We start from the raw sequence: 56,662 nt of genomic DNA, 5'->3' as shown, positions 1-56,662 counted from the left end.
CGTATTGTTTAACGCCTGATTTACGTTCTCCCAATGGGGATGATTTGCCTGAAATGGGGAAAACATCTGATGCCGTATATCGTGTTTTATTAAATGGATATCCTCAAAAAAGCCCATCTGAATTAGGTGTAGCGACAACGGAAGAAGCGCATTATGCTACACAATTAGCAGTATGGATTGCAGCAAATGAATTAACGGAAGAAGATTTAGTTGCAAAAAATGAACGTGTACATAATCTTATGAAGCGTTTAGTAGAGGCTTCAAAAAAAGAAACTGGATCACAAGATACATTCCTTAAAGTTAATCCTGTAGATCCGCAAACTGCTACACAAAATGGTGATTATTTAGAAACAGGATTTTATGCAGTGCAAACAAATGCGGTTTCTGGCTCTTATACAATTGTTCCTGAAAATGCTCCTAAAGGGCTTCGAATTGTAAATGAAAATGGAGAAGAGAAAAGCACGTTATCAATTAACGAAAAATTCAAAATTTTAATCCCGAAAAATACGAGTAGTGGTAACTTTAAGATGAAAGTGAAGTCTACTTTAACAAATTTACAAGCAATAGCTTTTAAAGGATCAGAAAAAGTTCAAAATACAACGGTATTGTTACAAAGAAATAGTGAGAAAATCAGTACAGATTTAGTTGTAAATTGGGAATCAGTAGGATCTTTAAAGATTATGAAATTAGGAGAAAAAAAGGAAGTATTAAAAGGAGCGGTGTTTGAAGTTTCTAATGAAAACTTTAAACAAAATGTTACGACTAATGATAAGGGGATTGCGGAGTTAGGTAATCTTCCAATCGGTATATATAGCGTCAAAGAAATTCAAGCGCCAGCTGGATATGTGTTAGAAGGAAGTGTTAAAAAAATTGAAGTGAAAACTGGTGAAACTGCTGTATTAGAGCTGAAAAATGAAAATGTAAAAGGTGAATTAGAAATAACGAAAGTAGATGTAGCGGATGGGAATACAAAATTACCGAACGCAGAATTTACAATCTACAACGAACAAGGGAAAGAAGTAGTAAAAGGGAAAACGGATGAAAAAGGTATAGCGAAATTCAAACTGCCATACGGAAAATACACGTATAAAGAAACAATAGCGCCGAATGGATATGTAATAAATGAAGAGACGTTCGCATTTGAAATAAAAGAGAATGGAGAAATTATTAAACATATCGTTCAAGATAAGAAGGTAGAAGGTGAATTAGAAATAACGAAAGTAGATGTAGCGGATGGGAATACGAAATTACCAAATGCAGAGTTTACAATCTACAACGAACAAGGGAAAGAAGTAGTAAAAGGAAAAACAAATGAGCAAGGTATAGCGAAATTCAAACTACCATACGGAAAATACACGTATAAAGAAACAATAGCGCCGAATGGATATGTAATAAATGAAGAGACGTTCGCATTTGAAATAAAAGAGAATGGAGAAATTATTAAACATATCGTTCAAGATAAGAAGGTAGAAGGTGAGTTAGAAATAACGAAAATAGATGTAGCGGATGGAAATACGAAGTTACCGAACGCAGAATTTACAATCTACAATGAACAAGGGAAAGAAGTAGTAAAAGGAAAAACAAATGAGCAAGGTATAGCGAAATTCAAACTACCATACGGAAAATACACGTATAAAGAAACAATAGCACCAAATGGATATGTAATAAATGAAGAGACATTCGCATTTGAAATAAAAGAGGATGGAGAAATTATTAAACATATTGTGAAAAATAAGAAAGAAGAAAAGGCATCGCTTCCTTCTAAGCCAAATAAGCCAACATCGAATGGAGAAGTGAAACCTTCCGCTGATGTGAAGCCGATGCAACAACCTAGTACTCATAATGAAGTGCGATTACCAGCTACAGGCGGCGTCGGCAATGAATTTACGGTTTTATCCGTTTTAGGACTTGTTTTTATTATTGTTGGTGCTTATGTGTTAAGGATGAAAAATAGAAAAGAAATGTAGAAAAAAACGCCTTGTAATAGAGGCGTTTTTTTAATATCTCAACTTCATCAACAAACTCTTAATTTCCTCATCTTCCATAAAGAGATCATGGTGTTTCTGGGTAATCTTTGCAAGTGCAACGTCGTGATAGAAAAATTCTGTAAAGAACTTTACGAAAGGTTGTGACATTGTTTTCATTGCTTGCCATGACTCTTGCTCTACACCAGCAAATAAAATTTCGCGGTCGTCAACGATGAGTAGTAAATAGCGCTCTAATGCGTTAGGTTCTTCAGCTGGAATTAGAAAATGCATGTTTTCTAAATTCGTTTCTACTTCTCCAACTATAAGAGATTCAATTTGGACGGCTTGCTTTGCTTTTTCTTCTAGTAACGGAAGATATTCTAAAAGAGTATCGTTCCAAGCTGAAATGCGAATCGATTCTTTTGCGCTTTCGATGAGCTCTTTACTTTGAACGCGAATAGAAGATTGCATTTTTAAGCTCCACACACGGTCATCTGTAAATGATTTTTTTGATATAGTTGTCTCTAATTCTTTAATATTAGATTGGAATTCTGTCGTTAATTTTTCAATTGCTAGTTTGAGTGGTAATGCTGTGTACAGCTTTTTCTTTTCTGAAACAGAATCCATTACCATTCCTTTATCGATCAGGCGTGCAAGCACTTCATATATTTTGGCTTTTGGCACACCAGAATGCTTCACAATCGTTGTAGCATCTAATGGTTCGTTGCTTGATACGACAACTTCATAAGCTTGGCTTTCATATTGTGAGAAACCGAATTTTTGTAACATAGTTACCTCCGAACGAATGAGATTATATAGTTTAAGGATAATGAACTATTTGTTTTTACACAAGTGGTAGTAGGTTTTCTAATGGGATTGAGTTGAGAATTAATTTCAATTTTTTAATTTTATCCATTATACTTAATATAGTGATTAATATGATTACAATACAACGAGAAGGGGATGCGTTGGGGAAGATGTTGAGAAGTTTACGTTTAAAAATTGCAGTAGTATTTTCAGTACTTATTTCAATGATGTTCGTAATTTTAGGTACAGCTATGTATCAATTACAGAAAGAGAAGGAAGTGAGCTCCTTAGACCAGTATTCTCAAAATACGATGGATCTTGTGACAGAGCAGTTAACTGCATTTATGCAGCGAATTGAAGAAGATATGGGTCATTATGGAAGCCATGATGATATTCAAAACATGTTACAAGATGGAGTGACTCCAGAAGAAGAGAGCTTTATTTTAAAAGAGTTTTCAAGATTTAAAAAGAACCATCCTGACATTTTAGACGTATACATTGGAACGAAAGATAAAAAAACGTTGAGTGCAAATCTTGCTGACGGAGGAAAAGTACCAGAAGGGTATGATCCAACGAGTCGTCAGTGGTATAAAGCATCAGAATCTGATACAAAATCGATTATTTGGGGGCAACCACAATATGAAATCGCGACAGGTAAGTTAAGTATTGGAGTTTCAAAAGCTATTGTCGGACAGGATGGCTCTGTTTTAGGGGTAGTAGCAATGGATGTATCACTAGGAACAATCCAAAAGCTACTCCATAATATTCAATATAATAATGGCGGAGAAATGTTTATCGTAAATGATAAAAATATTGCTATTGTATATCCAGGGCAAGTAGGAAAAGATGTTTCAAAAGAATCACTTGTAAAAAGTTTAAATAAAGATGAAACAAAATTTGCAGTGACGACATTAGGAGGGAACGATGTAGTAGCCTATAGTCAACTGTTTGATAAGATGAAATGGAAAATTGGGATTGTTTATCCGAAGGACACGATTGATGGGCTATTAAATAGTACGAGAAATACAGTCCTTATAATGGCATGTATTAGCTTATTCGTTGGAATTGTAGCCTCATACTTGTTCTCAAGAAGATTAGCAAGACCGCTGCAACTATTAACGAATCACGTTCAAAAAGTAGCAGAAGGTGATTTAACGTTGCAAATGAAAGTGACAAGTAAGGATGAAGTTGGAGAGCTGACGAACCATTTTAATCATATGGTTGAGCAAATGAATGAAATGGTAAGCAAAATTAAAAATAGTGTATCAACCGTGCAACAATCAACGAGTAATCTACATTATTTAACGAATGAGACTGTAGCAGCTAGTAGAGAAGTGTCAGGTGCAATGGATGACGTGAGCGGAGGAGCTTCTACGCTTGCTAATAGTGTAGATGAAGTTTCAGAGCAGCTCGAGAATATGGCGCAGTCAGTGGAACAAATGAATAACTCTGTTGGTGAAATAAAAGGTGTGGCTGGCAAAGCTGAAGAGGCATCTAAGCAAGGATTAAATACGATGCGTAATTTAGTTCGTACGAGGGGCCAATCCTCTTCGATTGTTGTTCATACAGAGGAAGCATCCGGAAAGTTAGAGCAAAGGGTTGGATCGATTCAAAATGTTGTAGAGCTTATAAAAGGCATTTCGGATCAAACGAATTTACTTGCTTTAAATGCTTCAATCGAGGCGGCACGTGCAGGTGAACAAGGTAAGGGCTTTGCTGTTGTTGCGGAAGAGGTTCGAAAATTAGCGGAACAATCAAAAGAAGCAACAGTAGAAATTGCGACGATGATTGGTGATGTACAAGTAGAGGTAAGGAGAGTTGTAGAAGTTGTAAGTAAATTGAAAGACATTGCGGATATACAAAATAATGTTACGACAGAAGCAGAGGCGGAATTCCGTACCATTATGTCAGTTGTAAATACAATTAGTACTTCAGTGGAACAAATTGTAGAAGAGGTACATAACATCGGTCACGAGCAAGGAGAAATTACAGCGGTCATGCATACAATTGCTGGTACGAGTCAAGAAAGCGCAGCGGTTTCGGAAGAGGTAAATGCTGCAACTGAATCACAAGTGAATCATCTAGAAAAGGTAGCTCATACGATGGAAAGCTTGACGGAGCATATGAGAGACTTAGAAAGATTAGTTGAGCAGTTTAAAATAGAGGAATAACAAATTAGTAAAATGATGCGTATTTCGGTAAAATAGACAATGGATATATAAGAAGCAAGTATAGGAGGAAGACTACTATGGCAATTGTTGACGTATCGATTATTCCAGTAGGAACAGGTAATCCAAGTGTGAGTGAATATGTAGCAGAAGTACAAAAGGTGCTAGAGAAAAACTCAGATCGTGTGAAGTATCAATTAACACCAATGAATACAATTATTGAAGGAGATCTTCCTGTCATTCTAGAAGTAATTCAACAAATGCATGAAGTTCCATATGCGAAAGGTGCGCAGCGCGTTGCGACAACAATTCGTATCGATGATCGTCGTGATAAAGTAAGCACAATGGAGAAGAAATTAAACTCTGTTCGATCAAAATTATAAAGAAAAGCAGCGATCTTCGCTGCTTTTTTCATATAGGAGGTAGATAAGATGAGTGAAAAGTTTAACGAACAATTTGACGGGTTGTTAGAGAAATACACGGAACTATTACTTGGAGAGAGCAATGAAGAGAGAAAAGAACAGGTACAGAAGTGGGCGCTGTATTCTTACATAGCGAAGACGATGCCGGCTTTAGTGAAGCATTGGAATGAGACTTATCCCGATGCGAAAGAAGAGATGGTGCAGTTAATTACACATATTAAAAGGCTGAATGAAGAGAAGAGAAATGAGCAATAAAAAAACTTGGGGTAAATATAATCTCAAGTTTTCTGTATTAATATCCTCATATAATTTACATGGAATATAAAGGGTTTTATAGGCATGTCGAATATTTTCGGCATGCCTATTTTGTGCCTATTAAACTCTATTTTTCTAAATGTCGAAAAATATTTCAGGCATATTTATAAGCGAGAATATAGGTTTTTAAATGTTTTTATAGTATTTTATAAATTATCTAAATAATTATTTGTATCCAATAATTTTAAACAATGATATAATTTCGAAGAGGGGTAAAAAACAGATAAATTAAGTCATAGGGGTGAATTACATGGAACAATTAATGCGAAATTCGTTTCTTTTCTTATCTAAAAATAAAGCGCTAACAAAACTGGCTAAAAAGTACGGTTTACGCTTTGGTGCAGGTCGCTTTGTCGCAGGGGAGACAATTGAATTAGCGACAGCAGCTATTAAACAATTAAACAAGCAAGGACTTTGCGTAACAATCGATTATTTAGGGGAATTCGTTGATAATGAAGCGGAAGCAAATGAAATGGCTAACCAATCGATTGAAGCAATCCGTGCAATTGGAAGAGAAGGTCTTGATTCGCAACTTTCTTTAAAGATGACTTCTATGGGGCTAGATATCTCTGATGAAATCGTAATGAACAATATGCGCCGCATTTTAGAAGCTGCAAAAGAAAATGGTGTGTTCGTTACAATTGATATGGAAGATTATACACGCTGTGGAAAGACAATTGATATCTTTAAACAGTTAAAGTCTGAGTACGATAATATTGGTACTGTTATTCAAGCTTACCTATATCGTACCGAAAAAGATATTGAGGACTTAAATGCTTATAATCCTAATTTACGTCTTGTAAAAGGGGCTTATAAAGAACCTGAAGAAGTGGCGTTCCCGGACAAGAAAGATGTAGATGACAATTATAAAAAGATTATTAAAATGCACTTATTAAATGGAAATTATACTGCAATTGCTTCACATGACGAAGCGATTATTGAATATACAAAAAAACTTGCCGAAGAACACAACATTCCAAGGGATCAATTTGAATTCCAGATGTTATACGGTATTCGTAATGAGCGTCAACTGGAGCTAGTAAAAGAAGGTTACAAAATGCGTGTTTACGTACCTTATGGAAACGACTGGTATGGATACTTTATGCGTCGCCTAGCAGAGCGTCCAGCAAACGTTGCGTTCGTATTAAAAGGTATGGTTAAAAAATAACCAAGGAGAAAATACTCCTTGGTTATTTTAATTGCTGAAATGCGTAATGTGCCATTTTCTTCGTATCAGGATACAGTTGCTTGCGAGTAGAAGATAATACAACATTAATGACACGTTTACCGTCTTTCTCATCCACTGTTACGACCGTATATTTTCCGAGTGCTGATAGACCGCTTTTACTTCCAATTGCATATGGATCGTCATATAGTTCTTCTCGTCCATAGTTTGCAATCTTTGGGGAGCGTTCTGAAGTATGTAGAGTTGTACGCGTTGAATTCATATATTCTAAAACAACTGGGTACTTTAATGCTTCTTTCGTAATTATAGCAATGTCATATGGTGATACTTTGTTTCCTATTGCATCAGCACCACTTGCGTTTTTGAAAGTCGCATGCTTTGTACCAAGTTCCTTCGCTCTAGCATTCATCATTTTTACAAATTCATTTTTTGATCCTGCAATATGTTCTGCAATGGATTCAGCTATTGGGTCTGCACTAATGATAAGCATCAGTTTTAATGCCTCATCACGTTTTAACTTTTCCCCAGCACGAAGTTTAATTTTCTTACTTTGGCTTTCTGTTTTAATTGCGTTTTCTGTAACTGTAATTTCTTCATCTTCTTTTACATTCTCTAGTAAAAGAAGGGTTGTCATCATTTTGGCTATACTAGCCGGATAAGAGCGTTCGTCTTCTCGTTTCCCATACAAAATTTCACCTGTGTCTGCATCAATTGTAATGCCGTATTGCCCAGTGATGCTAGGTTGATCAGCTCTTACAGCTTGTTGTCTTTGTGCGTAAGAGAAGAAAATCATCCCTGTAAATAGTGTGGCAATCATTACAATCATAACTATTGTTCGTTTCATTATAATTCCCTCATTTGTGACAAATAAATTGGGCAGAAAAAGCAGCCATTACCCATTATGCCACGTTCTCTGCCCAAAAATATAGCGTTATTTTTCGCCCATATTATGCTTCTTATATTGTTGGTTATTACCTTGACGTCCTTTTTCCACGCCTCGATCAGTTGGGCCAGCGTTTCCTGTCACACTTGCTGCGCTAATTCCAGCCTTTGAAGGGTTCTTCTTAAGTTTTGCCATATATATTCCTCCAGTTTCGTCAGATTATAAAAAGGGAAAGTGTATTTTAGTGAAGAAAATACATATATAGCATGGGCAAATAAAAGAAAAATATTTATTTCAGAAAATTTTATCAATAAATATATTGCGAAAATTTAAACAGTATCATATATTTATTAGTAGAGGCTCACTCATTGATTGCGACTTATGTCGAAAAATTGAATGAGCATTCATTCAAGAATAGGGGGAGAATTGGATGTTCCAAATTAAAAAGGCTGCTGTTCTAGGGTCAGGCGTAATGGGTTCAGGAATTGCGGCACACTTAGCTAATATTGGTATTCCGACATTATTGCTTGATATTGTACCACCTGCGCTTACGAAAGAAGAAGAAGCGAAGGGACTTACATTAGAACATAAAAGTGTGAGAAATCGTTTTAGTAATACGGCACTACAAAAACTATTAAAGCAAAAACCAGCTCCTCTGACAGTGAAAGGAAATTTAGCACTGATTGAAGCAGGTAACTTAGAAGATGACCTTGAGCGTCTAGCTGATGTAGATTGGATTATTGAAGTAGTAGTTGAAAACTTAGATATTAAAAAGAAACTATTTGAAAAAGTAGATGCTGTTCGTAAACCGGGTTCTATCGTAAGCTCGAATACGTCAGGCATTTCAGTTGAAAAAATGGCAGAAGGTCGTTCAGACGACTTCCAGAAACACTTCTTAGGCACACACTTTTTTAACCCACCACGATATTTAAAACTTCTAGAGGTAATACCGACGAAAGAAACTGATCCACAAGTATTAAGCTTCATGAAACTATTTGGCGAAGACGTTCTTGGAAAAGGCGTTGTTATCGCAAAAGACACACCAAACTTTATTGGAAACCGCATCGGTACGTACGGTTTATTAGTAACTCTTCAAGAGATGGTAAAACGCGGCTATAGCATTGGGGAAGTTGATTCAGTAACAGGCCCACTTATTGGTCGTCCGAAGAGCGCAACATTCCGTACATTAGATGTTGTCGGTTTAGATACATTCGTACACGTTGCAAATAACGTATATGAAAACGTACAAGAAGAAGAGCGCGATGTATTTAAAGTACCAGCTTTCATGCATGACATGCTTGATAAAAAATGGCTTGGAAGCAAAACAGGTCAAGGCTTCTTCTTAAAACAAGGAAAAGAAATTTTAGAATTAAATCCAGAAACGATGGAGTACGAAGCTCGTAAAAAATTAAAAGCTGCATCGATCGAGTTAAGTAAACAAGAAAAAGGTTTATCGAATAAATTGAAAGCGCTTGTATACGCGAAAGACCGCGCAGGAGAGTTGTTATGGAATATCATCACACCGACTCTTTTATACTCTGCAAAACTGCATAAAGAAATTGCTGACGATATCGTTGCAATTGACCAAGCGATGAAGTGGGGCTTCGGCTGGGAGCAAGGACCGTTTGAAGTTTGGGATGCCATCGGCGTTGAAAAGTCCGTTCAAAAGATGGAAGAAAACGGCGTAGTTGTTCCGGCTTGGGTGAAAGAAATGTTAGAGAAAGGTTTCACTACTTTCTACAAACATGATAACGGAGATAGCTACTATTACGATAATGGCGAATATAAGCTAATCGAACGTAATAAAAAGGCAATTTCTCTTAAGCAATTAAAAGCGAAAAATGGCGTATTAAAGAAAAATAGCGGAGCGAGCTTAATTGATTTAGGAGACGGCATCCTTTGCTTAGAATTCCATTCGAAGAGCAATGCGATCGGTATGGATATTACGCAAATGATTAACTACGCTGTTGATGAAGTAGAAAAGAATTATAAAGGTCTTGTTATCGGTAACCAATCGAAGAACTTCTGCGTTGGTGCGAACTTAGCAATGATCTTAATGGAAGCACAAGACGACAACTACTTTGAAATTGAGTTAGTTGTGAAAAACTTCCAAGATGCAATGACGAAAATTAAATACTCTTCTAAGCCAGTTGTAGCAGCACCATATGGTATGACGCTTGGCGGAGGTACAGAAGTTTGCTTACCAGCAGCGAGCATTCAAGCTTCTAGTGAAACGTATATGGGCTTAGTAGAAGTTGGTGTTGGCTTAATCCCTGGCGGAGGCGGTAATAAAGAGCTATACATTAAACACTTAAATAAAATGGCAAATGGCGTAGAGTTCGATCTACAAAAAGTTGCAAATAAAGTGTTTGAAACAGTCGCAATGGCGAAAGTTTCCACTTCAGGACAAGAAGCGATTTCTCATAACTTCTTAGGTGATAAAGATGGTATTAGTGTGAATGGTGATCACTTACTATACGATGCGAAACAGAAAGCACTTGCTTTATATGAAGCTGGTTATAAAGCGCCGATTCGTAAAAAGATACCGGTTGTTGGTGAAACAGGATATGCAACTCTTGCACTTGGTGCAGAAGCAATGCATTTATCTGGTTACATTTCAGAGTACGATCTTCACATTGCGAAGAAACTTGCATATGTCATCGCGGGCGGAAAAGTGCCGTATGGAACAGAAGTTGATGAGCAGTATTTATTAGATGTAGAACGTGAAGCATTTATTAGCTTAGTAAGTGAGATGAAATCACAAGCAAGAATGCAGCACATGCTTGTAAAAGGAAAGCCATTACGTAACTAATAACGAGGGGAGATATCGTTCATGAGAGAAGCTGTCATTGTTGCGGGAGCAAGAACACCAATTGGAAAAGCAAAGAGGGGTTCATTAAAAACAGTTCGTCCTGACGATCTAGGGGCGTTAGTAGTAAAGGAAACGTTAAAGCGTGCGAATTATGAAGGACCAATCGATGATTTAATTTTCGGTTGTGCGATGCCAGAAGCAGAGCAAGGTTTAAATATGGCTCGTAATATCGGCGGATTAGCAGGACTTTCTTACGATGTTCCAGCTATTACAATTAACCGTTACTGTTCTTCAGGTTTACAAAGTATCGCTTACGGAGCAGAGCGCATTATGCTTGGTCACTCGGAAGCGGTATTATCAGGCGGAGCGGAATCAATGAGTTTAGTTCCAATGATGGGACACGTTGTTCGTCCAAATAGTCGCCTTGTAGAAGCAGCTCCAGAATATTATATGGGTATGGGACATACAGCAGAGCAAGTTGCTGTGAAATATGGAATTTCTCGTGAAGAGCAAGATGCATTTGCAGTAAGAAGTCATCAACGTGCTGCGAAAGCATTAGCTGCAGGAAACTTTGCTGATGAAACAGTGCCTGTAGATGTAACGTTACGTACTGTTGGATCAAATAACAAACTGCAAGAAGAAACAATCATTTTCGCACAAGACGAAGGTGTAAGAGCAGAAACAACGCTAGACATTTTAGGTAAATTACGTCCAGCATTTAACGTTCGCGGTTCTGTAACAGCTGGTAACTCTTCACAAATGAGTGATGGTGCAGCATCTGTATTATTAATGGACCGTGAAAAAGCAGTAAGCGATGGTATGAAGCCACTTGCGAAATTCCGTTCATTTGCAGTAGCGGGTGTACCACCAGAAGTAATGGGAATTGGCCCAATCGCAGCAATTCCGAAAGCATTAAAACTAGCTGGCTTAGAGCTATCTGATATCGGCCTATTCGAACTAAATGAAGCATTCGCTTCACAATCGATCCAAGTTATTCGTGAACTTGGTTTAGATGAAGAAAAAGTAAACGTAAACGGCGGTGCAATCGCACTTGGACATCCACTTGGCTGTACAGGAGCAAAACTAACACTATCTCTTATTCACGAAATGAAACGCCGCAACGAACAATTCGGTATCGTAACAATGTGTATCGGCGGCGGAATGGGAGCAGCGGGAGTGTTTGAATTACTATAAAAAAAGTGCAGGTGGCTTGCTCAGAACAGGAGGGCGTTGGAAGCCCTGACGAAGAGGGGCTTTTTGCCTCACAGGAAGGGGTGAAACGACCGACTGTTCTAGCCACTGGAACTGGATTATGAAAAAAAGTGGAAGCGGCTCGCTTAGAATGTGAGGGGGATGGCGCTTCAGACGTAGAGGCGTTCTTTGCCTCGCAGGAAGAAGTGAAGCCACCGAATATTCTAGCCGCTGGAACTGGATTAAAAAAAGTGGAAGCGGCTCGCTCAGAACGAGACGTCACCAATGCAAAGAATGGAAGCAACAAAGGTTTATAAAAAATAAACGGGAGAGCCAGCTTCTTTCAAAATGAGAGAAGCGGCTTATGAAAATATGAAGGAGGAAATTTTCATGGAAAAAACAGTAGGAAATGCGGTTAAAGGCGGTAGCTTTTTAGTAGATGAGATTACGATTGATCAAGTGTTTACGCCAGAAGATTTTTCATCTGAGCATAAAATGATTGCAAAAACGACAGAGGACTTTATCGTAAATGAAGTTCTTCCAGAGCTTGAATATTTAGAGCAACATGAGTTTGATCGCTCTGTTCGTCTTTTAAAAGAAGCTGGGGAACTTGGTTTATTAGGCGCTGACGTACCAGAAGAGTACGGCGGAATTGGTCTTGATAAAGTAAGCTCAGCGTTAATCGCAGAGAAATTCTCTCGCGCTGGTGGCTTTGCAATTACTCACGGTGCTCACGTAGGTATCGGATCGTTACCAATCGTATTATTCGGTAACGAAGAGCAAAAGAAAAAGTATTTACCATTACTTGCAACTGGTGAAAAATTAGCGGCATACGCATTAACAGAGCCAGGTTCAGGATCTGACGCATTAGGTGCAAAAACAACGGCGCGTTTAAATGCAGAAGGTACACATTACGTATTAAATGGTGAAAAACAGTGGATTACAAACTCTGCATTCGCTGACGTATTTATCGTATATGCAAAAATCGATGGAGAGCACTTCTCAGCATTTATCGTAGAGAAAGACTATGCTGGTGTATCTACAAGCCCAGAAGAAAAGAAAATGGGTATTAAATGTTCTTCAACTCGTACGTTAATTTTAGAAGATGCGTTAGTACCGAAAGAAAACTTACTTGGTGAAATCGGTAAAGGTCATATTATCGCATTCAACATTTTAAATATCGGTCGTTATAAATTAGGTGTTGGTACAGTTGGATCTGCGAAACGTGCAGTAGAAATTTCAGCACAATATGCAAACCAACGTCAACAGTTCAAACAACCAATCGCTCGCTTCCCATTAATTCAAGAGAAACTTGCGAATATGGCAGCGAAAACATATGCAGCTGAAAGCTCTGTATATCGTACAGTAGGCTTATTTGAAAGTCGCATGAGCACATTATCTGAAGAAGAAGTAAAAGACGGTAAAGCAGTAGCAGCTTCTATCGCTGAATATGCAATCGAGTGTTCTTTAAACAAAGTATTCGGTTCTGAAGTACTAGACTATACAGTAGATGAAGGTGTTCAAATTCACGGTGGTTACGGATTTATGGCAGAGTACGAGATTGAAAGAATGTACCGCGATTCTCGTATTAACCGTATTTTCGAAGGAACGAATGAAATTAACCGCCTAATCGTACCAGGTACGTTCTTACGTAAAGCGATGAAAGGTGAATTACCACTTCTTCAAAAAGCACAAAAATTACAAGAAGAGTTAATGATGATGATGCCAGAAGAAGTAGGCGATGAGCCATTAGCACTTCAAAAATATTTAGTAAATAACGCGAAGAAAATCGGCTTAATGGTAGCTGGATTAGCTGCTCAAAAATACGGTAAAGCATTAGATAAAGAACAAGAAATTCTTGTGAATATCGCTGACATCGTAAGCAACCTATACGCAATGGAGTCAGCTGTTCTTCGTACAGAAAAAGCAATTAAAACAACTGGTCTTGAAAAGAATAAACAAAAAGTGTTATACACTGAAGTATTCTGCCAAGAAGCATTTAACGAAATCGAAGCAGATGCGAAAGAAACACTTATCGCAGTTGAAAACGGCGACATGCTACGCATGATGTTATCATCATTACGTAAATTAACTCGTCACACACCACTTAACGTAATTCCGAAGAAACGTGAAATCGCAGCGAAAATTTTAGAAGATGAGCGTTACACAGTTTAATATCTTTAAAGAACAGTAGTCGTATAAACGACTACTGTTCTTTTTTTTGAAAAAAAAGAAATTTTTAGTGACATAAAACTAATGCCATTAGTATAATGAAACTAATAGTATTAGTTTTCGTGAAAAGGGAGATGGGAATATGAGAATGATGCATGAAAAAACGGTATATCAATTGTCATTTTTGCCAAGAGTGTTTCCTGTGAATTGTTACTTTATAGAAGAAGAAGAAGATGGTTTAACTTTAATTGATGCTGCTTTGCCATATAGCGCAAAAGGAATTTTACAGTCGGCTGAGAAAATAGGAAAACCAATTACGAATATTGTATTAACACATGCGCATGATGATCACATCGGTGCATTAGACGCATTAAAGGAAGTGCTTCCTCATGTTCCAGTCTATATTTCTAAGAGGGACGCAAAGCTGTTAGAAGGAGATACGACGTTACAAAAGGATGAACCGAATATACCGATAAAAGGCGGTGTACCCAAAAAAGTAAAAACGGTACCTGATGTTTTATTGGAAGATGGCGACCGAGTTGGATCGCTTCTTGCGATTATGACACCGGGACATACGCCAGGCTCCATGTCGTTTCTTGATGTACGAAATAAAGCTCTTATTGTTGGGGATGCATTCCAAACGAGAGGAGGTACGGCTGTTTCGGGACAAATGAAATTTTGGTTTCCGTTTCCAGCGATGGCAACGTGGAGTAAAGAAATATCATTACAAAGTGCAGAGAAGTTAAGAGAATATGAGCCGTCCTTGCTTGCGGCAGGGCATGGGAAAATGATAAACGATCCAGGGGCTGTCATAGAGCTTGCTATTAAGGAAGCGAAGCGGAATATAGAAAGTAGAAAAGAGGGGTAATTTATGTCACCGAGAATCGGACTTACATTACAGAAAATTGTAGAAACAGCAGCAGAAATTGCAGATGCAAATGGAATACAAGAAGTAACGTTAGCTTCACTAGCACAAACATTAGGGGTACGTTCCCCCTCGCTATACAATCATGTGAAAGGCTTACAAGATGTACGGAAACATCTTGGTATTTACGGAATCAAACAGCTGTATAACAGACTGGAAGAAGCGACCGAGGGTAAACGGATGGATGAAGCAATTCATGCTTTAGGAGAAGCGTATGTAACATTCGTACGTAAACATCCTGGACTGTATGAAGCAACTTTTTTACGAGATGAAGAAGTAAGAAGAGCAGGTGACGGCATTGTAAAGCTTTGTCTTCAAGTTTTACAACAGTACGGCTTAGAAGGAGAAAATGCACTTCATGCGACGCGTGGATTCAGAAGTATTTGTCATGGATTTGCATCGATTGAACAGCAGGGTGGATTTGGTTTGCCGTTAGATTTGGATATAAGTTTACATGTATTGTTGGAAACGTTTATTAAAGGATTACGTGAATAAGAAGCGAGACAAACAAAAACCTTAGAAGTGATTCTAAGGTTTTTAGTGCATATGATTTGAATAGAACGGTAGGCTTTTTCTCATTACATGATATTATTTTGCAGGTTTGAAAAATGTGCATATAGCTAAGGACAGGCAAACGAAAATAAATGCAATAGGATCTTGATATGGACTAGGCTCAGAGCCCTTCTGGATTTCTGTAAGGAAGTCGTGGGTTTTCATGTTCATTGCTCCTTTAACTATTAAGTTTTATATGATGCGAGGTTTATGGTGAATAGGAAGTGTTTTTTGAAATTTCATATAATAATTATTGCATAGCAATTCTATTCCTAAAACTATAAAATATAAAGTTTTTATAATATGTAAAATTGCATATTATTCTTTTTGTAAAATTTGTTATATTATCTTTATATTTAAATTAAAGGATTTTAATGATATAAATGAGAATAACTGGAGGGATACTGTGAGTAAAACAGTGTTAGAAGCGTATAGTGCGGAAAGAAAAATAGAGAATATAACATATAAAAATCTATTTGTAATGATAGCAATGATTATAGGGATTTCACTCCTAGGAGGATTATTCCTTGGTTTAGCCTTTGGGATTTATGGAGAAGAAGCATTAAGTACTAAATTAGAAGGATATTATTTGCTCTTATTCGATGCATCTGTTGTTGCTATCGTTTTATTAGCTTATAAACCGGTTCTTCATTTTATTAAATCTATTTGGGATTTATCCGTTTTGAAGAGTGGGAAGACATATTTATATCTATTAAGTGGTTTTATTATCATTGCAGTATCACAATATTTAATGTTACATGTATTTAGTTTTGAAAGTGCAGCAGAACAAAAGGAACAATTAGGGAGTTTAGGGCTTCAAAATAGCATACAAAGTATTATATATGTGTTAAGTGTTGCTATCATTACACCGGTTAAAGAAGAAATTCTATTTCGAGGTATTTTATATCGATTTTTAGAAAAGAGATATAATTTTTTAGTTAGTATCATGATTTCTTCCTTCGTTTTTGGAATTCTTCATGGAGGTCTTCTAATTACGGCAACGATTATGGGAATGGTATTTGCAATGTTATACAAAAAGACACAATCTATTATACCTAGTATTATTTTACATATTGTATGGAACTTACTTGTGAGTATAAGTATGATTGTATCTCTATAAAAATAAATACATAACCAGTATAAAAGATGAATGGCTTAGCTATTCATCTTTTATTTTGTATGCACGTGAAAAAGTTAATTTATGTATACAATCAAAAAATAGCTAAATACTAACAGTGAACGAATAAAGAAAGGTAGGAGTATTCTATGCAAAATTTAACAGAGCTTGAAGTAGAAAACTTACGTCATTTAATTGGTGGACATGCAACAATTATTAACAAGTTGGAGCAGTATGCACAGACGTGTACGGATCCACAACTGAAACAAATGCTACAAAAAGATGCGCAAGATGCACGAAATACGAAACAACAATTAATGACTTTCTTAGGATAGGAGGAAGCGAAAGATGAATGAAAAAGATATGGTAAATGATTATTTAGCAGGATTAAATGCAAGTTTAACAAGTTATGCAAATTATATCGCTCAGTCTGATAATGAACAGTTACACCAAACGTTAATTCAAATTCGTAATCAGGATGAGATGCGTCAACGTAATATGTATGAGTATGCAAAGCAAAAGAGTTATTACAAGCCAGCAGCACCTGCGAATCCGATGATTGTACAACAATTAAAAAGCCAATTAAGTGCGGAATAACAGAAAAAAGAAAACGAGCGAATCTATTCGCTCGTTTTCTTTTTGTATATGTCAATAAATACATAATAAATATTTTTCCAGTTGTAACAAATATGACGAAAATGGAATATAACAATTCACAAAAAGGACAAAACTTTGCTCAACATTTCACAAAGTATCCATGGTTTATATCGTGGGAATCTCTATAATTAGGAGTGTAAAGAACAAAAGAAATAGATTATATGATCAATTAGGAGAGATTGCTATGAAACGAAATACAAGAAAAATTGCAATTATCGGTACTGGATTAGTTGGATCAAGTTGTGCATATTCCATTGTGAATCAAGGCATTTGCGAAGAGCTATTATTAATTGATATAAATCATGAACGTGCAGTTGGGGAAGCGATGGATTTATCACACTGCATTAACTTTACAAATACAAGAACAAAAGTATATGCAGGAAGCTATGAAGACTGCAAAGATATGGATATTGTTATTATTACAGCAGGACCAGCACCAAAGCCAGGGCAAAGTCGCTTAGATACTTTAGGAGCGAGTGCGAAGATTATGGAAAGTGTTGTTGGTGGCGTAATGGAAAGTGGATTTGACGGTATTTTCTTACTTGCATCGAACCCAGTTGATATTATTACATATCAAGTGTGGAAATTATCTGGATTACCTAGAAATCGTGTAATCGGTACTGGTACTTCACTAGATTCTTCTCGCTTACGAACAATTTTATCTGAAATGTTACATGTAGATCCTCGTAGTATTCACGGGTATTCATTAGGGGAACATGGTGATTCTCAAATGGTTGCTTGGTCACACGTAACTGTTGGTGGAAAACCAATTCTGCAGATTTTAGAAGAGAAAAAAGATCAATTTGGTGAAATAGATTTAGATGAAATCGTTGAGAAGACTGCGAAAGCTGGATGGGAAATTTATAAACGTAAAGGAACTACTTATTACGGAATCGGAAATTCTCTAGCATATATTGCAAACTCAATCTTTAACGATGATCATCGTGTCATTGCTGTATCAGCTATTTTAGATGGTGAGTATGGTGAATATGATATTTGTACAGGAGTACCAGCTATTATTACTAGAGATGGTATAAGAGAAATTGTAGAACTAAATTTAACAGAGGATGAAGAATCTCGATTCGCAAAATCAAATGACATTTTACGTGATTATATGAAAACAATTGGCTACTAACTTATAGGAGAAGGTGAAACAAATGAAGGAATATATAATGTCTCGTGTATTTAAAGCATCAGCTGGAATCGCACAAGGTATTTTCGTATCCCTTGGAATTGGTTTACTAATCGAAAATATAGGAAGAATTGTTGATATTCCGTTGCTTATTACAATCGGAGTTGTTGCAAAATCACTTATGGCACCAGCCATTGGTGCCGGAATTGCTTTTATGCTCGGTGCAAATGGCCTTGTAATCTTCTCGGCTATGGTAGCTGGAGCGATTGGTGCCGGATCCATTTCAATTACTGAAGCAGGTCTAATTATTAAAACAGGTGAGCCAATCGGAGCATTATTAACAGCGACTTTAGCTGTATATATTGGTAAACGTTTAAGCGGAAAAACTGCGTTAGATATGATGCTCGTTCCATTTGCCGCAATATTAGGTTCTGGTTTAGTCGGTATTTGGTTATCTCATAATATTACTCCCGTTTTAAATACAGTTGGAGCATTCATTAAAGATAGCTCAGCTGGTAGCCCGTTCATCGCTTCTATCGTTATTGCGGTAGTTTGGGGACTATTACTTATCTCCCCAGCTTCATCAGCTGCGTTAGCGATTGCACTTAGCTTAGACGGTGTTGCAGGTGGTGCTGCTCTTGCAGGCTGCGTTGCTCAGTTTATCGGATTCTCTGTTATCTCAGCGAAAGAAAATAATTTAGGGGGCATATTAGCTCAAGCACTTTGTACTCCGAAAGTACAGTTGCCAAATATCACTAAAAACCCAATGATTCTCGTCCCAACTGTTGTCGCCAGTGCGATAGTTGGTCCAGTATCTGCATTAATTTTCCAACTGGAAGCGGGAAAAGAAATTGCAGGTCTTGGATTAAGTTCCCTTATCGCACCAATTAATTTAATTTCCAGCGAAGGATGGGAAGTTGTCCCAGCGATGGTAATCACTTATATCGTCATTCCAGTAGCTGTTTCTTATATACTTTACATTGCTCTTAAAAAAGCAGGTCGTATTCACTCTGGTGATATGACTGTACCGCAATCTTAAATTGAAAATCTCCTTTTATATAGAGAAAAGCAGACTGAGAAGCCACAGTCTGCTTTTTACATTTTTTGATTTTGTTTTACTGGAACACGTACTGTTTCTTTTGCTAATAAAAGTTGGACGCCGAAGTAAAGTATGCTTGCAAGAATCATTCCAGAAATGGCGTCTACAAATGCATGTTGCTTCGTAAATAGCGTTGATAAAATAATAAGCGTACCGAAGAAGGTAAGGATGTAATATTCAAAAGCATGTTGTTCTCTACGTTTAAAGGCAGCTAGCATAATGACAAATGTAGTCAGAACGTGAATGCTTGGGAAACAATTTACTGGTTGATCGATACTATAAATATAGCGGACTAGTTCGGAAAACACGTCTGATCCAACAACGGTTGGACGTGGTACAGTTGTCTGCCAAAAATAATAAATGGAAAAACAAGCAAGTTTTCCAAGAATGATACTACTTAAAGTGACATAATATTGCTTTCGATCTGCAAAGCAGTAATAAATAAGTGCGCCGTATAAGTAAGGAAACCAAAGTAAGTAAGGAATAATAAATGCTTTCACAAATGGAATCCAATCATCTACTACAGTTGTGACATCTACTGCGTGTACAGTCGATTTATTTAATACATCGTAAAGGGGACTTACGAGTACGAGTAGAAGTATATAACTTAACGGAAGAAAAGATGAAAGTTTAAATTTCTTCATGATAATCTCCTATGTTTAGTAATGTAAGTAAATTCAATTGATTATAATATAGAAACGCAATTTGGGCTATCGATTTTACTTACATTTTCTTGAATGAACCTTACGTTTTTGTCACTTGACTGAAAAGAAGGGGAGGGTGCTAAATGAAGCGTTTATCGTGTTTATTAGTTTTTATATTGATATGCCTAGTTGGTGCTGGGTGTGCAAAGGATAAAGAAGGAGAGAAATTAGAATATAACGGAAGAGCACTCGTAATTGGAGTTGTTGGAGAAAAACCAAAGGATACGTTTAGGAATATAAAATTTGAGGAAATGAAGTTAGAGGAACTGGAAAAGAAATCTAAGGAAGTAGATGGTTTTCTCATAATGAAAAATCACTTTCAAGAAGCCTCAACTGAGCAGTATAAAAGTGTATTTTCATCGCTAAAGAAACCAGTGTTTTTTATCGGTTTGCAAGATAAATCATATTCAACGTTTACTACAAAAGGGATAGAGTATAACAGTGCACGAAAAGATGTAAATGCTATGTATACGCAAGGCTTTGCAAATATAGGAAGTGGTGAAGGACAACAATGGGCAGTTGGTTTATCGAATGGTGGAAATACTGAAGAAAGTATTCATAATATGTATATCATCGTATTTCAAACAATTGCAGATTATTTGAGTCGATGAAGAAGGAGCCTGTAAACAAGACTTCTCCTTTATTTCACATGCAGGAATCGGTTACATAGTGGGTTCAAATGATACCATTGTTTATGAGGTTACTATTCGGAATTATGGACTACTGTCAATACAATATGCAAATATGCATATTGTATTTATTTGGATTTTATATATGTTAAAATTAAATATAAGGATTTTTATATATGATGAACTGAAATTAGAAATATTCAATGAAATTTGAGAGGTGTTACATGTTTAAAAACAAGAAATTAATTCGATTTGGTCTAACATTACTTGTATGTTTATTTGTAATTGATTTTACAATTAGTTATTTTCAAACATATCTTGAATCAGCGGCAGGTATTAAATGGGTAGTCTCAGAAACTTGGAGAACTATTTTGTTAGATGCCCCTGAAAGTATACTGGTTATTTTAGGCGCAATTGCTTTATATGATTTCACAAAAGAAACATCGCCAAAAGACGCATCCATTTAAATGCGTCTTTTTTCTTTGCAGTAATTTCTTCAACATCATGGAATACTCTCATTATTACGGCCAAAATCGTTAGTTCCTTTTATCTGTACGCCTTTGTCATTTAAGGTGTTTCTAGGTTTTGTGACTATAGGATGAAATGCTTAAATAAACGTTTGTTTAAGATATATGTTCGGTAGGAAGAAATCGATGCAGCTCAAGGGTTAACAAGGGAAAATGGGGAATTAATCAAACGTTTGTTTAAGATATATGTTCGGTAGGAAGAAATCGATGTAGCTCAAGGGTTAATGAAGGAAAATGGGGAATTAATCAAACGTTTGTTTAAGATATATGTTCGGCGAGTGATAAGAGAAGAATCAAAAAAAATTATATATTTATTTTTTCTTAACAAATGGCGGAAAAATAAGAAAAATTTGCAGGATTATTAAAAATTATCACGAAATAAGTAAAAGTTTAGCGAATAATCGTTTGAAATAATAAAACGTTTTCTATATGATAAAGGTAAAGGTTAGTAAAAAAGTAGGTGAATTTATGACAGTAACATTTTATTCATATCCAAAGTGTGGCACATGTCAAAAAGCAAAGAAATGGTTTGAGGCAAACGATGTAGCATATGAGATGATTCATATTGTTGAAAATCCACCATCAAAAGAAGATTTACGTAATTTACATGAAAAAAGTGAATTACCATTAAAAAAATTCTTTAATACAAGTGGAATGCGTTACCGTGAACTTGGTCTGAAAGATAAGCTAAAAGATGCAAGTGAAGACGAAATGTACGAGCTTTTAGCATCTGATGGCATGTTGATTAAACGTCCAATTGTAACAGATGGAACGAAGGTAACACTTGGTTTTAACGAAGAGCAGTTTGAAAGTGTGTGGAAAAAGTACCAATAAGGTATTTTTACATAATTAATACATTCACTGGAGGTACAGTCATGAGCATTCCAAATAATTTACGTTACTCTGAAGAACACGAATGGGTAAAAACTGAAGGTAATGAAGTTGTTATCGGTATTACTCACTTTGCACAAAGTGAGCTAGGCGATATCGTATTCGTTGAACTTCCAGAAGTAGGTGCAACAATCGAAGCTGACGAGCCATTCGGAAGCGTAGAATCTGTTAAAACAGTTTCTGAATTATACGCACCTGTAAGCGGTAAAGTTGTAGCAGTAAACGAAGAATTAAGTGACCAACCAGAACTTGTTAACGAATCTCCATACGAGGGTGCATGGATGGTTAAAGTTGAACTTTCTGATGCAAGCCAAGTTGAGAAGTTATTAACTGCTGAAAAATATGCAGAAATGACAAACCAAGACTAATTATAGTCGACTGAAGGACAGCCTTTGTGCTGTCCTTTTTTATTTTGTGTTACATAATACATTTAAAATCGAGTGTAAATGAATAAGCTATTATAGGAATGAATGTTTTTCGGTAAGGTTTTATGGAACTTTACAACCTGAAAGAGCCGCTTGCGCTTTTCATTGTCCAGCTCCAGCGGCTAGATTGTTCGGTGGCTTCGCTTCTTCCTGCAAGGCAAAAAGCGCCTTTACGTCAGAAGCTCCATCCCCCTCGCAATCTGAACGAGCCGCTTGCGCTTTTCTTTTGCAAAAATAAACAGGAAACAACATGAAAATAACGAATATACTATATACTAAGTTAAAGGTTGTATAGTATATGGTGATCGGGTGATGACATATGGTTTATGTAGAAAAAGTCATTATTGTAGAAGGTACATCAGATAGAAGAAAGATTGAATCTATTATTCGGGAACCGGTGGAAATTGTTTGTACAAATGGTACAATTGGTTTGTCGAAAATGGATGAGCTCGTTGATCAGTTTTTTGATAAGGAAGTGTATGTACTAGTGGATGCTGATGATGCTGGAGAAAAGTTAAGGAAACAATTTCGAAAAGAATTCCCGCAAGCAGAGCATATTTATATTGATCGCTCGTACCGAGAAGTGGCAACTGCGCCATCTTCACACTTAGCAAATGTATTATGGGGAGCTGACATTGACGTTTATACAGAATATTTACGGTAAGGAATGATAGAAGTGATTGACTGGACAGGAGCCGAAGCTACAGCCCTAATAGAGAATGAAGAAAAAACAGTGTTATATGTATATACTCCAATGTGTGGAACATGCCAATTAGCAAAAAAGATGTTAACTGTCGTTGAGATGACAATTGAAGATTTGAAAATTGGAATGTTAGATTTAAATTATGCTCCGCATTTCGCGAAAGAGTATGGGATCGAAAGTGTACCTTGTTTACTTGTTTTTGAAAATGGGACACTGATGAAGAAGATATACGCATTTCATTCGGTTGAATATTTATATACGGAATTAAAGTAGGCGGCAAAGTTTTTGCCGCCTCGACATATTTCTCGGGAAATATGTCGAGATGCAGGGTGGTTACAGTATTTGTCGAGCGAAAATAACAGGATTGCTCTTTAGTGAGAGGGAATGGTATGTGTAATAGAAAGTGATATGAAGGATGTGATTTAGAGTGAAATTATATTCTTTGCTGCAATCATTTGTAAATTACGCTAATGGTCAATATCATTTAGAACCGCTTTTAAGACAAGGAGAAAAAACTGTTAATTTCCGCTTTGGAGATGAAAGTTGTTCGTTACAAATTTCAAGAGATTATATAGAGCTGCTACATGAGGAAAGAGGAACGGAGCAAATCGTTTGTGTTGGTGAAGAAGATGTAAAACAATTGGTGAACGGCAATGTACGATTGCAAATGTTAATGAATGATGGACGTGTACAATATTCAGGAACGTATCGAACCATGCTATTAGTTGAATCGATGTTTCATATATGTAAACCGATGTCAGTAGGTGCTTAAAATTCTGAAGTTTCATTTTTTGCGAAAATTTCTGTTGACATGGTGTGTGGATATTGATACAATTCAATTCATAAAATATAGACAATTTCATAAATTACAAATCAGACGAAAATGTAATCTGATTTCTCTTATCAAGAGAGGTGGAGGGACTGTGCCCTGTGAAGCCCGGCAACCGTCAACTTATGTTGAAATGGTGCCAATTCCTGCAAAGCAAATGCTTTGAGAGATGAGAGAGAGGGATAATGTTGTTATATACGCACATAAACCTTTCTGCTTCTCTAAAGCGGAAAGGTTTTTTTGTTGTTTGAATGTGGAGGACATTCAAATAATAAAAGTAGTGATAATGGTGGACTACACGCATTAAACATAAAAAATTGCGGAGTCGATCTAAACAAAAAGGGGTGAACATCATGATCTTATTAGAAAATGTAAAGAAAATATATAAAGCAAAAAGCGGTGATGTCACTGCTGTAGATAATGCCAATTTAAAAATAGATAAAGGTGAAATATTTGGTGTTATCGGATATAGTGGCGCTGGAAAAAGTTCTTTAATTCGATTATTCAATCAGTTGGAGAAACCAACTTCAGGCCAAATTACAATTGCAAATCGCGTGATTTCAGCGATTACAGGAAGCGAACTTCGTAAGGCAAGGCAAGAAATCGGAATGATTTTTCAACACTTCAACTTACTTTGGTCACGAACTGTACGTGAAAATATTGAGTTCCCACTTGAAATTGCAGGTGTTGATAAGGTGAAGAGAAGAAAACGCGTGGATGAGTTAATTCATCTTGTTGGATTAGAAGGAAGAGGAGACGCGTACCCATCTCAGCTGAGCGGAGGACAAAAGCAACGTGTTGGTATTGCGAGAGCGTTAGCTAACAATCCGCAAGTACTTTTATGTGATGAAGCAACGTCAGCTCTTGATCCAGAAACGACAGATCAAATTTTAGATCTATTATTAGATATTAATAAACGTCTCGGTTTAACGATTGTGCTCATTACACATGAGATGCACGTAATTCGAAAGATTTGTAATCGTGTTGCAGTAATGGAAAAAGGGAAGATTGTAGAAACAGGTCCAGTACTTGATGTGTTCCGTAATCCGCAGCAAGACATTACGAAACGATTTGTACAGCAGTTAACGGATTCTGAAGATACAAATGAAACGATTGAAAGTTTAATTGAAAAATATCCAGATGGAAAAGTAGTTCGTTTGCAGTTTATCGGTGAAGCGGTAGAAAGACCAGTACTTCAAAGATTAATGCAACGCAGTGATATAGAAGTTAGCATTTTGCAAGGAAATATCGCACAAACGAATAACGGCTCTTACGGTAGTTTAGTTGTTCATTTAAATGGTGAGGAAACAGCGATTCAGCAAGCAATAGAGGGAATACATCAAGATCAAGTAGAGCTGGAGGTGATTGCACATGGATAAGTTATTCACAAATGTTGATTGGAATCAAATGTTAGAAGCAACTGGTGAAACGTTATATATGACGGCAATCGCCGCTCTTGCCACATTTGTTTTAGGACTCATTTTAGGATTGTTACTCTTTATGACAGCGAAAGATAATTTATGGGAAAACAAAGCGGTTAACACAGCGATTGGAGCGTTCGTAAACATTTTTCGCTCGATACCGTTCATTATTTTAATCATTTTATTAATTCCATTCACAAAGATTTTGCTTGGAACAATTCTTGGAGCGAGTGCAGCACTTCCAGCTTTAATTATTGGAGCGGCACCGTTTTACGCAAGAATGGTTGAAATTGCACTTCGCGAAATTGATAAAGGTGTAATTGAAGCTTCAAAAGCGATGGGAGCAAAAACAAGCACAATTATTTTGAAAGTGTTAATTCCAGAATCGTTACCAGCGTTAGTATCTGGTATTACGGTTACGACAATTGCTTTAGTGGGCTATACAGCAATGGCGGGAGTTGTTGGTGCTGGTGGTCTTGGAACACTTGCTTATTTAGAAGGATTCCAACGAGGAAATAACGACGTAACAATCGTTGCGACAATTTGTGTATTACTAGTTGTATTTTTCATTCAGTGGATTGGTGATCGTGTAACGACTCGAATAGATAAACGATAATAAAAAACGGGAGGATGTTTCAAATGAAAAAATTATTACTTACAGCACTGATTTCAACTTCAATTTTGGGGTTAGCTGCTTGTGGCGGGAAAGATAAAGATGAAAAGAAATTAGTTGTGGGGGCTTCTAACGTGCCGCATGCGGTTATTTTAGAAAAGGCTAAACCTTTATTAGAGAAAAAAGGAATTGAGTTAGAAGTGAAAAAATTCCAAGACTACGTATTACCAAATAAATCGTTAGCAGATAAGGATTTAGATGCAAACTACTTCCAGCACATTCCGTATTTAGAAAAAGAAATGAAAGATAAAAAATATGATTTTGAAGTAGCAGGGAAAATTCATTTAGAACCGATTGGTGTATATTCTCAAAAATATAAGAGCTTAAAAGAACTTCCAGACGGAGCGACAATTATTATGAGTAATTCAGTTGCTGACCATGGACGTGGTCTAGCAATTTTACAAAAAGAAGGTATTTTAAAAATTAAAGACGGAGTAGATCCGGTTAAAGCAACTCCAAAAGATATTGCGGATAACCCAAAAAACTTGAAATTCAAAACAGATATTGAGCCTGGTTTATTGCCACAAGTGTATAACAATAAAGAAGGCGACGCGGTTCTAATTAACTCGAACTATGCAATTGATGCGAAGTTAAACCCAGAAAAAGATGCAATTGCAATTGAAAGTAATGATTCACCATACGCAAACGTAGTAGCTGTTCGTAAAGGTGATAAAGATAAGAAAGAGATTAAAGCTCTTGTAGAAGTATTACATTCTAAAGAAATTGAAGACTTCATTAATAAAGAATATAAAGGGGCAGTTGTTCCTGTAAAAGAATAATTGCTGTAAAAGGGCTGGTGTATGCCAGCCTTTTTTATAACTACATAATTATACGGGAGAAGGGGACACCATATGAAAAAGATTCTATTGTCAGTTGTTACAGCGCTGTCTGTATTTACATTAGCTGCTTGCGGAGGAAAAGAGGAGAATAAGCTTGTTGTGGGAGCTTCTAACGTACCGCACGCTGTTATTTTGGAAAAGGCACAGCCGATATTAGAGAAAAAGGGTATTAAATTAGAAATTAAAAAATTCCAAGATTATGTGCTACCGAATAAAGCGTTAGCGGATAAGGAAATTGATGCAAACTACTTCCAGCACATTCCTTACTTAGATAAAGAAATTCAAGAAAAAGGATATAAAATTGTAAACGCAGGAAAAATTCATTTAGAGCCAATGGGCATTTATTCTAAGAAATATAAAAGCTTAAAAGATTTACCAGATGGCGGGACAGTGATTATGAGTAATAACGTAGCGGAGCGTGGCCGTATGCTAGCGCTGTTACAAAAAGGCGGCGTTATTAAATTAAAAGATGGAGTAGATGTTGTGAAAGCAACAGTAAAAGATGTTGTAGAAAATCCGAAAAACTTAAAGTTTAAAACAGATGTAGAGCCGGGTCTTTCACCGAAGTTATATGAAAATAATGAAGGTGATGCATTATTTATTAATTCAAACTATGCAATTGATGCAAAATTAAATCCAACAAAGGATGCGATTGCGATTGAAGGATCAGACTCTCCGTATGCAAATATTATTGCAGTTCGTAAAGGTGACGAGAAGAAAAAAGAAATTAAGGAGCTAGTAGAAGTACTGCATTCAAAAGAAATTCAAGATTTTATTAATAAAGAATATAAAGGTGCTGTACTTCCGGTAAGTGAATAAATATAAGGAAAGGGCTGGAATTTTACCAGTCCTTTTTTCTTTATATAAATAAGAAGAAAGGTGTATCATATAAGGATGCAAGTGAAATACTTATATACATTTGTGAAAAAATTGTTACTTTTTTTCATCGTTTGCGATATCATTTTATTTGATATAAAATTAGAATGAGAATAAAATGAGAATATGAACGTTTTAGGAATTTTTAAAATGTATATATAGGATTAATGGAGGTATTGAGATGGCTGGTTCTACATTAACGGTTAAAGACTTACACGTATCAATTGATGGCAAAGAAATTTTAAAAGGTGTAAACCTTGAAGTAAAAGGTGGAGAAATCCACGCAATTATGGGACCTAACGGAACAGGTAAATCAACTTTATCTTCTGCAATTATGGGTCACCCAAAATATGAAGTAACAGAAGGTAGCATCATCATCGACGGTGAAGATGTATTAGAAATGGAAGTAGACGAGCGCGCACAAGCAGGTCTATTCCTAGCAATGCAATATCCAAGTGAAATTAGCGGAGTAACAAACGCTGACTTCTTACGTTCTGCAATTAACGCACGTCGTGAAGAAGGCGATGAAATTTCTCTTATGAAATTTATCCGTACATTAGATAAAAACATGGAATTCCTAGAAATGGATCCAGAAATGGCACAACGTTACTTAAACGAAGGTTTCTCTGGTGGAGAGAAAAAACGTAACGAAATTCTTCAATTAATGATGATTGAGCCAAAAATCGCAATCTTAGACGAAATCGACTCAGGTCTTGATATCGATGCATTAAAAGTTGTATCTAAAGGTATTAACGAAATGCGCGGCGAAGACTTCGGTTGCCTAATGATTACGCATTACCAACGTTTATTAAACTACATCACTCCAGACTTCGTTCACGTTATGATGAACGGTCGTATCGTTAAATCTGGTGGCCCTGAGCTTGCACAACGTCTAGAAGCTGAAGGTTACGACTGGATTAAAAAAGAATTAGGTATTGAAGACGAAACAACAGAGCAAGAAGCGTAAGAGAGGAGCATAAACATGACAATCGGTACATTACCTTTCGATCAAGAAACAATCCGTCAACGCGCAAGCGAAGTAAACGAAGCAGCTTGGTTGACTGAGTTCCGCTTACAAGCTCTTGCACAAGCAACTGAACTTCCAATGCCAACTCCTGATAAAACGAAAATTGACAAATGGGACTTTATCGGAAAAGGCGACGCTGCTAAGCAAGAGCCTGTAAGTTCTTTAACAGAGCTTCCAGAAGCAGTGAAAAATTTAATCGATGAAAATAACAGCGTATTAGTGCAACGTACTGGTACAACTGCATTTGTTTCTTTAGCAGACGAAGCAAAAGAAAAAGGTGTTATTTTTACAGACATCGTAACAGCTGCAACTGAGCATGCTGAACTAGTACAAAAGTACTTAATGAAAGACGGCGTGAAGGTAGACGAGCATCGTCTAACTGCACTTCATGCTGCATTAATCAACGGCGGTGCATTTGTATATGTTCCGAAAAACGTTGTTCTTGAAACTCCACTTCAAGCTGTATTCTTAGTAGACGGCGAAGAAGCTAACGTATATAACCACGTATTATTCGTAGCTGATGCGAACAGTACTGCAACTTATGTAGAGAACTACGTTGCAAATGAAAATGCTAAAGGTATTGCAAATATCGTAGCAGAAGTAATCGTGGAACAAGGCGCACAAGTGAAATTCGGTGCGGTTGATCTATTAGCAAAAGACGTAACAACTTACGTTAACCGCCGCGGTATTGTTGGACGCGACGGCCGCGTTGATTGGGCTCTAGGCCTTATGAATGACGGAAACACAATTTCAGAGAACGTTACAAACTTAATGGGCGACGGTTCATATGCTGATACGAAAACAGTAACAATTGGCCGTGGTAACCAAACACAAAACTTTACAACTAAAGTTGTTCACTTCGGTAAACACTCTGAAGGTTGGATTTTAAAACACGGTGTACAAAAAGATAGTGCAACATCTATCTTTAACGGAATTGGTAAGATTGAACACGGTGCATCTAAATCAAATGCACAACAATCTTCTCGCGTTCTTATGTTAGATGAGAAAGCACGCGGTGATGCAAACCCAATTCTTTTAATCGACGAAGATGATGTAATGGCAGGTCACGCAGCTTCAGTAGGTCGCGTAGATCCAACTCAACTATACTACTTAATGAGCCGTGGTATTCCAAAACGCGAAGCAGAACGTTTAGTCATCCATGGATTCTTAGCACCTGTAGTTAATGAGCTTCCAATTGAAGGAGTAAAGGCACAGCTTGTTGAGGTAATTGAAAGGAAAGTTCGCTAATGAATATTCATGAAATACGCAAACAGTTTCCAATTCTTGATCAAAAAGTGAACGGCAAACAACTTGTTTATTTCGATAGTGCAGCAACTTCTCAAAAACCAATTCAAGTCATTGAAACGTTAGAACGTTACTATAAAGAATATAACTCTAACGTGCATCGCGGTGTTCATACGCTCGGTACGAAAGCTACCGACGCGTATGAAGGTGCACGCGAGAAAGTTCGCAAGTTTATTAATGCGAAATCGATGGAAGAGATTATTTTCACGCGCGGAACGACAACTGCATTAAATACAGTAGCGGCTAGCTATGGTCTTGAAAATGTAAAAGAAGGCGATGAAATCGTTATTTCTTACATGGAGCACCATAGTAACATCATTCCGTGGCAGCAAGTTGCGAAGAAAACTGGCGCAACTTTAAAATATCTTCCGCTTCAACCAGATGGGACAATTTCAATAGAAGATGCTCGTCAAACAATTACACCGAATACAAAAATCGTTTCTATCATGTATGTTTCTAACGTACTTGGAACGATTAACCCTGTAAAAGAAATCGGAGCAATCGCACATGAGAATGGCGCAATTATGGTCGTTGACGGTGCACAAAGTACACCTCATATGAAAGTGGATGTACAAGATTTAAACTGTGATTTCTACGCATTATCTGCTCATAAGATGTGCGGACCTACAGGTATCGGCGTATTATATGGTAAGAAAGAATTGCTAAACAATATGGAGCCAATTGAATTTGGCGGTGAAATGATTGATTTCGTAGATTTACAAGAATCTACTTGGAAAGAGCTTCCGTGGAAGTTCGAAGCAGGTACGCCGATTATCGGTAATGCAATCGGACTTGGTGCGGCAATTGATTTCTTAGAAGAAATCGGTCTTCATAATATTGAAAAGCATGAGCATGAATTAGCGCAATACGCTTTAGAAAGACTATCAGAAGTAGATGGCGTTACAATTTATGGTCCAAAGCATCGCGCTGGTCTTGTTACATTTAATATTGAAGACGTACATCCTCACGATGTAGCGACAGTATTAGATGTAGAAGGCATTGCAGTTCGCGCAGGACACCACTGTGCACAACCGCTTATGAAGTGGCTGAAAGCTTCTTCAACAGCACGTGCGAGCTTCTATTTATATAATACAAAAGAAGAAATTGATACATTTGTTGAATCGCTAATCAAGACAAAGGAGTATTTCACAAATGTCATTTAATAATTTAGATACGTTATATCGTCAAGTTATTATGGATCATTACAAAAATCCTCGTAACCATGGCGTGCTAGAAGATAGTGTTACAGTGAACTTGAACAATCCAACTTGCGGCGATCGTATTCAACTTACGATGAAAGTAGAAGAAGGTATTGTGCAAGAAGCGAAGTTTGAAGGAGAAGGATGTTCTATCTCAATGTCTTCAGCTTCAATGATGACACAAGCAGTAAAAGGTAAGAAAATTGAAGAGGCACTTCAGCTTTCTAAAATTTTCTCTGACATGATGCTAGGAAAAGAGTACGATGACAGCATCGATTTAGGAGATATTGAAGCATTACAAGGCGTATGCAAGTTCCCTGCACGTATTAAATGTGCAACATTAGCGTGGAAAGCGTTAGAAAAGGGCTTAAACGAAGATAAGTAATGTTAAAGGTTCCTAAAAACGAGGTTATCTAAGGAGGGACACACCAACATGGCGAAGCAACTGCCAGATATCGGCGATTATAAATATGGTTTCAAAGACAAAGACGTTTCGATTTTCCGTGCTGGACGCGGTTTAACAAAAGAGATCGTTGAAGAGATTTCACGTATGAAAGAAGAACCACAGTGGATGTTAGACTTCCGTTTAAAATCACTGGATAAGTTCTATGAAATGCCAATGCCACAATGGGGCGGCGACTTAAACGACTTAGATTTCGATGAAATTACGTACTACGTAAAACCATCTGAGAAATCTGAGAAGTCTTGGGATGAAGTACCTGATGAAATTAAAGCGACATTTGATAAATTAGGTATTCCAGAAGCTGAGCAAAAATATTTAGCTGGTGTATCTGCACAGTACGAATCTGAAGTTGTATACCACAACATGAAAGAAGACCTAGAAGCTCTAGGAATCGTCTTCAAAGATACAGATAGCGCATTAAAAGAGAACGAAGATATTTTCCGTGAGCATTTCGGAAAAGTAATTCCACCAACAGATAACAAATTCTCTGCATTAAACTCTGCAGTTTGGTCTGGTGGATCATTCATCTACGTTCCAAAAGGTGTTAAAGTTGATACACCACTTCAAGCGTATTTCCGTATTAACTCTGAAAATATGGGACAATTCGAGCGTACGCTTATCATCGTAGACGAAGGCGCACACGTACACTACGTAGAAGGTTGTACAGCACCTGTTTACACGACTAACTCACTTCACAGTGCGGTAGTAGAAATCATCATTAAGAAAGATGCATATTGCCGTTATACAACAATCCAAAACTGGGCGAACAACGTATACAACCTAGTTACAAAACGTGCGGTTTGTGAAGAAAACGCAACGATGGAATGGATTGACGGTAACATCGGATCTAAATTAACGATGAAATACCCAGCAGTTATCTTAAAAGGCGAAGGCGCTCGTGGTTTAACATTATCTATCGCGATTGCTGGTAAAGGCCAACACCAAGATGCTGGTGCAAAAATGATTCACTTAGCACCAAACACGTCTTCAACAATCGTTTCTAAATCGATTGCGAAGCATGGTGGTAAAGTAACTTACCGTGGTATCGTACACTTCGGACCAAAAGCGAAAAACTCTCGCTCTAACATCGAGTGTGACACGTTAATCATGGATAACCAATCTACATCTGATACAATTCCTTACAACGAAATCAAAAACGATTACGTTTCACTTGAGCACGAAGCGAAAGTATCAAAAGTATCAGAAGAACAATTATTCTACCTAATGAGCCGTGGTATTTCTGAGCAAGAAGCTACAGAAATGATCGTAATGGGCTTCATCGAGCCATTCACTCGCGAACTTCCAATGGAATACGCAGTTGAGATGAACCGCCTAATCAAGTTTGAGATGGAAGGTTCTATCGGTTAATATATGTATGAAGAAAGCGCCCTGCTGTGCAGGGCGCTTTTTTATTGTGTGAGCTTGGCTTGGGGTGGGGTTAGCCGAGATACCCAGGTGGGTTTCTGGCTAAATATATCAGCGATTTTTCAAATATATCGACGATAACTCCTAATATATCAGCGATTATTTCAATATATCGGCGATTCGACAAGGGATATCGACTTATCAACAAATTACGACAGGAAGAACAGGTCGTATACCCCGAACCTAAATCGCATCCACCTTATCCACAGATTTAACACGGTCCCAAATATACTTCATCCCAACAAAAGAACCGTACCCAATTAAAGCTCCTAGCATATTGAGTATGATGTCATCAATATCGAAAACACCAGTAAAGGTAAGGAGTTGTAACGATTCAATTAATAAAATGAACTTAATAAAAATTTTGGATGCCATTTTTACATTGTTAATTTGTTTAAATAATAAAGGTAGCAGGAATCCGAATGGGATAAATATGATGACGTTTCCTAATGTATTCATAAGTACGATGTCTATATTATAAGGATCTAGTAAATGAGTAGGATCGAATCCACTTAAATAGCGGATTGTACTTTTGAAAGGAACTAAGTTTATTAACCCACCGTGTATAGCATGCCAGTCACCTGTTTCAAAGAAGTACTTCAGATTACCAAAGTAAAAAGCTGACCTCCCGAGCAATAGTTTAAATAACAAAACAAACGAATACGGTAAAAACAATCCCCAGCCAATCCACTGTACATATTTTTGCGTAGAAGATTGCATCGCTTTTTCAATTTCAGTTCCTAAAGTAGAGGCTTCTCCAAAGTTTTGAATGGCTAATGCAGTAGCTTCTTTTTCAGATTTTCCTTGATCGAGAAATTCTTGTTTTAAGCTTGTAAGATGATCGTAAATTTCGAAGTATAGTTCGTCTTTATCAGATTGGGATAGGTTTGTTTTTTGAATGATACTCTTTATGTATTTTTCAATCGTCATTAATTTAAAGCTCCTTTCTGACAAGTTTTAATAAGAGCTGTAACTGAATCCCACGCTGTTAGTTTTTCTTCTAAAATTTTCTTTCCGTTCGTAGTAATGCGATAAAATTTTCGTTTCATACCCGTTTCAGATTCGCCCCAGTAGGAATTGATTAAATCTTTTTGCTCCAGACGTTTGAGTGCTGGATAGAGTGTACCTTGGCTCATTGTGTATAAATCATTGCTGTTTTCTTTTAGCTTTTGAATAATTTCATATCCGTACGTATCATGCTGTTTAATGATGGAGAGAAGTAAAATATCAATACTTCCTTTTAATATCTCTTTATCCATTTTATGGTTCACCACCTTATAATGAGATTGTAACACGACATATGTCGTGTTACAAGGTATATGTGCATGAGTATACCCCTGCTAGTATATATTGAAATATATCAGCGATTTTTCAAATATATCGATCACAACTCGGAATATATCGGCGATTATTTCAATATATCGACGATTCGACAAGGAATATCGATTTATCAACAAATTACGACATAGCAGAGCGGGCGTATACCCCTCAATATTTAGATGATATGCATGAAGTGGCCGAATGGAAGTAGTTGAGGCTAAGATACTGACAAACCCCACAAGGAACCCACTAAACTCCTCGTAAAACAATCAACAAACTTTCTGATAAATCCCCCCCGTTCTACCAACGAATCCAACAACTAAAAAAAGAAAGTTTCTCATATGAAAAAGGGCAATCTTTTGCTTTTTCTCACAATGCGAGTACAATGTAAAATAGCAAGAAAAGACGAAAAGTATTTACAGGATTATTGCGTACGCATAGCGTAAATGGCAGTAAGGAACTGAGAGGAGGTTTTTTCTCTGAATATAAATAAAGAAACAATTATCCACCTTTATCATACAAACGATATACATAGTCACTTTGAAAATTGGCCGCAAATTTCTCGGTTTGTACAAGGAGAGAAAAAGCGAAGACAGGAAGCGGGAGAGACCGTTTTGACTGTAGATATCGGCGATCATGTGGATCGTTTTCATAGTATTTCGGAAGCGACGAATGGACTTGGCAATACGAAGCTTTTAAATGAGGCGTTATATGATTATGTAACGATCGGAAACAATGAAGGAATTACGTTAGCGAAGGAGCATTTGAATCGTCTATATGATGATGCTGGATTTGAGGTGCTTGTCGCGAATTTATTTGAAAAAGAAGGGGTACGTCCAGAGTGGGCAAAGCCTTATAAATTACATACAACGACAGATGGGATTACGATTGCTTTTATCGGATTAACGGTTGCGTATCCAGAGTTTTATCAAATGTTAGATTGGCATATTGAAGATCCAATCGAGCATTTAGAGTCTATTTTAGAAGAAGTGAGAGATGAGGCTCATATAACGGTTGTCCTTTCTCACCTTGGAAAAAGCATGGATGAGCATATGGCGGAGCATTATGATATAGATGTTATTTTAGGGGCACATACGCATCATTTATTTGAGCGTGGTGTTCTTATGAATAATACGTTACTTTGCTGTTGTGAGAAGTGGGGACGTTACGTTGGGCACGTTCAACTTACTGTGGATAAAGAGATGAAGAAGCTGTTGAAAAAGGATGGTAGAGCGATTAAGACTGAACGTTTAGGTGCTTATAGCAAACCGTTATCCACAATTGAAGCGCTGCAGGAAGAAAGTGAACATATTATGGAAGAGCCTGTCGTTCATTTAAAGGAATCATTACCGGTTAATTGGTTTCATGAGACAGCATTTTCGCACATGTTAGCAAATGCGCTGAAAAACTGGTGTGGTGCAGAGATTGGCATGGTGAACGCTGGTGTACTTCTTGAAGGATTAGAAGAAGGCGTTGTGACGCGCGGAGATATTCACAGAATTTGTCCACATCCCATTAATCCATGTTTATTGAAAGTGCCGGGGAAAACGTTACGAGAAGTGATATTGAAAGCACGTCGCCCGAATATGGAGAACCTTGAGGTAAAAGGATTCGGATTCCGCGGGAAAGTAATGGGAAAAATGATTTACGCTGGTGTAGAAGTCATTCCAGATACGATTCCTGGGAATAAAATTTTACTCGAAGATGTATTAATTAACGGGGAATCGCTGGAATTAGATCGTATATATACAGTAGGAACGATTGATATGTTTACATTCGGCTACTTATATCCAGAGCTATCCACACTTTCTGACAAACAATATTATATGCCAGAACTACTTAGAGATGTGTTAACAGACATGTTAATAACTTATACATCTTCCGTCAAACTATAGGCTAGTTAACTTGTAACACTCATTTTTCTCTTGTCATACAGATAAGAAAGAGAGGAGTGTGAACTATGGTTAATGTGGAGCCAATTATAATCGATAATTATACGTTTATTGCGGTTAGCGTCAAACTTCCAAAGACAAATTTGCTAGCTGTAATGAGCGATAAAGGATATATTATGTGCGGTGCATTAGATGTAGGTCTTTTAAATGAGAAGTTAGGGGATCGAGGTATTATTGCCGGCCGCGCGGTTGGTGTAAGAACGATTGAACAACTTCTTGAAGCGCCGCTAGAATCAGTAACGATTGAAGCTGAAGCTTTAGGTATTACGGCTGGCACAATCGGAAAAGAAGCATTATTAAAAATGAGATAAGCATATATCGTCCCTCCTTCTTGCATAGAAATGATATAAGAAGGAGGGTTTTGTATGAGTATATTTCGTTCGAAAAATTCGCGGTTTCGAAGGGGACCTATTTCCTTTCGGCACATACTGCTTATGTCGTTTATTCTTTTTGTCATATTACTCGTGCAAGGATTATGGATTGTGAATAGCAGCATTCAGCCGACATTAATGAAATATGGAGAAGTAGAGACACATAAAATGGCGACAGCGGTTATGACGAAGGCGGTAAAAGATAGGATCGATGAGGGATTCGATGTCGATTCATTAATGAAAGTACAAAATGATAAAAACGGGAAAGTGTCCACAATTAATTTAAATACGAAGCAAGTAAATGAAATCGTAACGTCAACGACCACATACATAGAAAAATATTTACAGCAAGTAGAACAAGGGAATTTGAAGGGGCTAGGTATTTCTGAAAAAAATGGGGCAACGATGGCAGTTCCGTTTGGCCGTGTAACAAATAATGCACTTCTTGGAAATATCGGACCCGACATTCCAATTGATTTCACAACGATTGGTCATGTAAATACGGATATTAAACAAAAAATTGAGCCGCACGGAATCAATACGACTGCGATTCAAATTATTATGGAGATGGAAGTGACGTTGCAAGTCATTATTCCATTTCATACGAAAGAAATAAAAGTAAAACAAGATGTTCCGATTGCGACGCGTATCGTTCAAGGGGAAGTGCCTACGTATTATGGAAGCGGAAGTGTTGTTGTACCTGATAAAAAGAAAACGGATAGTTAGTCGAATATAAAAAATAACCGTAGCAATGTGCTACGGTTATCGTTTTGTATTCGCGCGTTCTTTTCGCTCCCAAAGACTTAAATGCATGTATGGATCGAAAGCCCATTCTGTATAACCATTGTCTTTATACATACCGAAATGTAGGTGGGGCGGGAATTTTCCAGCTGTGCCGGGAGGTCCGTAACCGGTGCTACCAACAAATCCGATTACTTTTCCAGGCTCGACAATTTGCCCAAGCTGTATTTCTTTTGAGAATCCACCTAAATGAGCGTAATAATGGTAATTATTATGAAGGTCGCGAATGCCGATGCGCCATCCGCCAAGGCGGTTCCAGCCTTTTGTTTCAATAATGCCATAGCAAGTGGATCTTACTGGTACGCCATAGCCTGCAAAAATATCAGTTCCTTCATGAACTCTTCGTCCTCCAAAACTTCTTCCAGCGCCGAAAGTACTACGGTAGCTATGGTCACTGCGAATAGGGAGAGGAAACGCATTTCCTTCTAAATTAATACGTCCATAATGTTTATAAATTTGGGCGTATTCGGTGATTAAATCAACTGTTTTTGCACGTCTATAATATTCCCAGAGCATGATTTTAATACGTTCTTCTGACGTTCCTTGTTTCTTTAAAATCGTTGCTGCTGTATGCAAAAGATCACGGTCGTTATTTGCATTTGCAAATCCATCTTTGTCACCATCTAAACCTAACCCGCCAAATAGAGCAATTGTATGGGGGAGAGTGTCGTTACCATTAACAGGTCCAGCCCATATTTCTGGTTTGAAATAAAGGGAAATGATGGCATCTGGTTTTTTCGGAATATCTTTTCTTACGCTCCGTATATTTCTTTCGTATTGATCCATTGCAGCTAAGTAATACCACGGAATGCCTGAAGATTGCTCGGTTTCTTTATATAGTGCCATGCGCTTTTCGTATATGCTTTGCTGATTATCTTCACCGTAAGCGATGTTTTGGTGGAGAAGAAAGCAAATCGAAAGCAAAAGAGAAATTTTTCGAAGCATGAAATAGACTCCTTTCACATCATCACTCTTTTTAGTGTGGGATATACGGAGTATTTCATTATAGGGAACGATTGGAAAAAATCTTAGAATCTTCATTTGAGCAAATCGCTTTCATACGTTAGAATAGATATGTTACATTGAAAGAAGCGAACACGGTAAACTATTTCATATTGTGCGGAGTTGATAACCATGACAAAACAAACAGAATATAAGCGCAAGCCCGAATGGTTGAAAATTAAGTTAAACACGAATGAAAACTATACAGGCTTAAAGAAAATGATGCGTTCTAAAAATCTTCATACAGTTTGTGAGGAAGCGAAATGTCCGAATATTCATGAATGCTGGGCTGTAAGAAAAACAGCAACATTTATGATTTTAGGTGCGGTTTGTACACGTGCTTGTCGTTTTTGTGCGGTTAAAACAGGCTTACCAACTGAGCTTGATTTACAAGAGCCAGAACGCGTAGCAGATTCTGTAGTACAAATGGGCTTAAAGCACGTTGTTATAACAGCGGTTGCACGTGATGATTTAAAAGACGGGGGAGCAGCTGTTTTTGCTGAAACAGTACGCGCTGTACGTCGTAAAAATCCGTTTACGTCAATCGAAGTATTACCATCTGATATGGGTGGAGTAGAAGAAAACTTAAAAATGTTAATGGATGCAAAACCAGATATTTTAAACCATAACATTGAAACAGTACGTCGATTATCTGACCGAGTTCGCGCTAGAGCAAAATATGATCGTTCATTAGAGTTTTTACGTCGAGCAAAAGAAATGCAGCCTGATATTCCAACTAAATCGAGCATTATGGTGGGCTTAGGTGAAACGAGAGAAGATTTAATTGAAGCAATGGATGACTTACGTGCAAACAATGTGGATATTTTAACTCTTGGACAATACCTACAACCATCTAAGAAGCATTTACCAGTTCTTAAATATTACCCACCAGCAGAATTTGCAGAGCTAAAAGAAATTGCACTTAGCAAAGGCTTTAGCCACTGTGAAGCTGGCCCACTTGTGCGTTCTTCTTACCATGCGGACGAGCAAGTTCGTTCTGCAAAAGAAAACACAGCAGAAGCAAAATAATGAAAAAAGGGAGCTAATGATTAGCTCTCTTTTTGTTTGTACTCCAAAACAGTATTTGAACATGTTAATAAAATCTTTTTTAATTCTTCTGTGGATAATTCAATTGTAAATTCAGGTACACCAGGTGTAATTAAAATTTTATCGTACGTATAAATAGCGTTATCCACAATAATTGTTACATCGTGTGAATACCCGAAAGGAGCTACACATCCCGGCATACAACCAGTTTTGTCTCGCAGTTCATCAGGAGAACAGAGAGATAAGCGTTCTCCTGTTAGTTCTTTCATCTCTCCGCGGTTAAGCCTTGTGCCCTCTAACGTGAAAAATACGTAATAATCTCCAGCCTTTGATTTTAAAAATAAGCTTTTACTTGGAGTGCCTTGTAAGCCAAGCCTCTCGCGTACGATCCGATCTGTCTCATAATCGAGTACTGGTTCGTGTTCAAACTTTTCATAAGAAACATTTGTTTTATGTAGTAAAGCAAGTACATCTTCGTACATATGGAGTGATACCCCTTTCTATTATTAGTACAGTTTCTTCTCGTGGCGTCAACTGAATGTGTTGGAAAGAGATATTACTTGGACGGTGCTTTCCATAATCGTTTTAGGCTACATTGTTCATCAATTGTAATTTCGTACATATCAGGATTGGTTAAAGCTTTCCATTCATGAAAGCCAATCGTATGATCAAAGTGCTTTAAAATGAGCGTAAGTAAGTTTCCATGTGTAACGAGTAATGTTGTAGTATGGTTTAATTTTAAAACGTCTTCGATAAGCGATATAGCACGGTCCGTTGCTTGTTTTGTTGACTCTCCGCCTGAAAAGGCAATATCTATATTTATAAAAGTAGATTCTAGTTTTTGCATCCAATCGTCCATTGGAACGTCGCTTAATATGCGTTCAGCTAATCGTTCATCTTCTTGGATAGACAAATTAGCTTGGATTGCATAGGGCCGAATAGAATCGATAGCTCGCACAAATGGGCTTGAAATAATATGATCTATTTGTAGTTGGTTTTCTAAGAGGAATGTAGCAAGGCTGTTTGCTTGTTTTTTTCCATCGGTCGTTAATTCGGCATCACGTTCTTGGCCAGTTGCTGAACAATGTCGTATGACAATAATTTTCTTCATAATTCATCCCCATCTTTCAAGTTGACGCTATATACTTCGACAAATGCGAAAAAAATCCCTTTTTATTGGAAAGTGCATAGTGATTTATATATGTGGAAAAGTAATGTGGATAATGAAAATTGAGGTGCCAGTATGAAAAAAATGATATGTATCGTATTCATGATGTGTTTTCTGACGCAAATGTCCACAACATATGCACAATCCAATCAAAAGTTAGATTATCCAAGTAATCGAAATAAGCCATTTGTGAGCGAAGATGTGTTTTACGAACAGTTAGATAAGAAAATGTATAAAGAATACAATAATGCAGCGTATAGTGTTCGTAAAAAAATTTCATTTAAAGAAGTGGCTGATGAGGAGTTTATTTTTAGACAAAAAACAAATGCTGACTGCCACAGTAAAATGACGATGGACGGTTCTTTTGTCCACCCTGATCGCCAAGTTTATTTTTTCGCTTCCTTTTCTCAAAATGAAGTAGAAGAGTTACACAAGTACATCGTTATAGATGCAGAAACAAAGAAGGAGCTGCAAAGTGGCAAAAGTTATCATCACTATGATAATCCATATAAAAAATAACCCACCAATTGGCGGGTTATTTTTTATTCCGGCACACTCATTAATTTCTCTTTCATTTTACGAATAAGAATGATAGCACCAATTGTGAAGAGAAGGGTGATTCCTTCTGCAACAAAGATGTTAATTGTTTTCGTTTGGTAAAGTGCCGCGAAGAAGTCTACAAGTGCGTGGAATAGTATAGCGTACACAAGGAAGATATACTTCTTCTGTTTTACTGCGTATAAAACAAGCATTGTAAAGGCGATTTGCAGCACGAGTGCCATAATTCTTTCTAGGCTACCAAGGAAGTATAAGTAGGCTGGTTGCTGGATTAACATGTCCTGTAGGCGACTTAGTTCCGGCATTTTTTCGACCATCTGGGCGAAGCTACCGTTGTTAATTGAATTCGCAAATATAAGTGCTTGGAATGCAGAGAATCCGCCAACTAAAATGGATTCTATCCCGCCGTGACCTATTCCGTAAGCAAAGCCATCTTTATATTCTTGATATTTTTTTAGTAGGAAGAAGAAGGCAACGAAGCGTCCTAATTCTTCAAAAATACCAGCAGTGAGTCCGCCATAGAGTGCGAAGACAAATGGATTTTCTAAAATTGGAGCGATTGCTGGATTACCGCGCATAAATAGGTGGAATGGTGTTTCGAGAATTTGGGTAAATCCGATAAAGATAAGAACACCAACGCCGACCACTTTCCAATTTATATTATATTTTTTACGGAAATAAACGAGTACAATAATTGGGACCAGAATCGAGACAATGAGTTGAAAGATGATGCTGGCAATTACAGTATTTGAAACCATACTTTCACCGCTTTCTAATATATGTACATATCTATTATGCATGAAATATAGGAGAGATGAAACTTTTTAAGATAAAATGAATTTACTTATTGACTCTAACGTTGCGTCATACTTTATCGTATGTATTAAGGGGGAGATACACATGACAATGAAGGTAAAAGAAGTAGCTAATTTAGTTGGAATTAGTGTGCGCACACTGCATCATTACGATGAAATTGGGTTGTTAACCCCAGACGAGACGACAGAGTCTGGATATCGTTTGTATTCCAATGAAAATTTAGAGACATTGCAGCAAATTTTATTTTTTAAAGAACTAGGCTTCCCTTTGAAGAAAATTAAAGACATTATCATGAGTCCATCATTTGACCGGAAAGAGGCACTGCAGCTTCATAAAAAAATGCTTCTTGAAAAGCGTGCTCGGTTAGATAAAGTGATTGCGACGATTGATAAGACAATTCAGCATACAAAAGGAGAGATTGAAATGACGAATAAAGAGAAATTTGAAGGCTTCGATTTCAGCCATAATCCGTACGAAGAAGAAGCGCGTGAAAGATGGGGAGACGCAGCTGTAGATAAAGCGAATGAATATGCGAAAGGTATGTCAAAAGATAATCAAGAAGAGTTTAATACGATTTACAGAAATTTAGCGGCGCTTAGACATGGTGCACCAGATTCTAAAGAGGCACAAGAAGCAATTGGAGTATGGTACAATTACTTGCAAAAATTCGGTGAATATTCATTAGATGCTTTTAAAGGACTTGGTCAAATGTACGTCGCTGATGAGCGCTTTACGAAAAATATCGATAAATTTGGTGAAGGATTAGCTCAGTTTATGTGTGATGCGATGGAGGTTTACGCAAATCGTAAGAAATAGTAAAAAAATAAAGAAGATGGAGGTTTTCTCCACCTTCTTTATTTTTTAATCATATCATTCAAAGTCTGATCCCCCGTATTGTTCAAATGAGGATTTTTACTCATTTCACGTTTTAACATATCGAGGCTCTGTGTATATTCTGTATCATTTAAGGCACCAGATTGAAGGCCTTGAATTTGAGAAATCAACTTTTGGTCTGTTGATACATATGCTTTATAATAGCGAGGGACGATGGACAAAGCAGCTCTATATACTTGATCCGCTACGAGTTTTGGATCTGTTGTGTTTGCACGGTATACAACAAATACTTCATCATCGGTAACGAGTGTAGCAGCGTTTGTAACGTCAGGAAGTTTGACTGTCATACTTGTAATCATTTCAGCGACTTTCTCACGGTTAATGGCTCCTACTTGTTTGTTAGATACTTCATGCTTTTGTTTAGATGAATAGCCGACTCTTGTAAGCCGTGTATTTGTATTTTCCGTATGATACATGTCGTTTTTATTGGAAACAAGAACACGACTTCCTTCTTCACGTTCCATTTCGGCTTTATTCGTTGATTGGCAGCCTGCAAATAAGGAAAGAGTGAGAAGAGAAAGGATAATTTGTTTTTTCACGATGTATCACCTCCTTCTCCATAGCATGCACTAATTTTCAATTTTTTGTATTTGAAATTGTTGGTTGGTATGCTTTGTGATACGATAAAAAGAAGAATGCTTAGAGAGGAAGTTAATGATGGAGCAAAAGCAAGAGATTCATGCTACGGTGAGCATTAATAATGTGCAGTACGAAGTAATTAAAAACTTTCGTGACGGTTTTAGTGAAGAAGCATTTAAAGAGCGCTATGCAGAAATTTTAAATAAATATGATTACATCGTTGGGGACTGGGGATATGAGCAACTTAGATTGCGCGGCTTCTTTGATGATAGTAACCAGCGTGCGACATATGATACGAAAATTAGTACGTTAACGGAGTATTTATACGAGTACTGTAACTTCGGTTGTGCACACTTCGTATTACGAAAAGTGAAGAAATAAAAAAATCCTCTTACGATTGTAAGAGGATTTTTTGCATATTCTCGCTTATAAACAAATTGATATATAATCGCCTTCAGAAAGTATTGTATTTGGTTTCATTTGTTGTCCGTTCAATTGAATATCTCCGTTTTTAATTTTATCCACAATGAGTGTACGGCTCCAATCTGAAATATATGTGGATAAAGCTTTATCCATCCGGTGGGAACCGAAAACGAGGTCTAATACAATCGTAATTTCAGCTATGCCACTTTCTTTATGCTGTGTAATGGAAATAGTAGTAGTTGTTTCCGTTTGATCTTGCTGCGTCATATCAACTGTTTCAACGTGGTCAGTAAATGATTTATAAATCCGAAGTTTTTGATTCCACGTATGATCTTTCGGACATTTATAAATAGCAAAGCGATATATGTTTTTTCCGTTGGCGTTATGCCTACGAACATTTGTGTCGGTAAATAGGGTAGTGCGTCTGCAATTTTTACAATACTTTTCGATTGTGTTTTGCTCGTTTTCATATAAACTCCAAGAAAGTTGTACTTTCTGCATTTTCCTTCACCTCTTATAGTAGTGGTAAAGGAACGTAATACAGCTATTTGGATGTCTTGTAGTATGAAGACAGGAGAAATAGATAAAAATAAAAGGAGGTTCCCCAAAGAGGAACCTCCGTAAACATCATACTACAGATGCGTTACGCTCCTTTGTAATGGGAATGGGCAGACTACTCCCTTGAAAAAGCGTGGTGCTTTTTTGAGAGTAATGCTATCCAATTGCTGGTCCATTACAAAGTAAATGTTGGCATACGTAGATAACGTCCTTTCTATCCAAATAGATTTATTCTTCATTATAACATGAAGATTTGAAAATTCAAAATACTTAAAGCGAAAAAACACCAGCTAAAAAGCTGGTGCCTAAGATAAATTATATAAGTTCAAATAAAAATGAGCGTAGTTCTTCTGCAATTTCTTCAGTCATAGAAAATGCGTGCTCTAAGTAGCCTGGTTCGTTTAAATCGTCAGCGCCGATGATTGCGAATTTATTACGCTGCATATCAAGGACAATTGTTTTACCGTAATGACGATCGGAGTATAATAGCGCTAAATCATGACGCTCATTTTCTCCCATAAAGCTAACGAAACGAGTTTTTGTAGCGACAGTGTCGTCGTACAGAAAGAAACGTTCTTCCATACACATGGCTCCTTTTATTAAATATCTAAGTTTAAGTGTGGCTTATGATCTAAATGGTGATGCGTTTTAATGAATCGTACTGTTCTTGTTTTGTAACGCATTACGATAGAGTATGTTTCAGCTAAATCTCCGCCTAGGAATTTCACTCCGTCTAATAACTCACCAGCAGATACACCAGTTGCTGAGAAGATTGCATCATCACCAGATACTAAGTCTTCTAGCATTAGAAGTTGACGAGGGTCTTCTAGTCCCATTTCACGACAACGAGCTTCTTCTTCTTCGTTCATTGGAACTAAGCGAGCTTGCATTTCACCTTCAAGACATTTTAATGCTGCTGCAGAAATAACACCTTCTGGAGCTCCGCCGATACCTACGAATAAGTCGATACCTGTTCCAGGTAGTGCTGTTGCGATTGACGCACCAACATCACCGTCACCAAATAGTTTTACACGTGCACCTTTTGCACGAACACGATCAATAATATCTTGATGACGTTCACGTTCTTGAACGATAACTGTTAGATCGCGAATCTTTTTATTGTTAGCTTCTGCTACAATTTCAATTGTTTTTTCAATTGGATCATCTAAGCTAATTTTACCAGCTGCTTTTGGACCAACCGCGATTTTTTCCATGTACATATCAGGAGCATGAAGAAGGTTTCCTTTATCTGCGATTGCGATAACTGCCATTGCATTTGCAAGACCTTTTGCAACGATGTTTGTACCTTCTAATGGATCAACGGCGATATCTACTTCTGGACCGTTACCTGTTCCTAGTTCTTCACCAATATATAACATTGGTGCTTCATCAAGTTCTCCTTCACCAATTACAACTGTACCTGCCATGTTTACTGAATCGAACATATCACGCATTGCTGTAGTTGCTGCATCATCTGCTTCATTCTTCTTTCCGCGGCCCATCCACTGTGCGGATGCTAATGCTGCTGCTTCTGTTACACGGACAATTTCTAGTGCGAGTTCACGTTCCAAGATTCCATTCCTCCAATTTCAAAAATCATACAAATATAACTATAACAAATAACGGAGAAAAGGTGAATTCGAAAAATTGTCGATTTTTTCAGAAGAAAGCGTTACAATTAAAATGTAAATGCTTTAATTTCCAGGTAGGTGACATTCATGTATTTTGTAGACAGAAAGAAAATAGAACAAATGCTAGTATGTTTAGAACGAGCAACAAGTACATTTCAAGAGAAAAAGATATATGAAACCGAGTTTGAATTTTACGCATTAGAACGCATAGCTCATCTAATGATTGATTCTGTATTAGATGTAGGGAATGCGATGATCGATGGATTTATTATGCGCGATCCAGGAAGCTATGAAGATATTATTGATATTTTAATGGACGAGCGAGTGATAAGTGCAGAAGATGGACAAGGAATGAAAGAAATTATCCTTCTTCGAAAAATGCTTACGCAAGATTATATTCAAATGAATCATGATGAATTATATAAGACGATTCAAAAACATATTGCAGTGGTAGAAAAATACCCAGCAAATATTCGCAGTTATTTAGAGAAGGAATTAGGGCCTGTATCTGCATTTGTACCAGAATAATTATGCTTATAAGATCCCCAAAGAATGCCTTTTGGGGGTCTTATATTGTATGTGAGGGAGAAGGGTGAAACATGGGGGAAGCACGTACGACGAAAGATGAAATTGTACAGTTGTTGAAAGTAAAAGGAGAGCACACGGTAGCGGAACTAGCTGAAATTTTAGAGATTACAGAAATGGCAATTCGAAGACATTTAAGTAATCTTGAGAAAGATGGTTTCATCTATTCCAAGATGGTAAGGCAACATGTCGGAAGACCAACTTATTTGTATGGATTAAGTGAAAAGGGAGAAGATACATTCCCGAAAGAGTATAAGCAATTTGCGATTGATATGCTAGAAGATTTAGCGCGAATGGGCGATGAAAAAATACTTCGTTACGTTTTAAAAGAAAGAACGAAGCGTATGGAAGAACAGTTACAAAAGCGCGTGAGTAATCAAAAGAATTTAGCATATAAAGTGCAAGAGATAGCAGCTATGCAAGAGAAAAATGGTTATATGGTTCAAATTAAGAGAGATGGAGAGAACTCTTTCATAATTGAAAAACAAAACTGTCCGTTAAAGGAAATCGCTGAGAGATTCCCGCAAGTGTGTGAAGATGAAAAAGAGATGTATAATCGTTTATTTGCGAACGCAGATGTGAAAACGCTAGCAAACATGTGCGAGGGCGATTGTAGTTGTTCTTACCAAATAAAAGAGAAAAAATGAACGTTATGGGGCGCTTTAAGGTAAAGCGTTTTTTTCTTTTGGAAAAGCGGGTAATATAAGAGTGGTATGATAAGGTGAGAACGTTAGCATAGAAGGAGAGACATAATCGATGTATAAAGGTTACTTAATTGACTTAGACGGTACAATGTATCGCGGAGAAGAACAAATTGAAGAAGCGAGCGACTTCGTCAAAGCGTTAGGAGAGCGCGGTATTCCATATTTATTCGTTACGAATAACTCAACTCGTAAACCAGAACAAGTGGCAGAGAAACTTGTTCGTTTCGATATTCCAGCGAAAGCAGAGCAAGTATTCACAACGAGTATGGCAACAGCAAACTTCATTTACGAACGTAAACAAGACGCAACTGTATATATGATTGGTGAAGAAGGCTTACATGATGCGCTTGTGGAAAAAGGATTTGAACTTGTGGATGAAAATCCTGATTTCGTTGTTGTTGGTTTAGATCGTGACATCACATATGAAAAATTAGCAAAAGCTTGTCTTGCTGTGCGTAACGGCGCAACGTTTATTTCTACAAATGGAGACATTGCCATTCCGACTGAGCGCGGGTTATTACCAGGTAACGGTTCATTAACATCAGTTGTAGCAGTATCAACAGGTGTGGAGCCAATCTTTATCGGAAAACCAGAATCAATCATTATGGAACAAGCTTTGAAAGTGCTTGGCATAGAAAAGAATGAAGCATTAATGGTTGGGGATAACTACGATACAGATATTTTAGCAGGAATAAATGCTGGTATGCATACGCTTCTTGTCCACACTGGAGTAACAACTGTGGAGAAGTTAACAGAATACGAAGTTCAACCGACGCAAGTTGTGCATAACTTGACGGAGTGGATTGCGAAGATGTAATGAAATGCAGGTAACCGGAATAGGTTACCTGTTTTTTTATGCATAATTGCATATGCGCTATTGTTATATAAAATGTAAAATTTGTATGTAATGATGTAAGGGGGGAGAATAAGAATGTACTGGATGTCATGTATTATGTTTGTTTTTACATTATGTGTTTTGTTTTTTGTTCTATGGAAAATATATAAAATAAATGAAATGAAAAAAAGCGCAGGAAAACTGATTGCAATGTATCCTCGGGTGAAAAGACGTTGGATTGCATTACTTGGACCAGCATATTTCATTGGACAATGTATGTATATATATGCTCGGTACGTAAGTGGCGATATTCATACAGTTGAACAGTTTCTCATTCAGCTAGGTATTCATGCTGTAGCAAGTTGTTTTATGACTTTAATAGCCATCCATCTTATTAAAAGTGTACAAATATATGAAAAAGGTGTAGTAGACGGATTAAACTTTTATTCATACGAAGAATTAAAAGGCTATAAAACATCAACATGGGAAAATCCAAAAGAAAATATATTTTTATATCGCGGTCGAGAAAAAATGAATGACAATGTGAATTTACTTATTAGACAGGAAGATATGAATGAATTAGAAAGCATTCTTCAAAGATATATTCCGAAATTAATGATGAAATAAAAAACTCCGGTTGTTAAAGCCGGAGTTTTTTTATTAAAATGCACGATTCACAACATCTTTAACCTCTTCAAGATATTGTTTACGCACACTATCATCCACAGAAGGGACACTTGTATAGAATGTATGCTCAATTGTTTCAATGCCTGTAAATTCAAAGATACCAACATCAGCTGTTTTTTTCATTGCTTCAAACATACCGCCTGCTGTGTATGCCTCTTTCGTATTTCCCATTGTAGATAATAATAAGCCTTTTTTACCGCTTAATAACTTCTCGATGCCATTTTCACCGTAAGCATAAGCGAAGCCGTGGCTAAATACACGGTCAACGTATCCTTTTAAAATAGCAGGAAGTCCCGCCCACCAAACTGGGTAAATGAATGTAATGCTATCAGCCCAAGAGATATGCTCTTGCTCTTCTTTAATATCTTCTGGTATGTTGCCTTGAGAGAATGAGATGAAATCGGAAGCGCCTAATACTGGATTAAAGTTTAACTCGTATAGATCGCGAACGCGTACTTCGTGACCTTTTCCTTCTAATTCACTTTTTACCGTTTCTAAAATAGCGTGGTTGAAACTTTCTGTATTCGGGTGTGCATAAACGATTACATGTTTCATTGTTCTTCCTCCTATTTGTGGATATGTGAATAGTTTATCTGTAACCATTATTGTTACTTCATTTGCGAAAGTCAAGTAATACATATGTATGTATAAAAAGACGCCTCAAATCGTCTTTCTATACCCCGCTCATACAAAGTACAAAGAAAACAAATAAAATGATGACAATACCAATGCCGAAGTTAAATACGAGAGTACTATCCATATTATGTAACCTCCTAATTTGAAAGTAAAAAGCACTCTAACCAAGAGTGCTTTTTTATTTTGAGTCTACTTCACAACTTTTAGAAAAGGATTCGTGCATGTAAAGATTTATATTATTTTATGTGTTTATGCTTTGAAATGAGTAAGTCCTTGTGAGATATAGAAAAAAAGACACTCTTTCGAGTGTCTTTCAAGATGACAAAATGTGCCAATTGCTTGAGTTTGATAAGACGCTAATATCCGTTTTAACGCCTTTTCTTTGATCAAGAAGTGTAGCAACAGCGATTCGAATAAATTGTACCATTTGTTCCACGGGCGTGCGTATGCAATTGTGCATATTTCAATTATGAGGTAGGTGATGAACTGTGAATGATTTGAAGTGATTTACTTACGATTTCTTCTGCGGCATATATGCCGATTGCATCTGTTTTTACAATATGGGGTTGTAAATGATTATATGTTGCCCCTAATTCACCATGAAGTGGTGCGAAGGCATAGTTCGCCTTTTCAAGCATGCATAAATCAAGTAAAGAATCCCCAGCTGTAATAATAGTATCCATTTGTAGTATTTCTTGTATATATTGCACGGCGTCCCATTTGTTAATTGGTTTTGGTACAAAGTATAGTTTCCTACCTTGAAGTGAATGATTCCAGCCCTGTTTGTCTAACCAGGAAGTGAAGGATGATAATTCATCATAAGGAATGTTCTCTCGTTTAATGATGCAATAGTGGAATAAATCATCAGCCGTTTTTTGTGATATAACCCAATCTTTATGAGCGATTTGTTCAAATTCCTTTAGTATATCGTTCCTCTCTATACATTCTACTGAAATTCTTTTTTTTATTTCTTTGTTCCAAGTAACATCTTGCTTACCGTTATGAAGGATATTACCGCCGTTACTTGTAATGGCATATTCAGGAATGATTTCATTTTGGAATAAAGTAATACGTTGAAATTGTTCAATCGTTCTTGTTGTAACTGGGATAAAATATGAATGCAGTTGCAATTTTATTAGTAGTGAAATGGTTTTATGTGTTATGAAAGAAATTTCTTTTCCATCTAAAGTTTCAATGAGCTGAATTGAATTATCTTCTATATGAGCACGAAATGATTTACGGGAATAAATAAGTGTCTGATCAAGATCACTGGCGAAAATCATATCGTATTCCCCCTAAGAGGCTTAATGAGTCCGCAACATGAATAAGTCATATTCTCATATATTTCAACAGGGACATTCTTTTCTTTAGCGAGAAGTAAAATATGCCTTAAATCAGGAGTGTCTTGCTTTCGTATTAAAATTTTCCACGGTATTCTCCGGAGTAATACGCGAGTTGTTTCACCGACTCCTGGTTTAATTAGATTAATATCATCAATTTCAAAGTGAGTTTGGATAGATTGTATATCTTTTAATCCTTGCCAAGATGGATCGGTGTATGTTGAAGCAATATAATGTAATTGATTATCTATATGAGAATGAACAGAAGGGAATAAATCTGTTATCTCATCGATAAAGAAATTTGATAAATCTTCTTGTTCTAGCTCTTTATAATATTTAACACCATGAAAATCATTTGGGCCAATATAGGTGTCATTTAGTACAGTGCGGCTAATTAGTCCAGAGACGGTCGCATTTAAGCAAGCACTAGGGATAAGAAAATCTTCGCGTGTACCGTAAATTGAAGTACAGTAACCGGGATCGGCAAGTACAGCCATACAATGAGAAAGGTGTGTATTATTTCTCTCGTTAAATGTATGTACTGCCTGTTCCAATTCCTTTTTTATTGCACCCTTTCCAGTCCAGCCATCAATGAATTGAATTGTTTCTTTAGGATGATGTTCTAAAATATAGTGAAGTGCATTTTCATCGATGCCGCGTCCACGAATAATAGAAATACAATAGTGAGGTACATCAAGGTTATATTGATAGCGTATGTAGCGTTTTATAAGAATACCAATAGGTGTACCAGCACGCGCTAATGAGACGAGGACGAGATTCGTTCCCTTAGTCTGTATAATTTGTTCAGCGACAACTCCGACAGCGATAGCTAGTTTGTGTTTGTAATGTTGCAGGGAAGAAAAGAATAAATCCATATATGCTTTAGATGGTTTATATTCCGTTGGTAACATTTCAGAATAATGTATGCCAGCTTGAATGGCTTGTTCTCTCGTTTCTGTGGAACTTTCTTTCATTAAATCGCTAATATCTTTTAATAGAAAAATAGCATCATTTGGATCGTAACTACTAATATGGGAATTTACCTTTACCATAATTATCAACCTTCCTTTTCTATGCTATTTGAAAATGAGACGATATGAATACAAGGAATAACTGTTTGTAACTGCTGTAGAAGAGGCGATAAGGCTTCTTCTCCTACATCACGTTCCATAAACACAAATACTTCATCGTAATCATGAGGTGAAATATTATAAAAGTAATTTGTAATAGTAGAATCTTCGGGATTTGGATACGAGAAATGATTATGAATGGCGTAGTTCACATCATTTGAAACAGGATGGATAGGGCTTCGTGTTGTAGATTGATATAAAATATTTTCACCCATTTCAGCAGCAATTTTCATTGGAATATACATAAACTCACCCGTTCCGAGGCAGAGTGTTCGTTTTCCAATTCTTTTTCTTTGTAACATTTTTCCTGCTTCTTGAGCAAAAGAATGAATGTGCTTTTGTTCATATGATGAAATGCCAAAGCGTCCAGTATATTTTATATAATTTGATGTATAGGATAATGCCGGACAAATAATCGTATGTTTTTTGAAATAAGGTTTTGTTTTTTCAATAGGAGTATCTGTTTTTGTAATATTCAATGGCTGGCCAGTTGTGTGAATGCGGCCTTCTAATAAAGAAATAACATGAATTTTTATTTGAAGTTCTTCTTCTAGTTGTTTAAATTGTCTTCTATTAGTATTAGAACGCCAGTCTAATAACGAAGCGATGGTATACTCTTCTCGTGGAAATTGCTGTTGAATAGACCTGATAATATTTAGTGCGGTTTTCCCAGTTGTCATCTCATCATCTACGAGAACAATTGGATTGTTGTTTTGAAAAAAGCTTTTATCTACATAACAACGGTGTGAGGTTGCATGGGAATGTTCTTCCTCAAATGTAATGACAGATTCGAGATTGGGTATCGATTCCCTAGTTGTATGTACATACTTTGCATTTTGAAAGCATTGAAACATAGAATGGCCAAGTGCTGTTGCTGTTTCAGCGAATCCGATAAATAACACTTCTTCTTGTAAGGGATATTGATAACGAAATACTTCCTCTGGAATTTTATCAATTTCTAATGAAATAAGATTTAAAACTTCTTTTTGAAATGGATGAAAAGTATTATGTAGTATTTCCATATATCTTGCAGCGAGAGCAAATCCACTTGCTAGAGAGACTGCAGGTTTAATAGGAAGATGCTTTCCAAGAATTGTACTTACAAATAAAAAACTCCGCTTCTTATTGATTCTCGCAGCCATTTGAAAAAGATTGTCTAATTCTAAGTTATATGGATTATCACGTACTTCTACATGAACCTTTATATTATTCAAAACGTTATACGTGTTGTTTTGCGTTTGTAATAAGGAGATCGGTGAATTGTTTGTTTTCATGTAGCACCCCGTAAATATTAGATTTTAAAATGGTTTTGCGAGCCCAGTTATAATGGGGCTTTACTTCATTCATTTTGTTAGCAAAACTGCTTTTTAGCACTCCGTTATACGTATTTGCATGTTGTAAAATTGACCTTGCGTCTAAATAATCTTCCATTGTAACAATGTGCATTGCTTGTACAACTTTAATATGAGATGGGTGAATGACTGTCTTTCCGATTAATCCATTTGCATGGTCAAGCGATACCTCTTGAATGAGCCCTTCTTCGTAATCATTAGAAAAATATTCCCATACACATCCTGAAATAACATATCCATTTGTTGCTCTGGAGAAAATATTAATAATGTCGGAAATACAATCACGAACAACAGTAATATGATAGATAGGGGTGTATTTATTACGCCGAATACCAAATATGCTTGAAAAATCAGTAGCACCAATGCGTACATTTAAGATGTAATCACGATAGGAATCTAGTAGATCTTTTATTTGTAACAATGATTCTACACGTGTTTCTCTATACATAATTTCTGGTGATTCTAAAATCGGCATTCCATAAAGGGATAATGAATATAGCTTGTTTATATAGGCAAGCTGATCGATATAAGACTTTCCATTAACGGGTGTGAATTTTGGAAAGACAAAACCACATAAGCAATGAACCGCACTACCTAATTCAGTAACAATTGTCCTCATTTGACTTGGCTGTCGAACTCTAATAAAAAGAAGGGGGATGTCTGCTTGATTTAGTATGTTAGCACTGACCAAGTTGGCGATTTGCTGTATTTGAAAGACGATATTTTGCTCTGCAAACTTTACTTCCTTATCGCTGATAGAGTCTTCTAGACAAAAAATAATCGAGGTAGCTTCCACATGTTTTTTTCTAATTATATCTTCCGCGATCGTTTCTTTCGTGCCAGGAGTATATAGTGTAGCACCTAATGCGTACGCTAATTGCTCTTTCTCTATATTTTTTGAAAAACTAAGAGGTTCTTTATAGAAAAAATTTTGACGTTCTTCTAAGGAGAGATAAGAAAAATAATTCAAATTGTCACCACCTTATTTCAAATAATTCTGTTTAATCGTAACATAATAAGAAAAATCTTCCATAAAAATAAAGCGAGAAATTAAAAAAACATATTGAGAAAGATGAATTATAAGATGAGTATCGAATATTGTTAGTAGAAATATAATAGGGGGAAGAGAAAGTGGAAATACATGAGCTGACGGTAGAAGAAGCAAATGAGATAAATACGTGGACGTACGAAGAACCCTATAATTTATATAGTTTTTCAGGCGAGAAAGAAGTAATAGAGGAATTATTAGATGGGACGTATTATGGCTGTTGTGACGATAATGGGGAGTTTATTGGCTATTTTTGTTTTGGGGAAAATGCACAAGTGCCAGGGGGAAGGGATGCTCATTTATATGGTGGAGAAGATGTAATTGATATCGGACTTGGCATGAAGCCGACGTTAACAGGGAAAGGGCTGGGGAAAATGTTTTTTCAAGCTGGGATAGCCTTTGCTGTTAAAGAATTTAAGCTGAAAACGTTTCGACTTAGTGTAGCGACATTTAATACAAGGGCGATTACGCTTTATAAAAACATAGGTTTTCAGCAAGGCCCTATTTTTTTGAGCCGAGGAAGAGAATTTATGCTCATGGAATACAAAAGACCGTCAGTATAACACTGACGGTCTTTCATATTTCACTCCGAATGCTCAGCTCTGTGCGCTAAACGGCTTGAAGCGGCAGCAGCGATTCCGCCAACGATATCGTCAAGGAATGTATGCACCTTTCCAGTTGATTTATCATTTAAGTATTCTAAAATACCAGGTTTTAATTTATCGATATATCCAAAGTTCGTGAAACCGATAGAACCGTACACGTTAACGATAGAAAGTGCAATCACTTCATCAATTCCGTATAAGCCTTCATCACGTTTTACGATATCCTGTAACGGCTCACTTAACATTCCTTTTTCAGCAAGGACATCGAGTTCGATACCAGTAATTAGTGCATTCTGTACTTCACGTTTTGATAATACACGCTCAACGTTATAACGGCATTCTGACATCTCTAAATTTGGATGATATTTTTTTTGAAGAAAATGAACAAGCTCAGCAATATCATCAATTGTTACACCGCGTTCTTGTAATAGTTGCAATGCTCTTTCTTGTAGTTGATTTGATTCTTTCATGTTTATCACCTTTTTTTCTTTTTAGTATTTGTATACGTTTCGTTGCTTTATCATGTGCATAGGAATGAAAGGCGAGCACAAGCTCATATATATAAAGAAAAACCATAGGTGGCGACTGCGATGATTCATCATATTTATGAGCATTATCATATGCATGTTAAAGAATTAATCCCCCTTGGCCCCTATAAAAGCTTTTGGATTCGCAACAAAATTTATGTACTTGTTCCAATTGGAGAGATGGAGGAAGAAGTACTTGTAGAGATGAAAAAGCTCAGTGATTATATGAACCAGCAAGGGGATATAACTGTAGCGACTTTCGTTCCGACTATACACGGCTACTATGTAAGTGAGATAGAAGAACAAAATTACTGCTTATTAAAAGGTATGCGCGCGTTAGAACGACATGCTATGTCATTAGGGAGTGAGCTTTCTATATTCCATAAACGAGGTGCATTCTTTCCAGAAGAAATTGAGCAATTAAGCCGCATTGGTGAATGGAAAGCGTTATGGGAAAAAAGGCTCGATCAGTTAGAAAAGTTTTGGCAATCACAAGTGATGAACCACCCTACAGACGTATTCGATCAATTGTTTATTGAATCCTTCCCGTATTACTTAGGAGTTGCGGAAAATGCCATTCAATACGTTGTTGATACAGAGATGGATGATACGCCGCAATTAACGGATGCAGCAACCATTTGCCAAGAACGATTCACACCTTTATTATGGCATCAAACGAAGCGTCTCAAACTCCCTTTTGACTGGGTGTATGATCATCCAACTCGAGATATAGCAGAATGGATTCGCTATAT

The 56,662-nt window shown here is 36.9% G+C and carries 65 protein-coding genes and 1 riboswitch (2 of these 66 running past the window's edge); of the genes, 45 read left to right on the top strand and 20 right to left on the bottom strand.

Annotation, left to right across the window (positions count from 1 at the left end):
* Positions 1-1,967, top strand: partial view of a SpaA isopeptide-forming pilin-related protein gene (locus ACTFRS_RS21155; RefSeq protein ID WP_440025077.1) — the 3' portion only. Its footprint begins 205 nt before the window's first position; the window shows 1,967 of its 2,172 coding nt (coding positions 206-2,172); the start codon falls outside the window, past its left edge; it ends in the stop codon at positions 1,965-1,967.
* A 30-nt stretch (positions 1,968-1,997) separates the two neighbouring features.
* On the opposite strand, the gene ACTFRS_RS21150 is transcribed toward ACTFRS_RS21155, so the two are convergent.
* On the bottom strand, positions 1,998-2,756 hold the full coding sequence (locus ACTFRS_RS21150; protein WP_016718846.1) for a TrmB family transcriptional regulator: 759 nt from the start codon (positions 2,754-2,756) through the stop codon (positions 1,998-2,000).
* A gap of 188 nt (positions 2,757-2,944) precedes the next feature.
* Here ACTFRS_RS21150 and ACTFRS_RS21145 point away from each other — a divergent pair, with 188 nt between their 5' ends.
* The 4 genes from ACTFRS_RS21145 (at position 2,945) to ACTFRS_RS21130 (ending at position 6,847) form a co-directional block, all read left to right on the top strand.
* Complete coding sequence (locus tag ACTFRS_RS21145) at positions 2,945-4,945, top strand: methyl-accepting chemotaxis protein (protein ID WP_139868640.1); 2,001 nt, start codon at positions 2,945-2,947, stop codon at positions 4,943-4,945.
* Positions 4,946-5,022: 77 nt separating this feature from the next.
* The gene (locus ACTFRS_RS21140; protein WP_001018866.1) at positions 5,023-5,325 is read left to right on the top strand and encodes an MTH1187 family thiamine-binding protein; all 303 of its coding nucleotides are present in this window, start codon (positions 5,023-5,025) and stop codon (positions 5,323-5,325) included.
* A gap of 48 nt (positions 5,326-5,373) precedes the next feature.
* On the top strand, positions 5,374-5,619 hold the full coding sequence (locus tag ACTFRS_RS21135) for a YusU family protein (protein WP_001290596.1): 246 nt from the start codon (positions 5,374-5,376) through the stop codon (positions 5,617-5,619).
* A gap of 310 nt (positions 5,620-5,929) precedes the next feature.
* Positions 5,930-6,847: a proline dehydrogenase family protein gene (locus ACTFRS_RS21130; RefSeq protein WP_000436772.1), complete on the top strand. Its 918-nt coding sequence runs from the start codon at positions 5,930-5,932 to the stop codon at positions 6,845-6,847.
* Positions 6,848-6,869: 22 nt separating this feature from the next.
* On the opposite strand, the gene ACTFRS_RS21125 is transcribed toward ACTFRS_RS21130, so the two are convergent.
* Both ACTFRS_RS21125 and ACTFRS_RS21120 read right to left on the bottom strand, forming a co-directional pair.
* Positions 6,870-7,709, bottom strand: coding sequence for a D-alanyl-D-alanine carboxypeptidase family protein (locus ACTFRS_RS21125; protein WP_440025080.1), 840 nt, complete (start codon positions 7,707-7,709; stop codon positions 6,870-6,872).
* 87 nt (positions 7,710-7,796) lie between these two features.
* Positions 7,797-7,943 (bottom strand): YuzL family protein, encoded by a 147-nt coding sequence (locus ACTFRS_RS21120; RefSeq protein WP_001096347.1) that lies wholly within the window; start codon positions 7,941-7,943, stop codon positions 7,797-7,799.
* Between the two features lie 235 nt (positions 7,944-8,178).
* On the opposite strand from ACTFRS_RS21120, the gene ACTFRS_RS21115 reads away from it, so the two are divergent.
* The 11 genes from ACTFRS_RS21115 to ACTFRS_RS21065 all read left to right on the top strand — a co-directional run bounded on the left by ACTFRS_RS21115 (position 8,179) and on the right by ACTFRS_RS21065 (position 19,345).
* Positions 8,179-10,560, top strand: a complete 2,382-nt coding sequence (locus ACTFRS_RS21115; RefSeq protein ID WP_429678073.1) for a 3-hydroxyacyl-CoA dehydrogenase/enoyl-CoA hydratase family protein — start codon at positions 8,179-8,181, stop codon at positions 10,558-10,560.
* Positions 10,561-10,581: 21 nt separating this feature from the next.
* Entirely contained in the window at positions 10,582-11,754 is a 1,173-nt protein-coding gene (locus ACTFRS_RS21110; protein ID WP_044791031.1) for an acetyl-CoA C-acetyltransferase, read from the top strand.
* 128 nt (positions 11,755-11,882) lie between these two features.
* Complete coding sequence (locus tag ACTFRS_RS21105; protein WP_440025082.1) at positions 11,883-12,068, top strand: hypothetical protein; 186 nt, start codon at positions 11,883-11,885, stop codon at positions 12,066-12,068.
* Between the two features lie 73 nt (positions 12,069-12,141).
* Positions 12,142-13,926: an acyl-CoA dehydrogenase family protein gene (locus tag ACTFRS_RS21100; protein WP_000416278.1), complete on the top strand. Its 1,785-nt coding sequence runs from the start codon at positions 12,142-12,144 to the stop codon at positions 13,924-13,926.
* A gap of 139 nt (positions 13,927-14,065) precedes the next feature.
* The gene (locus ACTFRS_RS21095) at positions 14,066-14,791 is read left to right on the top strand and encodes an MBL fold metallo-hydrolase (protein WP_440025084.1); all 726 of its coding nucleotides are present in this window, start codon (positions 14,066-14,068) and stop codon (positions 14,789-14,791) included.
* A 3-nt stretch (positions 14,792-14,794) separates the two neighbouring features.
* Complete coding sequence (locus ACTFRS_RS21090; protein WP_139868241.1) at positions 14,795-15,343, top strand: TetR/AcrR family transcriptional regulator; 549 nt, start codon at positions 14,795-14,797, stop codon at positions 15,341-15,343.
* Positions 15,344-15,806: 463 nt separating this feature from the next.
* Complete coding sequence (locus ACTFRS_RS21085; protein WP_139868239.1) at positions 15,807-16,520, top strand: CPBP family intramembrane glutamic endopeptidase; 714 nt, start codon at positions 15,807-15,809, stop codon at positions 16,518-16,520.
* 146 nt (positions 16,521-16,666) lie between these two features.
* Entirely contained in the window at positions 16,667-16,852 is a 186-nt protein-coding gene (locus ACTFRS_RS21080; protein WP_001180555.1) for a hypothetical protein, read from the top strand.
* A 13-nt stretch (positions 16,853-16,865) separates the two neighbouring features.
* On the top strand, positions 16,866-17,114 hold the full coding sequence (locus ACTFRS_RS21075) for a spore coat protein (protein ID WP_001002987.1): 249 nt from the start codon (positions 16,866-16,868) through the stop codon (positions 17,112-17,114).
* A 244-nt stretch (positions 17,115-17,358) separates the two neighbouring features.
* Complete coding sequence (locus ACTFRS_RS21070; protein ID WP_406846487.1) at positions 17,359-18,309, top strand: L-lactate dehydrogenase; 951 nt, start codon at positions 17,359-17,361, stop codon at positions 18,307-18,309.
* A 22-nt stretch (positions 18,310-18,331) separates the two neighbouring features.
* On the top strand, positions 18,332-19,345 hold the full coding sequence (locus ACTFRS_RS21065; RefSeq protein WP_000666177.1) for a PTS transporter subunit IIC: 1,014 nt from the start codon (positions 18,332-18,334) through the stop codon (positions 19,343-19,345).
* A gap of 56 nt (positions 19,346-19,401) precedes the next feature.
* Here ACTFRS_RS21065 and ACTFRS_RS21060 read toward each other — a convergent pair whose 3' ends face one another.
* Positions 19,402-20,049, bottom strand: a complete 648-nt coding sequence (locus tag ACTFRS_RS21060; RefSeq protein WP_440025087.1) for a phosphatase PAP2 family protein — start codon at positions 20,047-20,049, stop codon at positions 19,402-19,404.
* 143 nt (positions 20,050-20,192) lie between these two features.
* Here ACTFRS_RS21060 and ACTFRS_RS21055 point away from each other — a divergent pair, with 143 nt between their 5' ends.
* The 16 genes from ACTFRS_RS21055 (at position 20,193) to sufB (ending at position 33,284) form a co-directional block, all read left to right on the top strand.
* Entirely contained in the window at positions 20,193-20,720 is a 528-nt protein-coding gene (locus ACTFRS_RS21055) for a hypothetical protein (RefSeq protein WP_440025089.1), read from the top strand.
* A 242-nt stretch (positions 20,721-20,962) separates the two neighbouring features.
* Complete coding sequence (locus ACTFRS_RS21050; protein WP_063260502.1) at positions 20,963-21,205, top strand: DUF3937 family protein; 243 nt, start codon at positions 20,963-20,965, stop codon at positions 21,203-21,205.
* Positions 21,206-21,733: 528 nt separating this feature from the next.
* Positions 21,734-22,099: an arsenate reductase family protein gene (locus ACTFRS_RS21045; protein WP_000218967.1), complete on the top strand. Its 366-nt coding sequence runs from the start codon at positions 21,734-21,736 to the stop codon at positions 22,097-22,099.
* Positions 22,100-22,140: 41 nt separating this feature from the next.
* The gene (gene gcvH / locus ACTFRS_RS21040) at positions 22,141-22,524 is read left to right on the top strand and encodes a glycine cleavage system protein GcvH (protein WP_000026900.1); all 384 of its coding nucleotides are present in this window, start codon (positions 22,141-22,143) and stop codon (positions 22,522-22,524) included.
* Between the two features lie 376 nt (positions 22,525-22,900).
* Entirely contained in the window at positions 22,901-23,245 is a 345-nt protein-coding gene (locus ACTFRS_RS21035) for a toprim domain-containing protein (RefSeq protein ID WP_000263237.1), read from the top strand.
* Between the two features lie 3 nt (positions 23,246-23,248).
* Positions 23,249-23,557: a thioredoxin family protein gene (locus ACTFRS_RS21030; protein WP_001998544.1), complete on the top strand. Its 309-nt coding sequence runs from the start codon at positions 23,249-23,251 to the stop codon at positions 23,555-23,557.
* 154 nt (positions 23,558-23,711) lie between these two features.
* Positions 23,712-24,056 (top strand): hypothetical protein, encoded by a 345-nt coding sequence (locus ACTFRS_RS21025; protein WP_000781219.1) that lies wholly within the window; start codon positions 23,712-23,714, stop codon positions 24,054-24,056.
* A gap of 125 nt (positions 24,057-24,181) precedes the next feature.
* Positions 24,182-24,289, top strand: a riboswitch (SAM riboswitch).
* Between the two features lie 177 nt (positions 24,290-24,466).
* Positions 24,467-25,492 carry a methionine ABC transporter ATP-binding protein gene (locus ACTFRS_RS21020; protein ID WP_431085336.1) on the top strand — a complete coding sequence of 342 codons (1,026 nt, stop codon included), beginning with the start codon at positions 24,467-24,469 and terminating at the stop codon, positions 25,490-25,492.
* Positions 25,485-26,150, top strand: a complete 666-nt coding sequence (locus ACTFRS_RS21015; protein WP_016718833.1) for a methionine ABC transporter permease — start codon at positions 25,485-25,487, stop codon at positions 26,148-26,150. The genes ACTFRS_RS21020 and ACTFRS_RS21015 overlap by 8 nt, the downstream gene beginning before the upstream one ends.
* Before the next feature lie 23 nt (positions 26,151-26,173).
* Positions 26,174-26,986: a methionine ABC transporter substrate-binding lipoprotein MetQ gene (gene metQ, locus ACTFRS_RS21010; RefSeq protein WP_016718832.1), complete on the top strand. Its 813-nt coding sequence runs from the start codon at positions 26,174-26,176 to the stop codon at positions 26,984-26,986.
* Positions 26,987-27,058: 72 nt separating this feature from the next.
* Positions 27,059-27,865 carry a methionine ABC transporter substrate-binding lipoprotein MetQ gene (gene metQ, locus ACTFRS_RS21005; protein WP_000722401.1) on the top strand — a complete coding sequence of 269 codons (807 nt, stop codon included), beginning with the start codon at positions 27,059-27,061 and terminating at the stop codon, positions 27,863-27,865.
* Between the two features lie 238 nt (positions 27,866-28,103).
* Complete coding sequence (gene sufC / locus ACTFRS_RS21000; RefSeq protein WP_061129185.1) at positions 28,104-28,889, top strand: Fe-S cluster assembly ATPase SufC; 786 nt, start codon at positions 28,104-28,106, stop codon at positions 28,887-28,889.
* Between the two features lie 15 nt (positions 28,890-28,904).
* Positions 28,905-30,197, top strand: a complete 1,293-nt coding sequence (gene sufD / locus ACTFRS_RS20995; protein WP_000152165.1) for a Fe-S cluster assembly protein SufD — start codon at positions 28,905-28,907, stop codon at positions 30,195-30,197.
* Entirely contained in the window at positions 30,197-31,417 is a 1,221-nt protein-coding gene (gene sufS / locus ACTFRS_RS20990) for a cysteine desulfurase SufS (protein WP_001020763.1), read from the top strand. The genes sufD and sufS overlap by 1 nt, the downstream gene beginning before the upstream one ends.
* The gene (gene sufU / locus ACTFRS_RS20985) at positions 31,407-31,838 is read left to right on the top strand and encodes a Fe-S cluster assembly sulfur transfer protein SufU (protein ID WP_000009523.1); all 432 of its coding nucleotides are present in this window, start codon (positions 31,407-31,409) and stop codon (positions 31,836-31,838) included. The genes sufS and sufU overlap by 11 nt, the downstream gene beginning before the upstream one ends.
* A gap of 48 nt (positions 31,839-31,886) precedes the next feature.
* On the top strand, positions 31,887-33,284 hold the full coding sequence (sufB, locus tag ACTFRS_RS20980; RefSeq protein WP_001118827.1) for a Fe-S cluster assembly protein SufB: 1,398 nt from the start codon (positions 31,887-31,889) through the stop codon (positions 33,282-33,284).
* A 240-nt stretch (positions 33,285-33,524) separates the two neighbouring features.
* On the opposite strand, the gene ACTFRS_RS20975 is transcribed toward sufB, so the two are convergent.
* Positions 33,525-34,271 carry a VanZ family protein gene (locus ACTFRS_RS20975; protein ID WP_440025093.1) on the bottom strand — a complete coding sequence of 249 codons (747 nt, stop codon included), beginning with the start codon at positions 34,269-34,271 and terminating at the stop codon, positions 33,525-33,527.
* The gene (locus ACTFRS_RS20970; RefSeq protein WP_000356633.1) at positions 34,271-34,600 is read right to left on the bottom strand and encodes a PadR family transcriptional regulator; all 330 of its coding nucleotides are present in this window, start codon (positions 34,598-34,600) and stop codon (positions 34,271-34,273) included. Before ACTFRS_RS20970 ends, ACTFRS_RS20975 begins: the two co-directional genes overlap by 1 nt.
* A 540-nt stretch (positions 34,601-35,140) precedes the next feature.
* Between ACTFRS_RS20970 and ACTFRS_RS20965 the strand changes: the two genes are divergently transcribed.
* The 3 genes from ACTFRS_RS20965 (at position 35,141) to yunB (ending at position 37,710) form a co-directional block, all read left to right on the top strand.
* Positions 35,141-36,556 (top strand): bifunctional metallophosphatase/5'-nucleotidase, encoded by a 1,416-nt coding sequence (locus tag ACTFRS_RS20965; protein WP_277933158.1) that lies wholly within the window; start codon positions 35,141-35,143, stop codon positions 36,554-36,556.
* A gap of 65 nt (positions 36,557-36,621) precedes the next feature.
* Positions 36,622-36,924, top strand: coding sequence for a YunC family protein (locus ACTFRS_RS20960; protein ID WP_000248463.1), 303 nt, complete (start codon positions 36,622-36,624; stop codon positions 36,922-36,924).
* 54 nt (positions 36,925-36,978) lie between these two features.
* Complete coding sequence (yunB, locus tag ACTFRS_RS20955) at positions 36,979-37,710, top strand: sporulation protein YunB (RefSeq protein ID WP_000021810.1); 732 nt, start codon at positions 36,979-36,981, stop codon at positions 37,708-37,710.
* Positions 37,711-37,746: 36 nt separating this feature from the next.
* Here yunB and ACTFRS_RS20950 read toward each other — a convergent pair whose 3' ends face one another.
* Entirely contained in the window at positions 37,747-38,730 is a 984-nt protein-coding gene (locus ACTFRS_RS20950; RefSeq protein ID WP_000944673.1) for a M23 family metallopeptidase, read from the bottom strand.
* Between the two features lie 189 nt (positions 38,731-38,919).
* On the opposite strand from ACTFRS_RS20950, the gene lipA reads away from it, so the two are divergent.
* On the top strand, positions 38,920-39,816 hold the full coding sequence (lipA, locus tag ACTFRS_RS20945) for a lipoyl synthase (RefSeq protein ID WP_000166370.1): 897 nt from the start codon (positions 38,920-38,922) through the stop codon (positions 39,814-39,816).
* Positions 39,817-39,836: 20 nt separating this feature from the next.
* On the opposite strand, the gene ACTFRS_RS20940 is transcribed toward lipA, so the two are convergent.
* Both ACTFRS_RS20940 and ACTFRS_RS20935 read right to left on the bottom strand, forming a co-directional pair.
* A complete protein-coding gene (locus tag ACTFRS_RS20940; RefSeq protein WP_139868221.1) occupies positions 39,837-40,316 on the bottom strand; it encodes a YbaK/EbsC family protein in 480 nt (159 codons plus the stop codon).
* Between the two features lie 74 nt (positions 40,317-40,390).
* Complete coding sequence (locus ACTFRS_RS20935) at positions 40,391-40,945, bottom strand: histidine phosphatase family protein (RefSeq protein WP_431085338.1); 555 nt, start codon at positions 40,943-40,945, stop codon at positions 40,391-40,393.
* A 132-nt stretch (positions 40,946-41,077) separates the two neighbouring features.
* On the opposite strand from ACTFRS_RS20935, the gene ACTFRS_RS20930 reads away from it, so the two are divergent.
* Positions 41,078-41,521, top strand: coding sequence for a hypothetical protein (locus tag ACTFRS_RS20930; RefSeq protein WP_139868217.1), 444 nt, complete (start codon positions 41,078-41,080; stop codon positions 41,519-41,521).
* A gap of 23 nt (positions 41,522-41,544) precedes the next feature.
* Here ACTFRS_RS20930 and ACTFRS_RS20925 read toward each other — a convergent pair whose 3' ends face one another.
* Positions 41,545-42,360 (bottom strand): YhfC family intramembrane metalloprotease, encoded by an 816-nt coding sequence (locus ACTFRS_RS20925; RefSeq protein WP_011040809.1) that lies wholly within the window; start codon positions 42,358-42,360, stop codon positions 41,545-41,547.
* A 100-nt stretch (positions 42,361-42,460) separates the two neighbouring features.
* Between ACTFRS_RS20925 and ACTFRS_RS20920 the strand changes: the two genes are divergently transcribed.
* On the top strand, positions 42,461-43,192 hold the full coding sequence (locus ACTFRS_RS20920) for a MerR family transcriptional regulator (RefSeq protein ID WP_242294771.1): 732 nt from the start codon (positions 42,461-42,463) through the stop codon (positions 43,190-43,192).
* A gap of 38 nt (positions 43,193-43,230) precedes the next feature.
* Here ACTFRS_RS20920 and ACTFRS_RS20915 read toward each other — a convergent pair whose 3' ends face one another.
* Positions 43,231-43,809, bottom strand: a complete 579-nt coding sequence (locus ACTFRS_RS20915; RefSeq protein ID WP_000744038.1) for a YhcN/YlaJ family sporulation lipoprotein — start codon at positions 43,807-43,809, stop codon at positions 43,231-43,233.
* Between the two features lie 118 nt (positions 43,810-43,927).
* Here ACTFRS_RS20915 and ACTFRS_RS20910 point away from each other — a divergent pair, with 118 nt between their 5' ends.
* Positions 43,928-44,230, top strand: coding sequence for a YutD family protein (locus ACTFRS_RS20910; protein ID WP_000435943.1), 303 nt, complete (start codon positions 43,928-43,930; stop codon positions 44,228-44,230).
* Positions 44,231-44,275: 45 nt separating this feature from the next.
* Here ACTFRS_RS20910 and ACTFRS_RS20905 read toward each other — a convergent pair whose 3' ends face one another.
* From ACTFRS_RS20905 to glpX, 3 genes are all read right to left on the bottom strand, one after another.
* Complete coding sequence (locus ACTFRS_RS20905; RefSeq protein ID WP_431085339.1) at positions 44,276-44,773, bottom strand: cytoplasmic protein; 498 nt, start codon at positions 44,771-44,773, stop codon at positions 44,276-44,278.
* 372 nt (positions 44,774-45,145) lie between these two features.
* Complete coding sequence (locus tag ACTFRS_RS20900; RefSeq protein WP_000392606.1) at positions 45,146-45,412, bottom strand: DUF3055 domain-containing protein; 267 nt, start codon at positions 45,410-45,412, stop codon at positions 45,146-45,148.
* Positions 45,413-45,429: 17 nt separating this feature from the next.
* Positions 45,430-46,401: a class II fructose-bisphosphatase gene (gene glpX / locus ACTFRS_RS20895; RefSeq protein ID WP_000439091.1), complete on the bottom strand. Its 972-nt coding sequence runs from the start codon at positions 46,399-46,401 to the stop codon at positions 45,430-45,432.
* 147 nt (positions 46,402-46,548) lie between these two features.
* Here glpX and ACTFRS_RS20890 point away from each other — a divergent pair, with 147 nt between their 5' ends.
* The 4 genes from ACTFRS_RS20890 (at position 46,549) to ACTFRS_RS20875 (ending at position 49,212) form a co-directional block, all read left to right on the top strand.
* On the top strand, positions 46,549-46,989 hold the full coding sequence (locus tag ACTFRS_RS20890) for a DUF86 domain-containing protein (RefSeq protein ID WP_000274012.1): 441 nt from the start codon (positions 46,549-46,551) through the stop codon (positions 46,987-46,989).
* A gap of 71 nt (positions 46,990-47,060) precedes the next feature.
* On the top strand, positions 47,061-47,693 hold the full coding sequence (locus ACTFRS_RS20885; RefSeq protein ID WP_242294399.1) for a helix-turn-helix transcriptional regulator: 633 nt from the start codon (positions 47,061-47,063) through the stop codon (positions 47,691-47,693).
* Positions 47,694-47,802: 109 nt separating this feature from the next.
* Positions 47,803-48,567: a TIGR01457 family HAD-type hydrolase gene (locus ACTFRS_RS20880; protein ID WP_431085341.1), complete on the top strand. Its 765-nt coding sequence runs from the start codon at positions 47,803-47,805 to the stop codon at positions 48,565-48,567.
* A 114-nt stretch (positions 48,568-48,681) separates the two neighbouring features.
* Positions 48,682-49,212, top strand: a complete 531-nt coding sequence (locus tag ACTFRS_RS20875) for an iron ABC transporter substrate-binding protein (RefSeq protein ID WP_440025099.1) — start codon at positions 48,682-48,684, stop codon at positions 49,210-49,212.
* Between the two features lie 33 nt (positions 49,213-49,245).
* Here the strand turns inward: ACTFRS_RS20875 and ACTFRS_RS20870 are convergent, their stop codons facing one another.
* The 5 genes from ACTFRS_RS20870 to ACTFRS_RS20850 all read right to left on the bottom strand — a co-directional run bounded on the left by ACTFRS_RS20870 (position 49,246) and on the right by ACTFRS_RS20850 (position 54,700).
* Positions 49,246-49,827, bottom strand: coding sequence for an NAD(P)H-dependent oxidoreductase (locus ACTFRS_RS20870; protein ID WP_431085342.1), 582 nt, complete (start codon positions 49,825-49,827; stop codon positions 49,246-49,248).
* A gap of 548 nt (positions 49,828-50,375) precedes the next feature.
* Positions 50,376-51,191 carry an HAD family hydrolase gene (locus tag ACTFRS_RS20865; protein WP_139868203.1) on the bottom strand — a complete coding sequence of 272 codons (816 nt, stop codon included), beginning with the start codon at positions 51,189-51,191 and terminating at the stop codon, positions 50,376-50,378.
* On the bottom strand, positions 51,188-52,300 hold the full coding sequence (locus ACTFRS_RS20860) for a cysteine protease StiP family protein (protein WP_242294396.1): 1,113 nt from the start codon (positions 52,298-52,300) through the stop codon (positions 51,188-51,190). The genes ACTFRS_RS20865 and ACTFRS_RS20860 overlap by 4 nt, the downstream gene beginning before the upstream one ends.
* A gap of 5 nt (positions 52,301-52,305) precedes the next feature.
* On the bottom strand, positions 52,306-53,652 hold the full coding sequence (locus ACTFRS_RS20855; protein ID WP_139868199.1) for a phosphoribosyltransferase family protein: 1,347 nt from the start codon (positions 53,650-53,652) through the stop codon (positions 52,306-52,308).
* A complete protein-coding gene (locus ACTFRS_RS20850; RefSeq protein WP_139868197.1) occupies positions 53,597-54,700 on the bottom strand; it encodes an HpcH/HpaI aldolase/citrate lyase family protein in 1,104 nt (367 codons plus the stop codon). Before ACTFRS_RS20850 ends, ACTFRS_RS20855 begins: the two co-directional genes overlap by 56 nt.
* 161 nt (positions 54,701-54,861) lie before the next feature.
* Here ACTFRS_RS20850 and ACTFRS_RS20845 point away from each other — a divergent pair, with 161 nt between their 5' ends.
* Positions 54,862-55,341, top strand: a complete 480-nt coding sequence (locus ACTFRS_RS20845; protein WP_439195662.1) for a GNAT family N-acetyltransferase — start codon at positions 54,862-54,864, stop codon at positions 55,339-55,341.
* 20 nt (positions 55,342-55,361) lie between these two features.
* Here ACTFRS_RS20845 and ACTFRS_RS20840 read toward each other — a convergent pair whose 3' ends face one another.
* A complete protein-coding gene (locus ACTFRS_RS20840; protein ID WP_000665103.1) occupies positions 55,362-55,853 on the bottom strand; it encodes a phosphatidylglycerophosphatase A family protein in 492 nt (163 codons plus the stop codon).
* A gap of 120 nt (positions 55,854-55,973) precedes the next feature.
* On the opposite strand from ACTFRS_RS20840, the gene yutH reads away from it, so the two are divergent.
* On the top strand, positions 55,974-56,662 hold the 5' portion of the coding sequence (yutH, locus tag ACTFRS_RS20835; protein ID WP_016718817.1) for a spore coat putative kinase YutH. 313 nt of this gene lie beyond the right edge of the window; the window shows 689 of its 1,002 coding nt (coding positions 1-689); it begins with the start codon at positions 55,974-55,976; the stop codon falls past the right edge of the window.

It is taken from the genome of Bacillus cereus group sp. MYBK139-1, from assembly GCF_051916915.1.
Classification (GTDB): Bacteria; Bacillota; Bacilli; order Bacillales; family Bacillaceae_G; genus Bacillus_A; species Bacillus_A pacificus.
This window is presented reverse-complemented; position numbering and strand designations above follow the sequence as displayed.

Coding starts and splice junctions, on each gene's coding strand:
- ACTFRS_RS21150 (WP_016718846.1), bottom strand. CDS start 2,756: ATGTTACAAAAATTCGGTTTCTCACAATATGAAAGCCAAGCTTATGAA.
- ACTFRS_RS21145 (WP_139868640.1), top strand. CDS start 2,945: ATGTTGAGAAGTTTACGTTTAAAAATTGCAGTAGTATTTTCAGTACTT.
- ACTFRS_RS21140 (WP_001018866.1), top strand. CDS start 5,023: ATGGCAATTGTTGACGTATCGATTATTCCAGTAGGAACAGGTAATCCA.
- ACTFRS_RS21135 (WP_001290596.1), top strand. CDS start 5,374: ATGAGTGAAAAGTTTAACGAACAATTTGACGGGTTGTTAGAGAAATAC.
- ACTFRS_RS21130 (WP_000436772.1), top strand. CDS start 5,930: ATGGAACAATTAATGCGAAATTCGTTTCTTTTCTTATCTAAAAATAAA.
- ACTFRS_RS21125 (WP_440025080.1), bottom strand. CDS start 7,709: ATGAAACGAACAATAGTTATGATTGTAATGATTGCCACACTATTTACA.
- ACTFRS_RS21120 (WP_001096347.1), bottom strand. CDS start 7,943: ATGGCAAAACTTAAGAAGAACCCTTCAAAGGCTGGAATTAGCGCAGCA.
- ACTFRS_RS21115 (WP_429678073.1), top strand. CDS start 8,179: ATGTTCCAAATTAAAAAGGCTGCTGTTCTAGGGTCAGGCGTAATGGGT.
- ACTFRS_RS21110 (WP_044791031.1), top strand. CDS start 10,582: ATGAGAGAAGCTGTCATTGTTGCGGGAGCAAGAACACCAATTGGAAAA.
- ACTFRS_RS21100 (WP_000416278.1), top strand. CDS start 12,142: ATGGAAAAAACAGTAGGAAATGCGGTTAAAGGCGGTAGCTTTTTAGTA.
- ACTFRS_RS21095 (WP_440025084.1), top strand. CDS start 14,066: ATGAGAATGATGCATGAAAAAACGGTATATCAATTGTCATTTTTGCCA.
- ACTFRS_RS21090 (WP_139868241.1), top strand. CDS start 14,795: ATGTCACCGAGAATCGGACTTACATTACAGAAAATTGTAGAAACAGCA.
- ACTFRS_RS21080 (WP_001180555.1), top strand. CDS start 16,667: ATGCAAAATTTAACAGAGCTTGAAGTAGAAAACTTACGTCATTTAATT.
- ACTFRS_RS21075 (WP_001002987.1), top strand. CDS start 16,866: ATGAATGAAAAAGATATGGTAAATGATTATTTAGCAGGATTAAATGCA.
- ACTFRS_RS21070 (WP_406846487.1), top strand. CDS start 17,359: ATGAAACGAAATACAAGAAAAATTGCAATTATCGGTACTGGATTAGTT.
- ACTFRS_RS21065 (WP_000666177.1), top strand. CDS start 18,332: ATGAAGGAATATATAATGTCTCGTGTATTTAAAGCATCAGCTGGAATC.
- ACTFRS_RS21060 (WP_440025087.1), bottom strand. CDS start 20,049: ATGAAGAAATTTAAACTTTCATCTTTTCTTCCGTTAAGTTATATACTT.
- ACTFRS_RS21055 (WP_440025089.1), top strand. CDS start 20,193: ATGAAGCGTTTATCGTGTTTATTAGTTTTTATATTGATATGCCTAGTT.
- ACTFRS_RS21050 (WP_063260502.1), top strand. CDS start 20,963: ATGTTTAAAAACAAGAAATTAATTCGATTTGGTCTAACATTACTTGTA.
- ACTFRS_RS21045 (WP_000218967.1), top strand. CDS start 21,734: ATGACAGTAACATTTTATTCATATCCAAAGTGTGGCACATGTCAAAAA.
- gcvH (WP_000026900.1), top strand. CDS start 22,141: ATGAGCATTCCAAATAATTTACGTTACTCTGAAGAACACGAATGGGTA.
- ACTFRS_RS21035 (WP_000263237.1), top strand. CDS start 22,901: ATGGTTTATGTAGAAAAAGTCATTATTGTAGAAGGTACATCAGATAGA.
- ACTFRS_RS21030 (WP_001998544.1), top strand. CDS start 23,249: ATGATAGAAGTGATTGACTGGACAGGAGCCGAAGCTACAGCCCTAATA.
- ACTFRS_RS21020 (WP_431085336.1), top strand. CDS start 24,467: ATGATCTTATTAGAAAATGTAAAGAAAATATATAAAGCAAAAAGCGGT.
- ACTFRS_RS21015 (WP_016718833.1), top strand. CDS start 25,485: ATGGATAAGTTATTCACAAATGTTGATTGGAATCAAATGTTAGAAGCA.
- metQ (WP_016718832.1), top strand. CDS start 26,174: ATGAAAAAATTATTACTTACAGCACTGATTTCAACTTCAATTTTGGGG.
- metQ (WP_000722401.1), top strand. CDS start 27,059: ATGAAAAAGATTCTATTGTCAGTTGTTACAGCGCTGTCTGTATTTACA.
- sufC (WP_061129185.1), top strand. CDS start 28,104: ATGGCTGGTTCTACATTAACGGTTAAAGACTTACACGTATCAATTGAT.
- sufD (WP_000152165.1), top strand. CDS start 28,905: ATGACAATCGGTACATTACCTTTCGATCAAGAAACAATCCGTCAACGC.
- sufS (WP_001020763.1), top strand. CDS start 30,197: ATGAATATTCATGAAATACGCAAACAGTTTCCAATTCTTGATCAAAAA.
- sufU (WP_000009523.1), top strand. CDS start 31,407: ATGTCATTTAATAATTTAGATACGTTATATCGTCAAGTTATTATGGAT.
- sufB (WP_001118827.1), top strand. CDS start 31,887: ATGGCGAAGCAACTGCCAGATATCGGCGATTATAAATATGGTTTCAAA.
- ACTFRS_RS20975 (WP_440025093.1), bottom strand. CDS start 34,271: ATGACGATTGAAAAATACATAAAGAGTATCATTCAAAAAACAAACCTA.
- ACTFRS_RS20970 (WP_000356633.1), bottom strand. CDS start 34,600: ATGGATAAAGAGATATTAAAAGGAAGTATTGATATTTTACTTCTCTCC.
- ACTFRS_RS20960 (WP_000248463.1), top strand. CDS start 36,622: ATGGTTAATGTGGAGCCAATTATAATCGATAATTATACGTTTATTGCG.
- yunB (WP_000021810.1), top strand. CDS start 36,979: ATGAGTATATTTCGTTCGAAAAATTCGCGGTTTCGAAGGGGACCTATT.
- ACTFRS_RS20950 (WP_000944673.1), bottom strand. CDS start 38,730: ATGCTTCGAAAAATTTCTCTTTTGCTTTCGATTTGCTTTCTTCTCCAC.
- lipA (WP_000166370.1), top strand. CDS start 38,920: ATGACAAAACAAACAGAATATAAGCGCAAGCCCGAATGGTTGAAAATT.
- ACTFRS_RS20940 (WP_139868221.1), bottom strand. CDS start 40,316: ATGTACGAAGATGTACTTGCTTTACTACATAAAACAAATGTTTCTTAT.
- ACTFRS_RS20935 (WP_431085338.1), bottom strand. CDS start 40,945: ATGAAGAAAATTATTGTCATACGACATTGTTCAGCAACTGGCCAAGAA.
- ACTFRS_RS20930 (WP_139868217.1), top strand. CDS start 41,078: ATGAAAAAAATGATATGTATCGTATTCATGATGTGTTTTCTGACGCAA.
- ACTFRS_RS20925 (WP_011040809.1), bottom strand. CDS start 42,360: ATGCATAATAGATATGTACATATATTAGAAAGCGGTGAAAGTATGGTT.
- ACTFRS_RS20920 (WP_242294771.1), top strand. CDS start 42,461: ATGACAATGAAGGTAAAAGAAGTAGCTAATTTAGTTGGAATTAGTGTG.
- ACTFRS_RS20910 (WP_000435943.1), top strand. CDS start 43,928: ATGGAGCAAAAGCAAGAGATTCATGCTACGGTGAGCATTAATAATGTG.
- ACTFRS_RS20905 (WP_431085339.1), bottom strand. CDS start 44,773: ATGCAGAAAGTACAACTTTCTTGGAGTTTATATGAAAACGAGCAAAAC.
- ACTFRS_RS20900 (WP_000392606.1), bottom strand. CDS start 45,412: ATGGAAGAACGTTTCTTTCTGTACGACGACACTGTCGCTACAAAAACT.
- ACTFRS_RS20890 (WP_000274012.1), top strand. CDS start 46,549: ATGTATTTTGTAGACAGAAAGAAAATAGAACAAATGCTAGTATGTTTA.
- ACTFRS_RS20885 (WP_242294399.1), top strand. CDS start 47,061: ATGGGGGAAGCACGTACGACGAAAGATGAAATTGTACAGTTGTTGAAA.
- ACTFRS_RS20880 (WP_431085341.1), top strand. CDS start 47,803: ATGTATAAAGGTTACTTAATTGACTTAGACGGTACAATGTATCGCGGA.
- ACTFRS_RS20875 (WP_440025099.1), top strand. CDS start 48,682: ATGTACTGGATGTCATGTATTATGTTTGTTTTTACATTATGTGTTTTG.
- ACTFRS_RS20870 (WP_431085342.1), bottom strand. CDS start 49,827: ATGAAACATGTAATCGTTTATGCACACCCGAATACAGAAAGTTTCAAC.
- ACTFRS_RS20865 (WP_139868203.1), bottom strand. CDS start 51,191: ATGATTTTCGCCAGTGATCTTGATCAGACACTTATTTATTCCCGTAAA.
- ACTFRS_RS20860 (WP_242294396.1), bottom strand. CDS start 52,300: ATGGTAAAGGTAAATTCCCATATTAGTAGTTACGATCCAAATGATGCT.
- ACTFRS_RS20855 (WP_139868199.1), bottom strand. CDS start 53,652: ATGAAAACAAACAATTCACCGATCTCCTTATTACAAACGCAAAACAAC.
- ACTFRS_RS20840 (WP_000665103.1), bottom strand. CDS start 55,853: ATGAAAGAATCAAATCAACTACAAGAAAGAGCATTGCAACTATTACAA.